Here is a 49,643-nt window from a genome sequence, read left to right on the forward strand (position 1 = left end):
TGGATCGCGCTGCGCGAATGGCCTGCATGCTCACGGTTCCAAAGGCGATGATCAGGGCCATTATCGCGCTTGCAACAAATGGCAAGACATTCAGACCTGTCTGATAGGCAAACCCGGAGAGCCAGTCGCGCATCAGGTAATAGGCGATTGGCCAGGCGATGAGATTGGCGAGCAGGATGAGCAACATAAACTCGCGTGAGAGTAGCATGACCAGATGTGGTGTGGATGCGCCCAGTACTTTGCGCACGCCAATTTCTTTGGTGCGAGATTGAACCATGAATGCGGCCAGTCCGAACAGTCCTAAACACGCCACAAAAATTGCCAGTAGTGAGAATATCCCGAGCATTTTGCCGGTGAGTTGCTCGTTGTAATAGATCCAATCTATGATTTCGTCCAGAAAGTGATATTCGAAAGGCGCATCTGGTACAAAGCGTTTCCACTGCGTTTCGAGGAAGGATAGGGTTTGCACGGTGTTTTCTGGTCGGATGCGTAAAGCCAGAGAATAAAACATCTTCCAGCGGGCCAAAAATCCCATGGGGGCGATTTCTTCTCGTAGTGTCAAATTGTGGTAGTCTTTTACGACCCCAATTACGGTCAGGGACAGGTTGTCATACGCTGGTAACACAATCTGTCTGCCAATCGGGTCGTCCTCCCAGCCGAGCAAGCGCACGGCTGTTTCGTTCAAAATAATTGCCTGAGAGGTATCGCTGGCAACAGTGGATGAGAAGGTGCGACCGCGAAGTACGGGGATTTCAAATGTTTCAAAGAACGAATCGTCAACTTCGTTTATGCGAAGTGTCCGTTCTTTTGTGCGGTCTCCATTGGGCCAGATTAGTCGCAGTCGCCCGCTGTATCCCGTGATGTCGAAACGCAGTGCCGACGCGCTGAGGATATTGGGGTGTTCGAGAAAGACCTGTTTGACCATCTGGTGGCGTGCCGAAAGGCGTATTTGTGGGTTGGATTCCTTCTTAAAATCGCGGACAAAAATAGGTAAACGCACAATGTGATCGTGTGCAAAACCCATATCTTTGGTTTCTATAAATCGTAGTTGCTGATAAACCACCAGGGTACAGATCACCAGTAAGATGGACATGCCAAACTGAAAAACTACGAGTCCTTTCCGTAGCCCTGTGGATCCCGATGAGGAATACGCACTGCCTTTTAACGCGGTCACCGGGCGAAAAGAAGAAAGGAAAAATGCCGGATACCATCCCGCCAGTAATCCGACCAACAATGTGAATGCCAGTACTGCCGGTGCACCTGCCATCACTGTAGCTGCATTGAGGTGTAAATCGCCGCGCACAAATTGGTTGAATAAGGGCAGGCATAACTCGACCAGTGCCAGTGCAATCAGCAAGGCGGTGGAGGTTAAAAGCAGGGATTCGCTCAAGAACTGAACCATTAGTTGTGGGCGATGCGCCCCAACGACTTTGCGCACGCCTACCTCGCGCTTGCGGGTGACAGCGCGTGCAGTTGCCAGGTTTGTAAAATTCACGCATGCAATTACGACCAGGATCAGTCCAATAGCCGCCAGCATGTAAATTTTTTCAATAGGGCTATTGGCAGTCGGGTTAAAATCGGATTCGCCATACAGGTACACGCGATGCAGGGGCTGTAGATGATAGGCGTTTTTTTCTGCAACTTCATCTCCCATATACTGCTTGATTAACGGCTGAAGAGGATAATGAGGCCAACGAGACTTATTTTCAGCCGCGACTTTATCCCCCATATACTGCACGATCAGCGACTGCATTTTCGCCTGGAGAGTTTCTGCGTTTTGCCCTGCTTTTAATAGCACATAGGTTTTTACCGGACGCCACGATTGCTTGGGTAGCCACATCGTCCATACTTCTTGCGTTTCTTCTACGGGGGGTGTTGTGGTTGAGAGTATTTGAAAATAAAGGTCTGATGAGAGGTGTGGTGCCTTCACAATACCCGTTACTGTGTACTCGCCCGGAAAATTGCGATTGTCGATTGAAACTGTTTGCCCCATGGGGTCTGTATCGCCAAACAAGAGTTGCGCCATGTCGTCGGTAATGACCACAGAGTAGGGCAGGCGAAACGCGGTCTTTGGATCGCCTTTTATGAGGGGAAAATCAAATACGTCCAAAAAGTTGTCATCCACCAGCCTCAGCAGAAACACGCCCTCGCGTTCGCCGTATTGTGCAGATATGGTCAGCGGGAACGTACGCACCGTTGTTTCTACTTCGGGAAATGTTTCTTTCAGCACAGGACCGAGTGCGCCCGAAGTTCCGCTACTATAAGTTGTTTGCGTTGTGCTGCGTTCTTCCCGAATTACTTTGTAAATTCTATCACCCAGGGTGTGAGTGCGATTTACTGCAAACTCCTGCTGGATATACAACAGGATCAGAATGCCACACGCCAGGCCGATGGCGAGTCCCAGTACATTGATGGAGGTGTACAATTTGTGCCGCATCAAATTGCGGATCGCAACGGTTAGATAATTTTTAATCATGATTTTATCCTCTGTTTCGTCCAGTTATTTTGCAGCCAGCAGTCAGCGGTCCCAATCCTCAGCCCTCGGCCCCAACCTCCATTTTCACTCATCTCGCAACGCATCTACGGGATTGCGATGTGCGGCTTCCCAGGCTTGATAACTCACAGTGGTCAATGCGATGAGTAACGCCAGAAGACCACCCAGGACAAAAGGCCATACATCCAGATCAATGCGATAGGCGAAATCCTTCAGCCAGTTTTCCATCGCGTAATAGGCGATTGGCCAGGCAATCAGGTTGGAAATTATCACAAGTTTTACGAACTCTCTGGAAACCAATTTCAGGATGTCGGGGACCGAAGCTCCCATGACTTTGCGAATGCCAATTTCTTTGTTGCGCTGTTCAGCCGCAAAAGAAACCAGGCCGAACAATCCGATACAGGCTACGAAGATAGCCAGTAAACTGAATGAGGTGAGAATACGACCCAGCCGTTCTTCCGCGCGGTATAGCCGCTCGAAATCCGAATCGAGAAAATTGGCTGAAAAAGAGTACGTAGAAGTGATTTGTTCCCACGCCTCTCTAGCATAAGTCAGAGTTCCGGGAATATCTCTGCCAGTGATCTTGACAGCAATTATACCGTACCAGGCAGGTTTCTGATGAATGACAAGAGGTTCGATTTTATGATGCAAAGACTTGAAATTGAAATCGCGGACCACTCCAACAACCTGGCCCATCTCTTTTTCATCCCAAACGCGGAACGGCTTGCCTACAGCATCTGTCCATCCGAGTTCTTTGACAGCAGCTTCATTTAGCAGATATGCCTGTGTGTTGTCCGTTTCGATGTCCCAGGACATATTCCTTCCAGCCACCAGTTCCAGGTCCAGTGTCTTGACCAGATCTGGATCACCCATCAAAGAATAGAAACTCACCGCCTTATTCTTTTCCCAGAAATATCCCCTGCTCGTTGCGACTCTGCCCGGAAGAGCCGTGGTGGATGCTACCGAAAGGATGTTGGGATTTTGTAGCAATTTTTGTTTGAAAACGGTGTAATGCGCGTTGATATCTCGATTCCGTCCGAAGAAAACGACGCGTTCTTTTTCGAATCCCAAATTTTGTGATCTCATAAATTGGAACTGCCGAAACACAGTAACCGTACCTATGATTAACACAATGGTGATAGCAAATTGCAACACGATCAGGATTTGCCTGAAAGAAGTGCCCCTGGTGTGAAGGTGGGCAATGCCCTTTAGTACAGAGGTGGGCTGAAAAGAAGAGAGATAGAACGCGGGATAGCTGCCTGCAATAATGCCCACGACCAACCCGGTACACAGCAATTTGAGGAATAAATCCACATTGTCCAGGTATCTGAACATCACATTCTGACCCGAGAGCGCGTTGAAGTGGGGCAGTAAAAGTTCCGATAGGGCAAGAGCCATAACCAGTGCCATGAAACTCAGGAGAATCGCCTCGCCCAGGAATTGTCTGATGAGATGCCAGCGATGTGCTCCGAACACTTTTCGCAATCCCACTTCTCGGGCGCGCTTTGATGAACGCGCAGTAGCCAGATTCACAAAATTGATGCAGGCAATGAGCAGGACGGACATGGCGATAGTCAGGAAGGTATAGATGTGCCGGATATCCGTCTTGGGACCGAAGCTGTAATTTGTCTCTGTATCAAAATGGATATCTGCAATGGGCTGGAGCCGAAGGTCTTTGTTTCTCCATTGCTCGTCGCTGTGTTTTTCTCTGGAAACAGCGAATTTTTTTTCCAGGTTTTCGGGCGCGTAGCCTTTTGGCAGGAGAAGGTAGGTGTAATAATTCCAGTTCACGAATTCGTCCAGGGCATCAGCTCTTCCGAGAACCTCTTTCAAAGATGCGAAAGTAGCAAGATAATTGAACTGAAGGTGTGAGTTTGACGGTGGGTTCTCCATAACGCCGGTTATCTTAAACTGAAACTTGTTGTCATACAGCAGGACCTTTCCCAGAGGATTTTCATTGCCAAACGCCCGTCGTGCAGCGCGTTCGGTCAGCACGATTGAAAAAGGATCGCGCAGTGCCGTTGTGGGATCACCATGGGTCATGGGAAATGAGAAGACTTTTAAGAAAGAGGGATCTACATAATAAAATCCAGAGGAACGGAGCCTTTTCTCACCGTATTTCAACAATTTGGAATAGGAATGCACGCGGACGGCGTGGATGACCTCGGGAAATTCTCGCATAAACACAGGCGCGCATCCCGATGGTGTTACAGCAGATCTGCTCTGTTCTCCAGTATCATTTTTGAATTCCCAGTTGATCTGGAAGATCCGATTCCCTTTTTCGTGAAATCGATCGTAGCTTAGTTCGTGCTGCACGTACAAAGAAATAATCAGGAAACAGGCAATGCCTACAGCCAATCCGAGAATATTGATCAACGAATACATTTTTTGATTGCGCAGATTGCGGATCGCAATAACAAAGTAATTTTTGATCATGATCTTATCCTCTATTCCGCCCAGTTATTTCGCAGTAAGCGCGACGATTACTCATCTCGCAACGCATCCACGGGATTGCGACAAAAAGTGTCCGAACTATTGTTATAACACCAATCACAGTCAGGATTTGGTTTTTAAATGCTGGCGACTTGATCTGTTTGCCAATCGGGTCGTTCTTCCAGCCGAGCAGGCGCCTGGCTGTTTTGTTCAAAATAGTTGCTCGATTGGCTGTCGCGATTTTCTTTAATATTTTCTGTCGAGACATGACCGTCGAACAGGTGGATGATGCGATGCGCGTAGCCCGCGTCGTGAAAGTTATGGGTCACCATTACGATTGTCGTGCCGCTTTTGTTCAGTTCGGTCAACAGATCCATGACTTCGTTGCCGTTTGCCGAGTCGAGATTACCCGTTGGCTCGTCTGCGAGGATGATGTTGGGGTTTGCTATGACGGCTCTTGCCACGGCCACGCGCTGCTGCTGACCGCCCGATAATTGCTGCGGGAAATGCTTTTCGCGGTGTTTGATGCCCATGTATTCCAGCGATTCATCCAGGCGCTGTTTGCGCTCACTAACTGGTAAGCCCAGATATAGCAGGGGCAGTTCCACGTTTTCGGCGACGGTCAGTTCGTCGATGAGGTTGAAGCTTTGAAATACAAAGCCGATGTTTGACTTGCGGGTGTTGGCTCTTTGTCGCTCGGTGTGTTTGGATACTTCTTCTTCGTTCAGAAAGTATTCCCCACCGCTCGGATTGTCCAGCAGACCGAGGACGTTCAAGAGTGTGGATTTGCCGCATCCCGATGGTCCCATTACGGCGACGAATTCGCCTTCGTCAATGTCTATATTGACACTGTTCAGGGCGGTTGTTTCCACTTCTTCTGTGGTATAGACTTTCTGGAGGTTGACGGTTTTGATCATTGTGAGACTCCTTTTGTAAAAAGCGATCAGCGATCAGCTTTTAAAGACGACCTGCATTAAGCCTCGAGATTGAGGCCGTGAGCATTCTTTCAATACTGTTTTTATTCATATCTCAACGCATCAATTGGATTGGAACGCGCGGCGCGAATGGCTTGCATGCTCACGGTGCCAAAGGCGATGATCAGTGCCAGTATCGCGCTTGCAATAAATGGCAAGACATCCAGGTCTGTCTGATAGGCAAATCCAGAGAGCCAGTCGCGCATCAGGTAATAGGCGATTGGCCAGGCGATGAGATTGGCGAGCAGGATGAGCAACACAAATTCGCGCGAGAGTAGCATGACCAGATGCGGTGTGGATGCGCCCAAGACCTTCCGCACGCCAATTTCTTTGGTGCGAGACTGAACCATAAATGCCGCCAGTCCGAATAGCCCCAAACAGGCTACAAAAATTGCCAGTAATGAGAACACGCCGAGCATTTTGCCGGTGAGTTGTTCGTTGAAATAGTACCACTGTATGATTTCATCTAAAAAGTGACATGCAAAGGGTACCTCTGGCAAAAAGTGTTTCCACTGCATTTCGAGAAAGGACAGAGTTTGCGCGGTGTTTTCTGGTCGGATGCGCAGGGCCAGCGAAACAAACAGTCTCCATTTGCCTATAAATCCCATGGGTGCGATTTCTTCTCGTAGTGTCAAGCTGTGGTAGTCTTTTACGACCCCAATTACTATCAGGGATCGGTTTTCATATGCTGGTAACAAAATTTGCTTGCCAATCGGGTCGTCCTCCCAGCCGAGCAGACGCACGGCTGTTTCGTTTAAAATAATTGCCTGTGATGTATCGCTGGCAACAGCGGCTGAAAAGGCGCGACCGCGAAGTACGGGGATTTCAAATGTCTCAAAAAACGAGTCGTCAACTTCGTTTATGCGAATTGTCCGTTCTTTTGTTCGGTCTCCATCGGGCCAGATCCGTCGCGGTCGTCCGCCGTATCCAGAAATGTCATATCGCAGAGCTGATGCACTGAGGATATTGGGGTGTTCGAGAAAGACCTGTTTGACCATCTGATGGCGTGCCGAAAGGCGTTTTTGTGGGTTGAATTCATGTTCACGGTCGTGAGCAAAGATCGGCAAACTCACAATGTGATCGCGTGCAAAACCCATATTTTTGGTTTCTATAAATCGCAGTTGCTGATAAACCACCAGGGTGCAAATCACCAGCAAAATGGACATGCCAAATTGGAAAACTACGAGTCCTTTCCGCAATCCTGTGGATCCCGATGAGGAAGATGCCCTGCTTTTTAACACTGTGACCGGGCTAAAAGAAGAGAGGAAAAACGCCGGATACCATCCCGCCAGTAATCCGACCAACAATGTGAATGCCAGTACCGCTGGTGTGCATGTTATCACTGTAGCTGCGTTGAGGTGTAAGTTGCCGCGCACAAATTGGTTGAATAAGGGCAGGCATAGCTCGACCAGTGCCAGGGCAATCAGCAGGGCAGAACAGGTTAAAAGCAGGGATTCAGTTAAAAATTGGACCATCAATTGTGGACGATGCGCGCCAACGACTTTTCGCACGCCGACTTCGCGCTTGCGGGTGACAGCGCGCGCAGTTGCAAGATTTGTAAAATTCACGCAGGCAATGACCACGAGGATCAGTCCAATAGCTGCCAGCATGTAAATTTGTTGCATGGGGCTGCTGGCAGCCGGGTTAAAATCAGATTCGCCATACAGGTACACGCGGTGCATGGGCTGTAAATGGTAGGTATTGTTTGCCGCAACGTCATCCCCCATATACTGCACGATCAACGACTGCATTTTCGTCTGGAGGGTTTCTGCGTTTTGTCCTGCTTTTAATAGTACATAAGTTTTTACCGGACGCCAGGATTGCCTGGGTAGCCACATCATCCACGGCTCTTGTGTTTTTCCTACGGAGGGTATTGTGGTTGAGAGTAAATGAAATTGAAGGTCTGATAAAAGGTGTGGCGCTTTTACGATGCCGGTAACTGTGTACTCGCCTGGAAAATTGCGATTGTCCACCGAAACTGTTTTGCCCATTGGATCAGCATCGCCAAATAAGTGTTGTGCCATATCATCGGTAATGACCGCAGAGTAGGGCGTGCGAAACGCGGTTTCTAAGTCGCCTTTTATGAGAGGAAAATCGAACACATCCAAAAAGTTGTCATCTATCAGCGCAAGGGTATATAGATTCTTGCGTTCTTCATATTTTGCAGATACGCCCCACCGCCAGATACGCACGGTTGTTTCTACTTCGGGAAATGTTTCTTTTAACACGGGACCAAGTGCGCCTGATGTACCTTCTGCGTATGTTGTTTGTGTACTGCCGCGTTCTTCCCGGATCACTTTATAAATGCGGTCACCCAGGGTGTGAGTGCGATCTACTGCAAATTCCTGCTGGATGTACAACAGGATTAAGATGCCACACGCCAGCCCGATGGCAAGTCCCAGCACATTGATGGATGTGTACAATTTGTGCCGCATCAAATTGCGGATTGCGACTGTCAGATAATTTTTGATCATGAGAAGCCTCCTGGTAGATCGTGGTCAGCCTGCCCAACCTCCGACCTCTTGCTTTTCCAGTGCGCGTTTTAGCTGATGGCGCCCGCGGTGGAGCCAGATTTTTACGGTGCCGAGGGGTGCTTGCATTTCCCATACGATTTCGCGGTAGGACAGTTCTTTTATGTAGCGAAGCCACATTGCGCGTTGTTGTGCTTTGGGCAATGTGCGCAAGCCCTGTGTTAAGCGTTGATGGCGTTCTTTTTGTATAATGCTATCTTCTGGCGTTGTCAGAGTGATTGGTTCGGGCATGTGTTGCGCTGCTGTTTCCAGGCCGTTTTTTCGGGATAGCCGGGATCGTAGGTGTGACCGCCCGACGTTGATGGCAATGCGCGTCAGATAGGTTGTGAATGCCGATTCGCCGCGAAAATGGCGCAGGCTCTGAAAGACTTTCATGAATACCACCTGGATCAAGTCATCGGCTTCCTCGCGGTCCTGCACATATCGCCCGACAATGGCGCGCACGCGATTCTGGTGTAGATGGTAGAGTTTGCCAAACGCGCTTTTGTCGCCGGCTTTGATCATGTGGATCAATTGCACATCGTTTTCTATTTCTGATCGTTTATTCATATCGCAATGCCTCCACGGGGTTCATTTTTGCCGCTTTCACGGCTTGCAGGCTCACTGTTCCGATTACGACAAGGAGGGTCAATACACCGCCCAGCGCGAATGCCCCAATGCCCAACTCAATCCGATACGCGAAGTCCGATAGCCATTTGCTCATTGCCCAATAGGCGACTGGCCAGGCGAATACATTTGCTATGCCTACCAGCAGTACGAATTCGCGCGATAGCAAACGCACCACATTTGTGACGCTGGCGCCCAATATTTTGCGAATGCCGATTTCTTTGGTGCGCCGGGTCACGGCGAGTGCTGTCAATCCAAATGCGCCCAGGCACGCGATAAAAATGGCAAACAGGGTTCCGTATCCGATCATGCGATGCCAGCGCTCTTCGGTTCGGTATTGGCGATCGATGCCTTCGTCGAGAAATGAATAGCGGAATCCAGGGGATTGTGTTACGGCTTCCCATTGCGCTTTCATGAATGTCAGTGTGCCGGGGATATCTTCGGCACGCACTCGAACCAGCAATCGGTTAAATTGATGTTCCGGGTTGCATTTCAGGAGTGCGGGACCAATTTTGTGGTGGAGAGAGCGAAAATGAAAATCGTTTACTACGCCGATTACTGTCATATCATCAAAAAATTTCAGTGTTTTTCCGAGCGGTGGTCCCGGCCCCAATTGTCGGGCCAGCGTTTCATTGATGATCACAGACTTAGCAGGGTCTGTTGCAAGTTCTCGTGAATAATTTCGTCCTTCGATCAATTTGATGTCGAGGGTTGGTACAAAGTCGTAATCGACGAAGAAGACCTCCACGCCTTTTAAGGTTGTTCCTTCATGTACCACAGCCCCGCGCGACTGGTATCCATTGCGCATCATGTGATATATTTGGGTCACGCCGAGAATTGCATGATGGGGTAAGAGGGCGTCCCGATAGGTTTCAATGCCTTTTGGTCCCAGGCCTCGCAGTTTGCTGAGGCGACTGACGGCAATCAGGTGTTCGCTGTCAAATCCCAGGGGTTTGGTCCGCAAATAGTCGAGTTGAGAGGTCATAATGAGGGCACTGATGACCAGGACCGCAGACATCGCGATCTGGAAGACCACGAGAAACTGGCTGAAAAGTCCCGCGCTGACAATTTTCAATCTGCCTTTGAGTACGTGGATTGGCATAAAGCCGGACAGGACAAAGGCTGGATAGGTACCTGCGAGCAGGCCGACAATTAGAGTTAGACCCATTAGCGAGGCAAATGCCAGACCATCCAGATGTGCAACTATGGATAGTTTTTGCGCCATGAGGTTGTTGAACAATGGCATTAAAAGTTCTGATAGTGCGAGTCCGATTACAAATGCTATGAGGCTTATGAGTACGGATTCTGTGAGGAATTGCACGATGATCTGGGGCTTGTGTGCGCCAACGACTTTGCGGATGCCGATTTCCCGCGCCCGAGAAGCCGACCGTCCCAGGGCGAGGGTCATAAAGTTCACGCAGGCGACAAAGAGTACCAGGGCTGTAATGCACAACAGGATGTAGCTGTATGCCGGGTCAGTGGCGGGTTCAGGTGCGCGGATATTTGGGCTGAAATGCACATCGGCAAGGGGCTGCAATTTCAACTCCTGGTTTTCCCCCGTGATGGGCCACGACCAGTTTAGAAAACGCGGAAATAATTTTTCTATGTCTTCGGCGCGAACCTGATTGTGGAGTAAGACGTAGGTACTGGTGCTACCTGTGTAGTTCCATGTGTTGAGCGCGTCTTCGACATTCTCATAGGACTGGATGCAGTCGAATTGAATGCTGGATGTTTCGGGGAGGTCTTTCACGATGCCCGTAATCAGAGCCTGATGTATTTTTGAGTTTCTTGTGAAAGAGATCGATTTCCCCATTGGGTCGATGTTGCCGAAGAATTTTTGAGCGGCTGTTTCTGATATGATAATGGTATCTTTGCGGTCCAGTGCTGTTGCGGGGTCGCCTTTTATTAGAGGAAATGAGAATACATCCCAGAAACCCGGATCGACATAAATAACGCGTTCTCGAGATGCATGGTCGTCGTATTGGAGTGTGCGAGAGGTGTTATCGATTCTGACGACGTGTTGCATTTGTGTGGGGAATGCTTCTGCCAATGCAGGAGCAAGAGGACCAGGCATATAAGCCGAGGCATCGCTTTCTCCTTTGGTGTAAACGCGATAAATTCGATCTGCTTTTTCGTGGAATGCGTCAAAGGACCATTCGTGTCGCACATACAAGAAGGTCAAGATGCAAAACGCAATGCCGATTGCCAGGCCAGTAATGTTAATCGCCGAATACACTTTGTAACGGACGAGGTTGCGGTACGCTACGGTCAGGTAATTGCGGAACATTTTGTTCTCCTTGGCTGTCTCTGGTGGTCATAACACAGCTTGTCTTAAAGGAGCGGAGAGATTAGAGGGAGAATGATTGTTCAGTCCGTCAAGTGCGAAGTCACAAGATCTCTTAGCTGACTCGCAAAGGCATACTTTGCGACAAGCAAACCGTTCTGATCTATCAGGAAGTATGCTGGAATCATATCGACATTGTAGGCTCTCGATATCCTTCTCTCGGGCTGGGTGTCCACGACGTGATGCCAACCCATTTGGTTGTCCTGTGTGAACTGCAACACTTTGTCCTTGGATTTGTCAGCACTTACACTGATGATGGCAAAACCTTTGTCGGCATAGTCCCGCCACAGACTTCTGAGTGCAGGTATATGGCTTATGCACGGCCCGCAGTATGTTGACCAGAAGTCCAGGAGTACAAGCTGATTTCGAAAGGACTCCAGATTGATCTCACTTCCAGACAAATCTGCGGCGGTGAAAGACGGTGCGGGTTTGCCCAATTCGAGGTCTCGTCTCTCTTCAACTGCAACGTCGTGGACAGCCAGTGTAAGCGTGCTACCATCAGGAGATATTCGTTCGACGCGGTACGGTGTTCCATTGATAGAGAAAGGCTTACTGGCTCTATAGACTTCGATTGACCTGTATCCGTTGTCGAGAATACCGTCACCATTTGTGTCAAGTATTAACCTGGATGTCTTAGGATCATAGGTTGCGTACTCCCCCTCTGCGTGAAGTCCCAGACGCATTTGTATCCCACCAAATTGTACCTTTCCTGTTAGAAGTTCTCTTACTTGTCCACGGAATTTAGGAATAGGGTGCTCGCCGGTTCTTTTTGTGTAGTTCGTGAATCGGTAAACCTCAATATCTACGTTTCGAGAGCGTACACTACCATCCTGTACATACTCGAATGCTACTTCGGCCACGCCCTTGTAGCCTCCTGTGTCTTCGCCAAAACTAAACGCGAGCCCCTGGAATATCTTCTCGTCTGAGAAATTCTCGTCATTGTCGGTATCGAATAAGAAGACATATTCGCCTGTCTCCGATTGTCCGGCCAAAAACGATACTGTGTCATCTGGTATGATCCCGCCATGAGGAGTGCCGGATGAGGAAAGTCTATACCCACCGAAAAATTGTACAGGAAAATCTTCAGGTATGCCTCTCAGTTCCTCTGCTGGCTCAAGACTAACCATCTTATGATCGGAGAGATCCATTGACGGCCAGAGAAAGGTGACATCGTCAGGATCAGGCGTGGATCGCTCAAGATTAATCGTTATAGTATTATCACCCTCCGCCTCAAGGGGCTTGCCAGACGAGAGAATTATTAAGAGAAGAGACGCGAAATAGATGATTGTCCGGTTCATGAGAATACCATCCTTTCTGAGTAGTTTATTCATACCGCAACGCTTCCACGGGGTTCATTTTTGCCGCTTTTACGGCTTGCAGGCTCACTGTTCCGATTACGACCAATAGCGTTAGCAAGGCGCCGAGTACAAAGACCCCGGCTGTCAATCCGATGCGGTAGGCAAAACTCTGTAACCACCAGATCATTACCAGATAAGTCAGGGGCCAGGCACATAGAATTGCGACTATAACCAGTATTACAAACTCACGCGATAGCAGGGATACAATATTTAAAACCGAGGCGCCCATAATTTTTCGAATGCCTATTTCTTTAGTTCGCCTTGCCACGGCCAGTGCCGTTAATCCAAATGCCCCCAGACATGCGATGAAGACAGCCAGAATCGTTGCATAGCTCACGATTTTGCTCCAGCTCAAAAAGTCCCGGTAATAATTCTCAATATCCTCGTCCAAAAACGTGAAGAGAAACGGTTCACCAGCGGGCGCGATCTCTTTCCATCCGGTTTCCAGATATTTCAGGGTCCCGGCAACATCGTCTGGTTTGATCCGCACAAAGAAGTTTCTTGCGTCATCTCCTATTCCTGGATTTAGTAAAAGCATCGCGGGTTGAACGTTTTGCTGGAGTGGCAGTAAATAAAAATTCTGTACCACGCCAATGACCCGGGTAACCCCTTTTGGCTTTCTCAATAAACGTGCTGCTTTGCCCTCAAATGTGATGGTCTGTCCAAGGGGATCGTCCCATCCCATCTGTTTGACCAGTTCTTCGTTCACGAGCGCACTGCCCCGTGCTTGATCATTCGTATTAGAGTCAAAATCTCGTCCCGATAATACCTTCATCTCAAACGTTTTTACAAAATCGTAATCTACATAGAAGCGTCTTGCCCGTATAGACTGTCCTTGTTCATCTTTCCCTTCGTACCCCATCCCGCGTTGCGATCTTTTGTCGAACAGCAGGTATCTCGCTGTCGTGCATCCAATTACCTTGTGATGTTGCAAATAACGGTTCTTGAGCAAAGCGTGCTCCTTGCCAAAAGGAAGACTATCCGTGTTAATGTCAATGACAAATTCCTTGTTAAAACCCAGGTCTTTTTCTTTTACAAATTGAAGTTGATAGACCATGATCAGCGTGCAGGTAATCAAAGCACTCGACACGGCAAACTGTCCAAAGACGAGTCCGCGACCAAACAGATTGCGATGGCTCAGCTTAAACCGCCCGGTGAGTATGCGAACCGGATTAAACCCGGAGATCATAAATGCGGGATAGCTGCCAATCAGGAGGCCGACAACTCCGATCAGAGCGATCAAAAAGACAAAAGCAGGCCAGGTAAAAATATTGTTGAAGGATAGGTTCTGATGCATAAATTCGTTAAAAAACGGCAGTACCAGTTCGGCGAGTGACAGACCCAAAACTACAGCTACAAGGCTCAATAAAATCGACTCGCTTAAGAATTGTCGAATCAGTTGAGGGCGCACAGCACCTACAACTTTGCGAATGCCCACTTCTTTTGTTCGGGTGACCAGCCGACCTACCGCAAGGTTGATAAAATTGATAGAGGCCATCACCAGAACCAGCAATGAAAGACAGATTAGCCCATACCCGTTCATTGGATCTCGTGGTGCCTTCACGCCGTGATTGATGGTTTCCATAATATCTATTCGATGGTGCAGATTTGTCAGCGGCTGAAGTCGCAAATGAAAGTTGTCTTCTGAGATCTCTGGGCGGAGCATATGCGCTTTTACAATCGAACGCATCGCGGGATCTATATCTGCGAATTTTGTATTTTCACTGAGTTGAACGTAAGTGTCACACCCCCGGCCCTTCCAATCATCTGCTTCCTGGTGCAGAAAAAACCATAGATGCTGATATGGTAGCAACATTTCAAACTGAATCGATGAGTTGTCGGGTATGGGTTCGGCGACGCCGGTTACTGTGAAATCAGCGCGTTCATGGTTCCATAGAGATCGCAGTATCAGTTGTTTTCCGATTGGATTTTCATCTCCGAAAATTTTCTTTGCTGTTTTAGTGCTCAATACAACAGAGTGGGGATGTTTGAGGGCAATTTCCGAATCGCCAGAGCGAAGGGGAAACGAAAATATGTCTAAGAACTCGGGATCTACGATCAAAAAAGGCAACTTGAAGATCTGATCACCATAAGTGACCTGTATCTCGCGATCTGAGGGGTCGTCTCCTCGGCCAGCAACTAAGCGTACAGCCCGGTCCACGCCTGTTGCCGTTTGTACCAATTCATTGCGCAAAGCGGTCGGCAATGTGGGTGTGCGATAAAATTTCTTATCGGGACCACGGAATTCAGCATATATCCGATAAATGCGATCGGCATTCTTGTGAAACGCATCATAGGTCCATTCGTGATGTATGTACAAGAAGGTCAAAATGCAGAAGGCAATGCCGATTGCCAGGCCGGTAATGTTGATCGCAGAATACACTTTGTAACGCACGAGGTTTCGGTATGCTACGGTCAGGTAATTGCGGAACATTTTGTTCTCCCTGGATGTCGTTGCGTGCGTTTTGTGCCGATTTTACTGCAATAATCGTGCCAAGAATCCAAGTTTTGAAATAACAATAAGTTATGAAAATTGCTTGAAATTGACTAATTGGAAAGTGTCCGATTTTGATACAGTAGTGTCCGAAAATGAACACTTGTAAGGGATGGGAGGGGTAAGATGGGAGAGGGAATTTGCCGCGTAAATTATGGGCTTCTACCCGGTATCCGAAATACCAGCACTACTCCGAGCAACATCAAGATCGCGCTGATTTCAAAAGCCCGGCGCAGGCCATAGGCATCTGCCATGATGCCGAGGAGCAACATTGCCACGCCGCGAAGCACGAATCCCGCGCCCATGTAAAGCCCGTTGGCAAAAGCTCGGTTTTCTGGGCAGCTTTCCTGTACCATTGCCATGACCACGGGACCGGTGGAGAGGGCGACAAAGCCCAGGATGATTAAGATGGGAAATAAGGCCCAGCCCTGGGTTCCGAGAAAGACAAATAGGAGGAGAGGAGTTGCGATCATGGAGAATCCGAGGACTTGTTTGCGTCCCCATCGGTCGCTTACCCATCCGCCGATTAGTGCGCCGCCAATGCCCGCGCCTTCCAGTACGGAGAGAGATGCGCCCGATAGCCATAAGCTGGTGCCTTCTTCGGTCAAGAAGGTGGGGAGGAATGCGGTTAGAGAGGCCATCATAAATGCGCGGACAAAGACAATGCCCGATAGCGGTATCAGGACCGGTGCCATGCGTTTTAAGGCGGCCTGCCAGGTCAGTGCTTTATAGGCTGATATGACGCGGCTGGCGACGCTTCTCATTCGCAATAAGAGTATCAGTGAGGCCACGACGCCTGCGGGTATTAGATAGGTTGTTCCGGCGATTCCCCACAGGCCGATGACGCTTACGATTAATATAGGTCCCAGGGTGCGACCGAGTTCACCGCACAACATCCAGATGCCCATTCCGCGGCCCAGGTTGGAGCCTGAGAGCGTTCCGGCCATTGCGGGTCCAACGGCGTGAAAAGCCGCGGAGCTAAATCCCGTGATTAATAATAGGACGACGAGGGCGAGGTAACCTTGCGCTATGCCGAGCAGGCTCATGGCGATGCCCGTTATTGCAGGTCCCAGGATTACGAGAGATCGCAAGTTCAGGCGGTCTGCCTGATGTCCGATGATGGGTTGAAATACCGAGGGGGCCTGTCTGACGACCATTAACAAGCTGGCTTCGGTTTTGGATAGGGAGAGGGTTTGAATGAAAATGGGAAGTAAGGGGGGTAAGAATCCGCTGTATGTGTCGTGTACTGCATGCCCACCGGAGAGGGTGATTACGTCACGGGTCTGAAAACGACTGTTATTACTATTTGAGGACAAGGGCAGGTCTTACAGTTTGATCACGGCGATGAGAATGCCCGTTATTGCGACCATGGTGGTAATGATCCAGATGAAACGGGATTCAAGGATTTTATTCGTGTCATCAATGCGTTTATTTGTCTCGTCAATGCGCTGTCCCAGGGACTGGTTGGTCTCGTCAATGCGTTTATTTGTCTCGTCAATGCGCTTATTTGTTTCGACCATCTGCAGGCGCAACTCTTTGCTGTCTTCGCGCATCTGCAGGCGCATGTCTTGCAGGTCTTCGCGTAGATACGCAATGCCCCAATGGGTATTATCGTCAGATGTGGTCGCTTGAGATTCGGATGTTTCGGCCATCATAGATCTCCTGTTTCTCTTTGGAGAGAGGGGGCGGAGTCATATAAACAAGATATGCTATCACAGCAAAAAGTCAATGGTCTATCGACTATTTCACCATAGGCTAAGTTCAGCACTGTTTCTTAGGGTTGCGGGAATAGAACTGGGGACATAATTTAGGGACTGGAACGGCCCATTATTATAAAGGATTATTACATGTCCGATTATCCCCCCATTCGCGCGATTACTCAGGGACCTGAGTACCACTGGTTCGGTTATTACGACAAGTGGCAAATAGACCCGTCAGGCCGATACGCGCTCGGTATGGCGGTGGATTTTGAACACCGGTCACCTGAGGCGGATGATACAGTTGCGCTGGGTATTATTGATATGGCGGGTCGGGATACGTGGTCTGAGTTCGGGCGCACGCGGGCCTGGTGCTGGCAACAGGGGTGTATGTTGCAGTGGATTCCCAATTCGGATACGGATGTTATTTTTAATGATCGCGAGGGGGATGCGTTTGTTTCGCGGGTTTACAATGTGAAAACGGGGGCAATTAGGACGCTTCCGCAGGCGATTTATACGGTTTCGCCCGATGGGAAGACCGCTATTGGTGCGGATTTTCGCCGGATTAATCACATGCGGCCCGGGTATGGGTATGCGGGGATTCCCGATCCCAATCGCGATGTGCGCGCGCCCGATGATGTGGGTGTTTATTCTGTGGATCTGCAGACGGGTGAATCAAGGCTTGTTGTTACAATTGCCGAGGTTGCTGCGATTCCGTATCCGCATGGTGATATTTCCGGGGCACGGCATTATTTTAATCATTTGCTGTTTAATACGGATGGGTCGCGGTTCATTTTTTTGCATCGCTGGCGATTTGGTGAGGGAGGCTTTGATACGCGGATGATGACGGCAAGTGCCGATGGGTCAAATTTGCATGTGGTTGATGATTACGGTAAGATGTCGCATTTTATCTGGCGCGATCCAGAGACGATTCTCGGGTGGGCGTATCACCCGTCGCACGGGAATAAGTTTTATCTCTATCGGGATCTTTCCGATGCGGAGCCAGAGGTGATTGGCGATGGGGTTATGACGGTTAATGGGCACTGTACGTATTTGCCGGGCAATGAGTGGATTCTCAACGACACGTATCCGTCACAGGGGCATCGCAGTCAAGTTCCGTATCTTTATCACGTTGCGACTGGCAAGCGCGTCGATCTGGGTGTTTTTCCGTCGCCGGAGCCTTATACGGGCGAGTGGCGCTGTGATTTGCATCCGCGCTTTAGTCCCGATGGGCAGTTTGTGGTGATTGATTCGCCACATCTGGGCAATGGACGGCAGATGTATCGGATTGAGGTTGGAGATATTGTATAAGGAGATATGAGATGGCAATAGCTGAAGCACCGGCAGTACTGACGGAGGAGGAGATGCTGCATTTTCGCACGCGGGGCTTTCTCGGTCCGTATCCGCTGTGTTCTGAGGCGGAGATGGCGGATCTTCGACCGGCGATTGAAGAGGTGCTGGAGACCGATCCGCCGAATGGTAAGAATCGCATTCACAACCGGCATCTGGATAGTCGGGTGGTTTACGATTTGTCAACGCATCCCGAGATTCTCAGTCGCATGGTGGTTCTGTACGGGGCGGATTTGTTGTTGTGGCGCACGAATTTTTTTATCAAGTACAAGGGTACGAAGGCGATTCCCTGGCATCAGGATTTCAATTATTGGCCGCTCGAGCCGCCGATTATTGTTTCGGCGTGGATTGCGGTGGATGCTTCGACTAAGGAGAATGGGAATTTGCAGCTTATTCCCGGGTCTCATCGCAAAATTATTCCCCATGTCAAAGCCACGCCCGATGTGCAGTTTCAGGAGATGGCCGATGCGGGGTATTACGATCCGGAGCAACTGGTCGATCTGGAGATGCAACCGGGTGAGTTTATTCTGTTTAATGAGCGCACGTTGCATCATTCGAAAGCCAATTTCTCGGATTTGCGGCGCATTGGTCTGGCTGTGCGCGCGATTCCTCCGATTGTGCATGTTCTCAGGTACGATTCCGACGATCACGGACTTCCGATTATTCACGGGGAAGATACGATGGGGTTTAATCGCGTTACACAACCGCCATTATAATGAGGAACCAATTATATGAAGATTACCAATATTGAGACGTTTATTGTGGATGCGGGTTGGCGCCCGTGGATATTTGTTCGGGTGGATACCGATGAGGGGATTAGTGGCTGGGGGGAGTGCAGCGATGGCCGCAGTCCGTATGGGGTTACGGGTACGGTGCGCGATTTGACGCCTTTGCTCGTCGGTAAGGATCCGCGCGCTTATGAGATGCGCTTTTGGGATATGTTGCGGGGGACGCGACAGAGTCCGGGGGGTATTGCGGCGAAGGCGATCGCGGGTGTTGAACTCGCGCTTATTGATATTAAGGCGCGTGCGCTCGGTATTTCTGTTGTGGAGCTTTTTGGGGGTCCAACGCGCGAGCAGGTTCGCGTTTATTGGTCGCATTGCGGTACTTCGCGTGCTCGCAATAGCGATTTGCTCAATACGCCACCGCTTCGCACGATGGACGATATTGCCGCGCTGGGGCGGGAGGTTGTGGAGAGGGGATACACGGCGTTGAAGACGAATATCGTGGTACCGGGGAATCCTGCCAGTGTGTATTTTGGGGGTTTTGGCGGCGAACCAGGGACGACGGATGGCGTGGTTTCGCGGCAGATTCTCCGGCATATTGAGACGCTTATTGGTACGTTTCGAGATGCTGTGGGTCCGGATGTCGATATTAATCTGGATCTGAATTTTAATTTCAAACCCGAGTCGTGTATGCGCATTGCCCAGGTGCTGGAGCAATTTGATTTGCTGTGGCTGGAGATCGATATGTACGAGCCAGATGCGATTCGGCAGATTAAGGATGCGACGAGTACTAAAATTTGTACGGGTGAGAATTTGTTTTATATGCGCGAGTTTATTCCTTATTTCCAGGCGCGGTCTGCGGATGTGTTTATGATCGATGTGCCGTGGAATGGGTTTGCCCAGTCGAAGAAGGTGGGGGATTTGGCCGAGGCGTATCAACTCAATGTTGCGCCGCACAATTATTATAGCCATCTTTCGACGTGTATCAGTGCGAGTTTGTGCGCGGTTTTGCCGAATGTGCGTATTATGGAGATTGATGTTGACGATGTGCCCTGGCGCGAAGAGATGGTGACGAATGTGCCGCATATTGAGAATGGGTATTTGACGATTCCCTCAGGTCCGGGATGGGGTATTGAGATGGTTGAAGAGGTGCTCAAAGCACATCCCTGGGATAAGGGGAATGCGAATTGGTAGGAGGACAATATGAATAATCAACAACACTTGTTTGAACTCGATGTGTATGGCTTTACGGTTGTTGAAGATGTTTTGACGACTGAGGAAGCAGGTGAGATGCGTGAAGCTCTTATGCGCTGTGAGAAGGAATTTGGCACGGAGGCCAGAAATCGGGGTACTGCTCGGCATGTCGCCAATTTGCCGGTGATGGATCGCGTTTTTCACAAGACTATTGACCATCCACGGATTCTGCCGTTGCTGGAGCATTATCTGGAGAAGTCGCTTATTCTGGGTAGTCTCAATGCCCGCATTGTGCGTCCGGGCGATCCAGACCAGGGTTTGCACAGTGATATTCCGCTGGAGATGCTGAATTTTAGTTCGCCAGTTATGATGAATACGATTTGGATGCTGGATGATTTTTCGTCGGTAAATGGCGGTACGCGCGTGGTGCCGGGGTCTCATAAGAGCGGATTGGTTATTCCGCCAGAGGATGTGTCTGTCAAGCATATTGCACAACCCGAGGGATCTGCGGGTAGTGTTATTGTTATTAACGGTCAAATATGGCATGCGGGCGGCGCGAATACGGGGACGACGAATCGCCATGCGCTGTTCGGTCATTATCGCAAACGGATGTGTATGTTCCAGGTGGATCCCCACGATGGTTTTCCGCCCGAGTGGTTTGATGGGCTTACGGATAGGCAAAAGCAATTGATGCGGATGAGCAAGGGGCTTAGATCTGCTCATGCAGCGGATGCGCATTTCAGGTAGTTGGAAACAGGAGATCAATATGCTCGTTGGTATATCCCCATTGTTCAGTCCCGAGTTGTTGGCTACGATTTATCGCATGGGACACGGAGATGAGATTGTTCTGGCAGATGCACATTTTCCCGGGCATTCGGTGAATGCCAATACGCTGCGGGCAGATGGTCTGGGGGTTGCGGCATTGCTGGAAGCGATTTTGCCGCTGTTTGTGCTGGATACGTATGTGGATAGTCCGGTTTTTATGATGGATGCGGTGCCGGGCGATGCGCTCGATCCAGCGGTGGAGGCGTCTTACCGGGCTGTTATTGACAGGGTATGGCCAGATACGCCCCCTATTGCGCGCGTTGAACGTTTTGCGTTTTACGAACAGGCGAGAGATGCGTTTGCGGTTGTTATGACTGGGGAGACTGCAAAATACGGCAATGTTATTTTGAAGAAGGGTGTGACGCCTGTGTAGGGGAAGGGGAGATGGGGAAAAATCAATGACCTGTCCAAAAGGACAGGTTGTTTTTGTCCCTGAGGACGATGTTTTGCGATTGTGAGTGGCATATTTTTGGGGTGAGATTAGTTCATTCCAATCAAAAGGAGGCATACCATGGCTGTGACGACACTTGATTATGTGCCCTGCGCGCGTGTGGAGGATATTCCCGAGGGTGGGATTATGGCTGTGAATGTGGAGGGCCACGCGATTGCGCTGGCAAAGTCGGATGGCGAGATCCGGGCGGTGGATAATCGGTGCCCGCATATGGGGTATCCGCTGAGTGAGGGGTCGATTCACAATGGGTTGATTATTTGCCACTGGCATCACGCGCGGTTTGATCTGGTTAGTGGGTGTACGTTTGATCCGTTTGCGGATGATGTTCGGAGTTATCCGGTGGATGTGCAGGATGGTGAGATTTATGTCAATGTGCATGCGACGCATCCCGATCCGGTGGGTCATTGGAAGCGGCGGTTGAGCGAGAGTTTGGAGCAGAATATCAATCTGGTGATTGCCAAGTCGGTGATCGCGCTTCGGGGTCAGCGGGTCGATGGCGATGAGATTGCAGAGATTGGGGCGCGGTATGGTGCGCTGAGGCGGCGCCAGGGGTGGGGTCCGGGGTTGACGATTTTGACGTGTATGGCCAATGTGGTGCCAAAGCTGGCGCCCGAGGATCAGGTTCTGGCGCTGTATCAGGGGTTGTTGCATGTGGCGAGCGAAACGAGTAATGCAGCGCCGAGGATTGTTTTTACGCCGCTGGAGACGGAGGATCTGACGCTGGCGCGGATTAAGGCGTGGTTCCGCTATTTGATTGAGGTGCGAAATGCCGATGGTGCGGAACGCGCGTTGTTGACGGCGATTCAGATGGGGGCAACGCCTTCGGAGATGTGCGATATGCTGGTGGCTGCAGCGACGGATCACTTTTATCGCGATGGCGGGCATGTGCTGGATTTTATCAATAAGGGTTTTGAGGTGCTCGAGCGCATTGGATGGGATAAGGCCGATGAGATTTTGCCGTCGCTGGTGGGGGTGCTTTCGGGTTCGCAGCGGAGTGAGGAGTTGAATCGGTGGCGCAGTCCCGTCGATCTGGTGGCGTTGTTACGCGATGCGTTTGATGAGCTTGAGGATCTGGTTCGCGAGGGCGAGGGGAAGACGTGGGACGATGCGGATGCCTTGACGGAGGTTTTGTCAGGTGATGATCCGCACGCGATTGTGGATGGGTTGAAGGCGGCATTTGCCGGTGGGGCGACGCTGACGCAGTTGACGCAGACGCTGACTTATGCAGCGGCTTTGCGGATTGCGCGGTTTCACGTTAAGAATGAGTTTGCCGATTGGATCGCTGTGCTGCATACGCATTCGGCGGCTAATGCGCTGCATCAATGTGCAAAGCGCGCGCCGTCTCTGGATCTGGCGCGGGGGATTTTTCACGGTGCAATGGCGCTGTATTTTGATCGGTGGTTTAATAAGCCGGCGGCCCGATTGCCGCAGGATCAGCGCGCGACCCAGCAGTTGCCGGAGGATGCGGATGAGTTGCTGGATTCTTTTGTGGAATTGCTGGATACACAGGCTCAGGTGGATGAGGCGGGACGGATTGCGTATCGGTATTTGTCGCTGGGTCATCCGCGCGGTGCTTTGTGCGAGCGGTTGGGCCATGTGTTGTTGCGAGAAGATGCCGAGTTTCATTCGTTTCAGATGCTGGAGTCCGCGTTTAGCCAGGCAGAGGAGCTGGATGAGGAACGCGCACGGATTACGCTGGTGGGCGCGGCGCGGTATCTGGCAGCGCATGCACCAACGGCGCGCGCGTTGGGACAGACAGCGAATTTGGCACTTCGATTGCACAGGGGAGAGGATCTTTCGGCTGAGGATCCGGATGAGGAAGTTTGAAGGCGGGATAGATGATTCCAGATCACACAGACAGGTATTACAAAAGCCTGTACCAGCAAATGGTGCAGGCTTTTTTTATGTCCTCGGTTTCCATTTTCCCTGTACGCGATAGGCTTCATCAGGACCCGGCCACGGGGGCATGGTGATGGCGATGGCGCAGAGTGGTTCGCTGTTGTGGGCGCGAAATTGGAAGTGGGTGCCCTGTGGTATGGTGAGGGTTACGCCGGGGGCGAGGGAGGCGATTTCTTCGCGGTTGCCCTGTTTGCGCCACATTTCGCCCTGTCCGCTGATGATGTACCAGATTTCTTCGACGGTGCGGTGGGCGACGGCGATGGATATTTTTCCCGGGGGGAGTTCAAAGTGGGCCATGCCGCCATTTTTGAGTTCGAGGAGTATGCGGACGTCGGATCCATCGGGTGCGGTGACGTCGGGTTTTTGGGGCAGGGGTTTTGTAGCAAATTCGACCATAGGTGGTCTCCTGTTTACATTTCTTGTTCAATGGTTTCTCGAAGTAGTATTTTCCCGCGGTACAGCCAGGTTTTTACGGTGCCTATGGGTACTTGCATTGCTTTTTCGATTTCGGCATACGAATAGTCCTCGATATAACGCAGGCGCATGGCTTCGCGATATTGTTGTGGCAGTGTTTGTATGCTTTTGCGTACGAGGTGTTGGCATTCTCGCGCGTGCAGGGTGGTTTCCGGGTCTTGTGTGCAGGATGGAGCGATTTTTTGCATGCCTTCTGGCGTGTGAAAATAGGTTGCCCATTTGCGCCGCACAGATTGCGTTTCGCAGTGCGAGAGGCATACGTTCATGGCTATGCGGGTCAACCAGGTTGAGAATGCCGCGTCACCGCGAAAGCGATTGAGTCCCTGGTATGCTTTTATAAATGCGATTTGGACCAGGTCTTCGATGTCGTCCTTGTTTTTTGTGTGGCTGGCTACAATTGCATAAATTCGGGCTACATTTGCTTTGTACAGTTTGCCAAATGCGATCCCATCACCCATCCGCGCTTTGAGTACCATTGTCTGTTCTTCGTTCGGTGCCATTATACTCCTCTTGTGTCGTGAGGTCATGTTGTTTTTTTCATCATCTACTGTGTTCTGCACCGATGGGTGTCTGGGGTGGTCCCCGGAGGGCAACAAAAAACCCGACATCGAATTTAGCTCGATGTCGGGCACGTAGGGTATAGGCACCAAAAACCCCACTGAGGGGTTGGCAAAATTTTAGCCTCCAGGGCATAATCGCCGCCTCCTGGAGGGATAATGGCAGTGTGAATGGACCATTTGATTTTACCTAAAGATATGTAATTTCAGGTAGTTATCTCCTATAAACAGAGGGCTTTTGTTTTTTGGATTGGAAAATATAGCCCGTTCTGTTTTTTTGTGCAAGAAAAAATCTGTACCATACAAAAAAATTATTTTTTGAAAAATGAGGCGGGGCGGCGGTCAGCGGACGATCATAATGTCATCGTAGGGGCCGTCCCTTGTGCCGTCCCAGCCTATATATTAGACCGGACAGGTGGAAATTGTACGTCACGGAGTACGGGAAAAAGAGTTTTGTGTAATCAAAACTGGACGACAAAATCAATATACGGAACGCCGGGAAAGATTGTGCCTTCTCCTATTGTATTGATCAGCCCCAGATCTACGCTTAATCGTTTGCCAAAAAATCTTATTCCATAAGAGATCAGGGGGTCTTCTACACCGGGAAAGATCCAGTTTTCTGTAACAAATGCCGTCCGTCGCGTCAAGCGCTTCTCTCCCCCGATCATTACCATAGGGCGATCTGCGAGGTCTCCTTCCACAAAACCATAACCGAGTCCCGCAGTCAGGCTGGCGTCAGGTTGCCCGAATGTTGTTACACCGTATAATATGCCCGCAACTTCAGGGTCATCTTCTTGAATGTCCTCATCCTCATAATTGGGAATACGCACGAGAAGTGCGCCCATGGCAAAAGAGAAGGTCTTTTCCTGTACTAATCCGAATTTTGGTGTAATAAAGAATAATTGATCATTCATATCCACGGTGGGAAAGATGGAAAGTCCGCCGCCCAGAGTAAAGCGATCTGTGATCCCATAAGCAAAGCCTGGAAAAAAAATATAATAATCAGAAAAATAACCTTTGCCCTGTTTCAGCATACGCGCCGTAGGTGCAAAGAATAGGCGTGTTATATTGGGATTTGGGAACCAGAACTCTCCCTTTCGTATTAACTCGGCAGACACTGTTTCAATGTGTTTGATCTTTGAAATGGGGATGTGGATAATGCCCAGGTCTGTCTTAAATGCGATCTCTTCAGCACCAATCTCCACTATGCGTCCGACATTTGTCGATCCATCGGTTGTTTCAATTACCTGAATTTGAGTGGAATCGGGTATCGCCAACTGAGAGGTTAGGGAGGATGGTGCGTTCTTCGCGTGTTCTTCTGCAAAGATACTGTTTAGAGAGATTGCTGTATAGATCAAGAGTAAGAGTAACCATTGCGCTCGTATCATGGCGAACCCTTTCGTTCCAATCATAACTCAGAGACCGAAAGCACTGTGGTATAATACGCAAGCATGGCGTTGTCGGCGTCCGATTCAGTAATTTCATAAGGGATAGATTCAAATGATTTGTGCTCTTGTGCATCGAGTTCTTCTGAAAGGTAAAATTCATGAAGAATATCGTTTCTGCCAAAAGAAAAATTTCTGTCACCCTTATCAGCTATACGCACATCCGCTAAGAATACGACAACTGCAAATATGACTTTAACCTTTTTAGAGTGATGATTCTGTAGTGATCCTCTGGCAGTAACATTATTGTCTATCTTGCTTATAGATATACTACTTTCATCAATCTCTACTGCTGATGTATTCAGTATCATAGTTTAATCCTCCTGTCTGGATTCAGATTCTCCAGATAGTGTCTGGAGAATTTCGCTGATTTTTCAGACGTTGTCTGAAAAATTTGCCTAATAGAGCAGGATATCAGGCATCTTCGAGATTCAACTTTGTCCTCAAAGTGCGTCGAACACGCCGCATAACTTTAACCGCATCTTTTGACTCTTCAACAGTGGCGGTTTCTCCGGGATAGCGAAATTCAACGGCAAATGGGGATAGGAAATTCAGATCATCTCGAAGTATCTCGAGTTCGGTGTCAATATCTACAGCGAAATCTAACAGTGCCAAAAGATCGTGAATTTTTGGAAAATGAATGCGATGTAGAACCAGAAAGGCTTTGAGATACTTTTCTATACACTGCTGCGCGCAAAAACACACATTGTCGGGAACAGGTTCTTTGCGTTTCCGAACCATTGTCGTAGCGGTGCGAAAGTCTTCTTCTGCTTTATAGACCCACGCTTGTATATCACCCGGCGGATTTGTAGAGGATGCGTCCAAGTTTGAAAATTTCCTCGAGAAAGGGATCAAAATTTTGCAGATGGGTTTGAATTTCTTCAGGTGTACGCACGACAATATCCATTGCAACGTATTTGGGACGACAAATGCGAGCAATTGCGGCACTTCGCGCTGTTGGACGCAAATCTGTATCCATAATGACGAGCAAATCTAAATCGCTATCGGTCTTTGGCTCGCCATAAGCCTGAGAGCCAAAGAGGATAATCTGATCTGGATGAAAGTGTTCGACAATTTTGTTTGCGATCTCATCCAAAAGCGATTCTGTAATTTTTTGTTCTTTCACATTCATACCTTGAGTATTTCCTAAAACGCGCTGTCGAACTGGGCGAATTGCCCATCCGCTTTTTGCGTATAATGATAAATGCCTATTTGCAATTTACTTGAAAAAACAGGGACTTGCAATGACGTTTTTGCGTATAACGATAATTATATGCAAAATTCAATCCCTTCAAAATGTCTCAATGCGGAAAGCCAAAAGCGTGATCCTACCCCGAGCCTATTCACAAATTCCTCGTCCTAAAACGCATTTGCACACTTTCGCGTAGTGCCTGTATATTGATGGTATAACTGAACAGGTGCGTGAATAACGTAGTTAGCGGACAGCCACACAATACTGGCAAAGGATTCTCCTGATGCTCGATATAGTCAATCTCCCTGAGCACAGACGCGTTTTTGACAGTCTATTGCGACACTTCCGGGACATAGACGAAGTCATCGGCATCTTCGTCAGCGGAAGTCAAGCTACCGGAGAGATGGACGAGCAATCCGACCTTGATTTAGGGGTTGTTTTTGATTCCCAAAAAATCCGAGATGCTGTCTGGTCTAAAAGGTGGAATTGGGCGACCGAACCGTGGTTCCACCGATTTGATGCAGATCACATCAAGGAGTATTTCGTTATCTATCTTTTCGAGCCGTGCGTCAAGGCAGACATCAATCTGTACATAGAGGAGGACTTGCCAGGTTGGAAGGGAGGGCCCTTTCATCTTATCTGGACGAAGTCAGACAGGCTTGAAGAATGGTGTCAAGTTTCGAATGATAAGGTACGCCGCGAGAACAGGCCGACTCCCAGTGAAGAAGTGTTGATCCATGAAGACGAACGTCTCTGGGCTTGGCTTGTGTATGTTGTTTTGCACACGAAGCGTGGTGAGTACTATTCCGCAGCCTGGTCGTTTGCCGATCTACGCAACATCGTGGAGAAATGGCATGCATATCTACAGGGAGAACACAAATTCACGCCCAGGCAGTTCGAGCAGCGGATGCCATCGCACCTAACTGGCCGATTTGCGACTCTATTCCCTCAGCCAACACGAAATTCACTCAAGAAGGCTTACTATAACCTGGCGGAACTACATGAGGAGCAGCGCAGAGAAATCGGTTCACGACTTGGATTGACCTGGAAGATAAGCGAGTATGGTATATGTAGGGTCAAGGATATGATTGGCGAAATATAGTGTGGCCGTCCGCTTGCTTTTTTGAAAAGTTTGGGTTACTGATGCCAGATTGCGACTACAGTCTTACGTGGTACCATGGCTCTCAGCAAAAGCTGACGAAACTTCGTATCGGTAGTTCGATCACACAATACAGAAATGTGGCGAAGGCGTTCTCTCACCGTCCTTCTCTTATCTCTTTGTCTGACGAAGGTGAGTCTCTATCTGACAAGCTCAGGCTGAAGCATAACGGCGTCACGCCAGGTTATCTCTATGTTGTTTCAGATGAGATTGATCCTGATGATGTGTATCCGCATCCCCATCCGGCAAATGTCGGTCGCTGGGAGTGGCTGACTAACCGGGAATTGAAACTGGAACTCATCGAACAGACTATCGTAACAGACAGTGAACGGCTGACAGACGAAGATATCGCCGAGATAAGGCGGAAACAGAAGGAAAGGGGCGAGGAGTCATTCGCGGAGTGATCTGTTTGAAAAAGCGCGCAACAAAAAGTAGGTGCAATGTTCTGCATATTCAGCATGACAAATAAAAAAGCCGCTTCCCAGTTTAAGAAGCGGCTTTAATTTATCTATCACATTTAGTTCAGGGCGCAGGTCGTCTCACTGTCTCTTCAAAGTAAGTTGTCTCTGGATTGTCAATCCAATCGCCAACCCAACCCAGTTCTTTCAGTCCGCTTTGAACAATTGGCAATGTCGCCCGCAATTCTTTCACGGGTATCCAGTCACGCCAGTTGCGGTCGGCCGGTGGGGCGAGAAATTCTCTCATGCCGCCTACTGCCCGTTGAATCGATGGATATACCATCGCGCCCAGTTGTGTTTGTTTGGCTGCTTCAACCAGCCATTTGTCGTAGGGAAACGGCTGTCTGTCAGCAACGCAGCACATTTTGCAGAGGTGTTCGATGACGTTTCCAACCGCAACAAACGCTGTTTCCACCTTATTTCGAGCTGCCATAGCCAGTGGACCGCGCTGCGAGTAATGATACTTGCCGAATATCCACTTCAACTTGCTCTCCGCGACCGCTGGCGGATACAGGGAATAGCGATGTTTCAGCTCTTCAGCGATATTTGAACTACCGTAGAGGGTTCGCGAGGTGGCAATCACCCACATCATCTCATCCGGGTATGTTTCCAACCACGCCCGCAGGTCATCTTCATCGTAAAACGACCAGTGGGCTTCGTAGTCGCCTCTATCGACGAAGAGTTGCCCGCTTCGTTCATAAGTCCTCCGATCTTCACCGGAAAGGTGCCGCTTATCGCCAATGATACAAAGGTCGAGGTCTGACCATTCATCGGCAAAGTTAGCGGCGCGACTCCCAATCAACATGAGGACAGGGCGTTCACCCATTCGTTGGCAAGAATCTATGGCTCGATTGATGAACTGTTGATCTTCTGGACTGAAACGAATCTTTTCTCTCATTGCAGACATCTCCGGGACGGTCGTTGTCAAGGTTATTCATATTAGACTGCACGGATGAAAATTGTACGTCGCGGTGTCTTGTATATTGAAGTTTTCTTTTTGATATTATACGGCAATGCCGTATGTTTTATTTTCGTGAGGAGATTGAAAATGAATGAAAAGAATAGAAATATCGGTCAAGAGATTCTATCTGGCCTACAGGAAATTAAGCGCGGCGAACACGGTCGTATTATCGCAGTGCCTGACATTGCCCAAACGAGAGCGAAAGTAGGTCTTTCTCAGGCTCAGTTTGCCCAATTGATGGGTGTATCTGTTCGCACACTGCAAGATTGGGAGCAGGGCCGCCGTCGTCCATCGGGAGCAGCCCGGACACTATTGATAATCGCAGACAAAAACCCTCAAGCGATATTGGATGTGATGTAAAACCTGTAACCTGAAATCTGGAATAGAATTGAAAAATAAACGCCCTGCTCAAGCAAGCAGGGCGTTGACGTAATTAGAGCAGAATTGATCGCGTCTATTCCCCAAGGTCGTCAATGACGTCAGAAATATAATCTCGCAGCCACGATTCTGGATCAGAATGCGATTTCAGAACTGGCAGAATGTCACTATCACCCCACAATTCCGCTGCTTGAACTGCGGCATCTCTAATCTCCACATCATCCAAAGCCAACGCATCGCGCACGAGTTCGGAACGCCATGAGCTTGTTCCTAAATGTTCTTGACACCCAAGGCAACGCAGAACAGACGCCGCGAAGACCGGTTGTGCGGTATCTAAGGAGAAATCTCTCAGCCACTCGAGAATTCGCGCGTCTTCCCCGGATTGTAATGTCTGTTCTATAATGTCCTCAGCCTTATGGTGCATACCGTCCTCAAGAGGCTCGGTTTCAAAGGCTACGTGCAATTTGTTTGCAAGTCGCACTTGTTCGCGCTCCTCATCCCGATCCGGTTTGAAACGAAACTCACAGACTGCTTCCTCAATAGGTGGATTACTGTAGAGACGTTGCACCATTAGATTCTCTCCGTAAATAGTACACCGCTTGTCCTTCTTTTTTGGACTGACAATTTGATGTTAAAAAACAGACCGTGACCTATTCGTCAATGACTAAAGGTTGGCACCCGAGCAACCGGAGAATGAAGGATAAAAGGTATTTTGTGACTTTTGTTAGATACCAAAATACTGAGCAAGATGCTGAGTCTTTCCAGCAGAATCCTACCTTTAGGACTATGATTGCTGATATACTCTCAAAATCTCCTCTTTTGAAAATCGAACAATGTCTTCTTCACGTATTATAGGATTTATCTCACTGCTCAGAATACTTTGAGATGGTTGCCATGGTGCTTCAAAATACGACTTATCCTGAGGGTAAAAAAACTTAACAGATTCGGCGTCTGTACCGTTCGCTACTTTGAGAAATGCAAGTATATTATTTAGGGAAATGGATATTAGATTCAAGCCATGTACAAGACATTTTGGGTCCCAATTCAGTGCAGGTTTTTTGAGCCTAAAGTGTGTTGGATTTCGTTTGTCTATCTCATCTCCAATTCCTTCGGACACAAAAAAAGATGAACCAAAATCGCTACCTCCGAGATAGGACATTTTCTCTGGTGGAGCAGGCACCCCGGGTATATCCTCGGGGCCAACCCAAAAACTAGAGCCACCTGGTCTCACCCGGAATCCATGCTTTATATTGTTGTATTCGGCAATTAGCTTATCATCCAGAAAATCTTTTGCAAATCGATACCATAAGGTTGTAAACGATTCTTTAAGTTGCTGCTCTTTATCTTCATCTTGAAGGTTAAAATCGTTTATCAAATTTGATAGTTCCTCCAACGTAACGGATTGAAGATTGAGTTTACAGAAAATCGGAGTTTGGTAGTTGATAATTTTTTTTACCAAGTCCCTCAACTGCTTTAAGGTATACTTTTGAAGCCAACCCATAATACAGTCTGGAGCTTGAATACACGCACAAAGTAATGCAAATAGTGTTTCAAGACCATGACAATAGGCTATTCTTATGGCTATAGCCGCATACTGAGCCCCATCACCTTGCAGAGATCCTTTATTAATTGCTGCAATATATTCATAATAGGTAGGGTCAATTCCTTCGATGAATTCAAGATTCGTTCTCCTTATTTCTGGATCCCAGACACAGTAAGGAATATCTAACACAGCGAATCTACTATTTTCTATCATTTTAATACCTTTCCTTTTGCTGTGGAATTGAGCAACTTTAGCGGGCCTATCTTGTCGGCCTCAATGGGCAATGAAGTTAAGTACGTCATCGGCACATCGACATTGGTTACAAGTCTGTCATCGATATTAGATGGATCTGGTAAGAATCCGACGATATGTTGGAGACATGCAGCATTTGCTCTAATCCATTCGACACGTTTTACATGCTTGCCTAACTCATCCTTTGCTTCCCCACGAAAACGGCGACAAATTTCGGCAAACTCAGCAACAGTTCGGGCCAATTGCAGACGCTTACACTCAACGATCTGTATTTCTCCGCTTGGCTTCCACGCTAAGACATCTACATCACCGAGTTTATCAGAAGCACCTAATTCGGTCATTTGTACCTCATTACGGGTATGCCATCCTTTTTCGCACAGCTTATTAGCAACAGACTGAGCAAAGGCGTGCCCTTTTTCGTCGTTTACCATTCCAACATATTGTTTCATCTCTGTTGAGGTGAAGAATTCTTGCGGTAGGTGCCCCTCGTCAATCCTACCCAATAGATTAAGGATACTTTGTTTTAGTGTACCAATTCCAAAAAGCACCTTATCATTGTTTTGCTTTCCAAAAACAAACAAGGGTTTCGCTGTTACAGAAAGTCTGCGTTTGAAGCGCCAAGGGTAAATATCTTTCCCCGTAAAACCCGATGGAGGTTTATCCCATTGAGGGCGATGAAAAATTCCGAAAGAGCGGACAAATGCTTCGCTTGCATCTACTGATAAGCCTCTGTTCGAAGTCAGTCTGGCTTTGATATCACCAAGCGTTGTTTCGACGATTACACTGTCGTATTCAACAGCAAGGTCCATGAGTTTTGAAATTCCTTCTACCGCTTCGTCCAGAGACAAACCGAACTCGACACGGGATGCATGAATTAATTCTGAAGAAAATATTTCGTCAGGTCTCTTTCGCTCATCATAAGATTCGTTTTCATATAACTCGCGGTATTCTTGTACAGCCGTTTTAAATCCTTTCGAAAAATGAGATTCCAAGAATGGTTTGATAACGGTACTTTGGAACTCATGGTCAATAGTGTACTCACCATTTGGGTGCAATTCGATTCGGGGTGTAACTAGATCATTTTTGACGGCATCCGAGACCCTTGCAACTTCGAGTAATAGCGTCACTTTGGCTAATAGTTCGTCCAGTTTCCAGCGTGAAAGCTGACGACCACCTGTTTTAGGACACTCACAAATAGCCATTTCTATGATTGTACGGGCTGATATTGCAGTATTGACTCGATCCGCTTCCCGACCTCGTGATATGGCAATAACATCTTCCTCTGATGCGTGAAGCGCCTGTACTGCCTGCGCGGTACGACGCCAGTGTTCACGGTCATAAATAATGGCTTCATGTACTCGGAGTGCTTCACGTATCACTGATGCTCGATCAAGTTGTTTCAACTGGCTGCGTATTTGGCTCCAAATTTTATCTACAACTTTGTGCAAAAATTCATTGCATTCAACTTTCGAATTGATCTCCCCAATTGTCGTTGCTGATGTGCATCCTTCGGACAGCTTCAACTTGGAAAAAGCAAAATCCTCTTGAGCTATGAATATTGGAGCTTGGTTTTGTTTTGCTTTTAGTTGTTCAATAGGATCTATAGGAAAGGCATGGAGAATCCGCATACCTGGATCACTGATCACTTTGTTTAATAAAGCTTCCAGTATGTCCTTATCAACATTCTTATTTGTATCTTGATGTAGACTGATAAGACCTTTCGCGATGCTTCTCAGGACTATCCGCTCACCAGTATTCTCAGGTTGCTGAAAATACTGAAGGAAATCAGGAGGTAACTTGACCACAGCGGTTCGCTGTTTATTTTGAATGGTAACTTCAAATTCGTTGACTTTCGTGTCTATTTGAGGTTTCATATTTTTCTCAACTATAAGTATGCCATCTACATCAATTACGTCATCTGCATTGAGTTTAATTTCTACCGGACCGAATGGGGCATCTGGGTAGAGGGACTCAATCTCGGATACGAGCCTGTCATACAGACCGATGAATCCCTCCCATATATCATAAAGGAAGCGAGGGAATTTTTCGTCACTCTCGCGTATCATGACTAGCCAACTGGGGCCACGCGCCGTTTCCACAGTCCCCGCAAATATGCCTGAACTCAGATGGATCAGGCTCGCATAAATTGGACGGTCACACACGGATTTGAAGTATGAGTTACTAAAAAATCGTACTACGGGTACGTAGATCCCGTCTGTTGTCTTAAGGACATGTCGATCTACAAGATTTCGGACTTCCTGTCGGGCGACCAAAATCCAATCGTTTTCAATGATAAGCATAGAGGGGGAATCTATAGCTAAATCATGAGGCACAATTTGGTAGTTCGATTGACGCCAGTAGCTAAAAGAATTCAAGTCGCCGCTCATGTCTTGAATAGTGACTCCTTCCTTATCTACCCATGTCCTCTGTTTGATATATTTGAGGTAGCGTGTGATCGGTTGATCGGGCAGGTGGCCTAGCATGAGAAGGTTGGATATACTAATAGCCGATAGATGCCATTGATCCGGACACTCATCAAAGCCCAGAGCGAAGCCGCGGCCGAGTCCCCCCATTATCAAAAGTGTCATTCCTTCATTAAAATCTGGTAATGACATGCAGTAAGAGGCGGTTTTAGATATATAATCATTAAGACCCGTCATCAATTCTTGCGGATATGTCATGAAACCGGATAAATCATAGGGTTTCAACGAATCTAAACGGTCATGGACAAGCACGACATGAAGGTACTTGTTGACATCATATTTGAGCAGCCAAGCATGAAGTGGTGGAGTCTTTCTATCGAATTCGGGTAGCTTGAGAGAGAAAACATCTTGCTCCAGTTGCTTGAACACCTCTCCTTCGACTTGTTTGGCTTGATAAGTGGCCAACGCACGAGAGAAGGCCGACAAGTAACCCCTTCGCCGCAACTCAGAGAGAATGAACGTCCTAATTGCTGGGCTAACCGCGTTAGGTAAAGCCAAAACCACTTTATCGCCAAAGTCTATAAGGGGGCGTTTCTCAAGGGAAGATTTTCCGATTGTCTCAGTTTTGAGGGCCTGCCTATCTTCATATCGCAGAATAAAGGGTGCCAACAGGTGACGTTTGATCCCCATTGCATTAAGTTCGCTATCTGAGAAGATTACCGCTTGGGCCCGTTCCGCCCTGTCACTCACACAGGCGACTCCGATTTTATCCTTCGCGGTCGAAGGTGCGTTATGCCATCTCCGTAAACCGACACGCTCAGCGACACTATCGCTCAATTTTAGCAATGCAAAAGCAGGGCTTAGAAGATTTCGACACTCCTGCAGAGCAAGATGGATACTTAGGATATTGATAGCTGCTTGAACAAAGTAGTCACTTGATTCCCATATTCCTTGGAATATGCGCCGATTGCCCTCATGCGTCTCGACATTGGTGATAAAGACATCCTCCACAGGGTCTTCGTATATTGCGATCCTGTTGCCGAGATATTGATTTAGCCAGTGGTCTATCTCGGCTAACTTGAGATTTCGAGAGCCTTCGCAGTTCGCTACAGTCAGGTGAATGGCTGTTTCTATCCGGAGTGTATTCGCATGCAAAGAGGGGACGGTGAGTAAGCCGGCGAGTTGTGTAACTGAAGACTGTAGGTCGTGTTTTTCAAAAAACTTCGCAAACCGCCTAAAATCAGAAAAATTAATTGACACCATAAACGAAACCTTTCTCAGAAACTTTATGTTTGTAAAGTTTTATAATGATAGAACGGTATATTTCAAATCTATGGATGAGTAACTGAATCTGCTTTTGACATCGTGTGCAGATCGTACTTAAGCAAAGCAACGTAGCACTTCTGTTCCCAGGCGGCTACAGACCCGGCTTGCCATTGCAGCAGAGTTTCTGTCATAAATTAAATTAGATGTGTCATTCCGCCCTATGGATTTGACTGTTGACCTGATCCCCGATATTCTTATATTCAGACATCTTTCATCAGGGTTACCGGACGTTCCGGTGACTTCTACAGACCTCGGCAGTGCCAGCTGCCGAGGTTTTTCTTTGCTAAAAAAGACCAAAAAGCCCCATCAAGAATTATCCGAAGGGGCTGACCTCACGTAGATATATACCTTCGGGTCGGAGCGTAAAAACAGGGGAGATTTGGTAGGGGAGAGAGCTACGAGAAACAGCACCGAGGGGGAGAGCCCAGAGGGGGATTGCACAGGTGGTAATATACACAGTTTTTTCTAAGAGTCAAGCAACTTCAAAACCCTCAGTAGTCATCTTGGCTCAATGCCGTTGTAGGCTGGGTATGGATCCGATTTCTCATCTTTACCTCAGGCATGACCTCTTGACAAAATATAACGAGTTTGTTATATGCGAAAATTGAAATTATTCTGAACACGTTGCAGGGAGGATGAAATAATCCTCATAGGAGGGAAAATGCTCAGTCATAAAGAATTGATCGCAACAATGCGGTCCCAACCTGGATATAAAGAAAAGTATGATGAGGCAGCACCTGAGTTTGAGTTGCTACACAAGATGCTTGAAGCGCGAAAACGCGCTGGTATGACTCAAGAGCAAGTCGCTGAGAAGATGGGCACGAAGGCAACAGCGATCACTCGCTTAGAGTCTGCCAATAGCCGACATTCCCCCAAAGTAGAGACGTTGCGAAAATATGCAGAGGCCGTAGGCTGTCGGCTCAACATTGAGTTGATCCCCGGTTGACGGGAGGGTATCGATTAAATAAAAAAGAACGGGTAGAGAATTATAATATTCTTTACCCGTTTTCCTTTTGTCCTCAAAGTGTGTCGAAACGCCGATTTATAGACTCACACTTGTATATTATCCGGCGGATTTTTAGAGGGGATGTCCGTGCCGAATTGACTTCTCTTGAACCGCTCCCTGGGATCGTCAGGTGGAAAGCGTTCAGGGAGATTCATAGACCACCTTTCCTTCCCGCAGCGCGGGCTTGATGACCAGCGCGTGGCTGTCCTTGTAGCGCTCGACGGCTTGGGGCGTGACGACGAAGGCATCGACGGCAGCACCTACCCCGTAAAGATTCCGGCGAATCTGCCGCATCAGGTCAAGCGTGTCCACGCCCTCCTTGACGATGAGCAGATCAAAGTCGCTATGGCGGTTCATGTCGCCTCGAGCGGCAGAGCCAAAAAGGATGATTCTCTGTGGATCAGCCACTTCCACAATTCGACGGACGATATTATCCAACGTCGTTTGATCTAACATTGTACTACCTTTTTAATCGGTTCCGAATATTTATGAACCAAATAGGCATATCTAATAAACATAAAAGAGAGAACAAAACAAGCCAAATACGGAGAATTCTGGTTTAGACCCTCTAATTTAGACGGTCAGGTTTAGACGGTCAGGTTTAGACGGTCAGATTTAGACGGTCAGATTTTGACCCTCAGAATATTTCTCTTACAATGGTGTTCAATTTGTAATCCGGCAGGTCGAATACCACATAAGATGGGAGGTTTAGTTGTTGCCAGAGGTCGAAGCCGTTTGTCCGGGTTTTTTGGGCGACGAATAAAGAGATGACGGTGCCGTGGGTGGCTATGGCTATGGTTTTGTGAGGGTGTGTTTTCACTGCTTTTTCAATGGCTCGGGTGAATCGCGTGCGAGCCTGATGTGCGGTTTCATTGCCAAAGATCAGGTCGTTGGGGCGTGCAAAGAAGGTTTTTACGGTGGTGTGCCATGTTTTTTGAGGGATAAAGGGGACGCCTTTGCGGTCGTGTTCGTGAAGGTTGGGTGCTGAGGAACAGGGGATTTGGAGGATGTCGGCGACGAGTTGTCCCGTTTGATGTGCTTTGGGTTCTTCGCTTGTGATGAGCAGATCTGGTTTGTAGGGGCGCAACGCTTCGGCGAGAGGGGTACAACTTGCGCGTCCGCTGTCCGATAGTTGCCAGTCTGGGGCGGATTTTGCCTCGTCGATTTGAGGCAAAGCGTGTTTGATTAGGATGAGGTGGTTCATGAAAGTGCTCCGGTTATGTGTTATATGACTTAGACTGAGCGAGCAAAAATTGTACGTCGCGGTGTCTTGCATATTGGGGCGGTGTTCGGTATAATTTACTTTTATGGATATTGATATTCGGTCTCTTAAATCGTCTGAGGTGTCTCGGCTTCGGTATTTGCCGTTTTCCCGTAAAGAAACGCAGCGGCGGCGGTTTATGCTACAGGAATCCGGCAGGCTCATTTTTTATGTGGCCTGGTGGGGCAATTTGCCGGTGGCTCAGGTGTTGCTCAATTGGGAAGGTGGCGATGCTGCTGGCGTGCCGCCCCAGGTGCGACCATGGCCCGAGGTGTCGTCGCTTTTTGTGCATCCAGATTATCGGCGGATGGGTATTGCGTCGCGGTTGTTAGATGTGTGTGAGCGAATTACTTTTCAGCGGGGCTATGAGAATATTGGTCTGTGCGTTTACGTGAAGAATCATCCTGCGCTCAATTTGTACGCACGCCTCGGGTACAGGGATGCGGGATGGGAGCCGTATTTGGCACGGGGTGTTTATACTGATGCCAATGGCGGGCAGGGTAACTGGCGAGAGACGCGCGTTTATTTGATTAAGTCACTCAGGAAAAAATATGAATCCAGATCCTTTTGTTCAGTTTGATATGTGGTTTGAAGAGGCGAGGGCTTCGGAGCCGACACTGCCCGAGGCCGTAGCTCTGGCGACGGCGACGCGCGATGGAAAGCCTTCGGTGCGTATGGTGCTGGTGAAGCAGTGCGATCAGGATGGGTTTGTGTTTTTTACGAATCTGGAGAGTCGCAAGGCCGATGAGTTGGCGGAGAATCCCAGAGTAGCTTTGCTGTTTCACTGGAAGTCGCTGGTCAGACAGGTGCGTATTGAGGGACGGGTTGAGGCTGTTTCGGATGCGGTGTCTAAAGCGTATTTTGATTCGCGTCCTCGGGGTAGTCGCTTGAGTGCCTGGGCGTCGCCTCAAAGTGAGGCGATTCCCGATCGGGCGTTTTTGGAAGGTCGCGTGGCAGAATTGGAACGAAAATATCCGGGAGACGATGTGCCGTTGCCGGATTTTTGGGGGGGCTATCGGGTGGTTCCCGATCGGTTTGAATTTTGGGTGAATAGGGATGATCGGTTGCACGATCGGTTTTTGTATGTTCGGCAAGGTGATGGCGCGTGGAAGCGCGCTTTGCTGGCACCGTAGAGGAGGATGGGAATGACCAAACTCAGTGTAAATTTGAATCGGGTGGCGCTGTTGCGGAATAGCCGGCCGCTTACTTTTCCGAGTGTGACGAGGGCGGCGCAGGTGTGTATTGATGCAGGGGCGCATGGGATTACGGTGCATCCCCGGCCCGATGAGCGGCATATTCGCAGGACGGATGTTTATGAGTTGAAAGAGGTGATTTCGGGGGTGGAGTACAATATTGAGGGCAATCCCTTTCCCGATTTTATGGATATGGTGCGGGATGTGAGGCCGGATCAGTGTACGCTGGTGCCCGATGAACCGGATCAGAGTACGTCGGATCACGGTTGGGATTTGAGGCGGGATGGCGAGCGGCTGGTGCCGATTATTGCGGAGTTGAAGGGGCTGGGTATTCGGGTTTCTCTGTTTATGGATCCGGTGCCGGAAGATATGGTTCTGGCAAAGGATCTGGGTGCGGATCGCGTGGAGCTTTATACGGAGTCTTATGCTTCTGCTTATGACGGAGGCGATGTGGGTCCTGTTTTTCGACGGTACGCGGATTCGGCTCGCGCGGCGCAAGATGCCGGGCTGGGGGTTAATGCGGGGCACGATCTCAATCTCGACAATTTGGGGGAGTTTGTGACGATTCCCGGGATTCTCGAAGTGTCTATTGGTCACGCGCTGATCGCAGATACTGTTTTTATGGGACTTGAGAATACGGTGAAGGCGTATTTGAAGGTGTTGGGGTATGGGTGAGTGCTAATAATTGACAAAGCGATTTCATTTGTTTATTATTGCACGTTGGGCCAGCAGTTAATGACTAAGGTATTATAAAGAAAGGATTATCCAACGCGATGAATGTGCAGGTGACCGAGTCGGGGACGTGGCGTCGGACATTGGAGATTGAAGCTCCGGCTGAGGATGTGGATAAGCGTCTCAATGATGCTTACAGGAAGTATAGCAAGACCCTTAATTTGCCGGGTTTTCGCAAGGGTAAAATTCCCCTGAGCGTTATCAAACGGCAATTTGGGCCGGCCATCCAGGGGGAGGTTGTCCAGGAGATGGTCGAGGAGTTTTACCGGGAGGCGAGCGAGGCAGAAGGCATTCAACCCGTTTCCCAGGCGAGTATTGACGATATCAATTTTGAAGAGGGACAGCCTCTGGTGTTCAAGGCTTCTGTCGATGTCCGTCCAGAGATAACCGTGGAGACCTATAAGGGGCTGAAAGTGACGCGGCCCGTGTTTGCGGTTGAAGACGAGCATGTTGAAGGTCGGCTGCGGTATATGCAAGAGGAGAGTGCGACCGAGCAGGTCGTGGAGCGCGCTGCTGATCTCGACGATGTGGTTTTTGCCGATGTCGAAGAACTCGATGATGGCGGCAGTCCCGTGGCCGATCACAGGTCAGAAGATCAATCGATTCGATTGTTTAAGACGGAAGACGGCAAGCCGACTGAACTGGCAGAGCAATTGATGGGTATTTCGGCTGGTGAGTCCCGTGAGGTTACAGTTACGCGGCCCGTTCAGGACGATCACGATCATGCGGATTGCGATCACGACCACGATCATGACCACGATGATCACGCGGGTCACGACCACGATCATGGGGATCACGACGAAGAACCCAGAGAAGAGACCGTGATGTTTCGCGTGACGGCGAAAGAAATACGCGAGCGCGAGTTGCCCGAATTGGATGATGCATTGGCTCAGGATGTCGGCGGTGTGGAGACGTTGGACGAACTCAAGACGCAGATTCGGAATGAGATGCAGACGCAATACGAGCAGGTGATTCGCCAGCGCGTTGAGGAGAATTTGATGGATGCGCTGATTGAGGGCAATCCTTTTGAGGTTCCCGATAGCATGGTCGAGAACTATCTCAATGGGATGGTTGAGTCGTATAAGCGAGAGCACGCGGGTCACGACCACGATATTGACGAGGATGCGATTCGCGAAAGCGGGCGCGATCAAGCCGAGCGCGGTGTCAAACGCTTTTTGTTGATGGATGCTGTTGCCGATCAGGAAAATATCGAGGTGACGGATGACGATTTGGACAAACATCTCGAGGAGATGTCGCAACGGCACAATATTGAGGGACCGCGTTTGCGTCAGATTTTGAGCCGCACCGAACAGCTCGATCAGATTGAGTCGGAGATTAAAACGCAGAAGACGTTTGATTTTCTCATCGATAATGCAGATGTCGAAGATGTTGAGGAAGTTGAATAGGCGGAGCGGGGTACAACTGGTTCAGGCCAGTTCATAGACGGATTTTACATTTAAACATGGGATTTGAAATTAAATATGGCTCTGGTTCCTACAGTTCTCGAACAGACAGGGCGTGGTGAGCGCGCTTATGACATTTTTTCGCGGCTGTTGCGCGATAATATTATTTTTATTGGTACGCCGATTAACGATACGATTGCCAATCTGGTGATTGCTCAAATGCTGTTTTGCACGTCTGAAACACCCGAGAAGCCGATTCGGCTGTATATCAATTCTCCCGGCGGCAGTATTACGGCGGGTCTGGCTATTTACGATACGATGCAGTACGTGCCCAACGATATTGAGACGGTGTGTGTGGGGCAGGCGTTTTCACTGGGTGCCGTGCTTCTTGCAGGGGGCACGAAGGGGCAGCGCCGCGCATTGCCCAATTCGCGCATTTTGCTGCATCAACCCATTGGCGGTGCAGGCGGTCAGGCTTCGGATATCGAACGCCATGCCGAAGAGATTTTGCAATATCGCGACCGTTTGAACGCCCTTTTATCCGATTGTACAGGTCAACCTATTGAGCGCATAGAAAAGGATGCAGATCGCGATTTCTTTATGTCGGCTGATGAGGCGCAGGATTATGGCCTGATTGACGAAGTGCTCATTCCCGATCAAGATCCCAACCCCGATATCGACGAAGCCTTGTTATGAGGAGTGGGACGTTATGAAAAGACGAACTTCCAGAACAGAAATTCGCTGTTCTTTTTGTGGCAAGAGTGCCGATCAGGTCGATAAGATCGTCACTGGTCCGAGTGTGAATATTTGCAGCGAGTGTATTAAGCTGTGCAATGAGGTATTGCGAGAGGACGATCTCAAAAAGCCCGTGACGCTGCACAAAGGGTTGCCCAAGCCGCAGGAGATTAAGACTCGTCTCGACGATTATGTGATTGGTCAAGAGCGGGCCAAGCGCGTTCTTTCGGTTGCGGTGTATAATCATTACAAGCGCATTCGGTCCAATCAGTCTGCGGAAGATGTCGAACTCGATAAGAGCAATATTTTGCTTATGGGACCCACGGGTACTGGCAAGACGCTTTTGGCACAGACGCTGGCGCGCATTTTACAGGTCCCATTTTCGATTGCCGATGCCACTATTTTGACCGAGGCGGGGTATGTTGGCGAAGATGTTGAGAATATTCTGGTGCGCCTGCTTCAGGCGGCGGATTACGATGTGGCGCAGGCAGAGATGGGTATTTTGTATTTGGACGAGGTCGATAAAATTTCTCGAAAGTCGGCGAATCCATCTATTACGCGCGATGTGTCTGGGGAAGGTGTTCAGCAAGCGTTGTTGAAAATTCTGGAAGGTACGGTGGCGAGTATTCCGCCCAAGGGGGGGCGCAAGCATCCCGAACAACCCCTGATTCAGCTCAATACCAAAAATATTCTGTTTATCTGTGGCGGTGCATTTGATGGTTTGGAAAGCGTTATTAGCACCCGCATTGGCAAGAAGACCATTGGCTTTGGGTCCGATTCAAACGATTTGGACGAGAGCAATACCGGTGAGATTTTCCAGCATGCCGAGCCAGAAGATTTGATCAAATACGGTTTGATTCCAGAACTCGTTGGGAGAATGCCCGTGGTGTGCGCGTTGGGCGATCTGGACGAGGCCGCTTTGTTGCAGATTTTGACGGAACCGCAAAATGCAATTACGAAGCAATACCAGAAGTTGTTCGAGCTCGATGGGGTTGAGTTGACCTTTGAGGATGACGCGCTGCGCGAGGTTGTTCGCATTACGCAGGATAAGGGTACAGGTGCGCGCGGGTTGCGGTCGGTTCTCGAGACGGTTATGACGGATTTGATGTACGATATACCCTCCAATGAGGATCTGACCGAGGTCACAGTGACCCTCGATATGGTTCAAAACCGCAACAAGCCGCGTATTGAAGTTCTCGAATCCACACAAAAACGCGCTTAAAGAGATAGATATTTCCCACAGATGGGGAACCGGGGCCGAATTGGACCCCGGTTTTCGTTTGTGTGAAAGGGCGGTCATGCAATTCCATTCGGTCGAATTTGTGACAAGTGTTGGCTTTTTGAGGCAGTTGCCTCGCGATGGGATGGCCGAGATTGCATTTGCGGGGCGTTCCAATGTGGGCAAGTCGTCGTTGCTCAATCGGCTGTTCAATCGGAAAAATCTGGCGAAGACGAGCAGTACGCCCGGCAAGACGCGGACGCTGAATTTTTATCGCGTAAATCGCGCGTATTATTTTGTCGATTTGCCCGGTTATGGCTATGCAAAGCGCAGTTTGCAAGAGCGCCAGGCGTGGGGGCAGTTGATTGAGGGGTATGTGCAGGATCGGCCTTCTATTAAGGGTTTTGTTCAGTTAATCGATGCGAGGCACGATCCGAGCCGGGATGATTTGCAGATGATTGACTGGCTGATGCACGGCAACAAGCCGTTTGTGGTGGTTGCTACGAAGGCCGATAAGTTGTCGGGTCATAAACTCAAGAGCCGATTGGATCAAACCCGTCGGATGCTCGCTTTGCACGGCGATTTTGACCTTGTGCCGTTTTCCGCGACGACGGGTCGCGGCAAGGATGCGGTTTGGCGATGGATTGGAGAGGTGCTGGATGTTTGACTATCGGGTAAAGAATGCCGGGGAGATTCCCACGCCTGCGCTGCTGGTTTACAAGGCGGCGGTGGCGCATAATATTCGCGCGATTGGGGATATGATGGGCGGGTATGCGCGTTTGCGTCCGCATATTAAGACGCATAAGATGTCGCAGATTGCGCGTTTGGAGATGGATGAGGGGATTGATAAGTTTAAGTGTGCAACGCCCAAAGAGGCGGCGATGCTCGCTGCGATTGGTGCGACCGATGTGTTGATTTCTTATCATATCGTGGGGGCAAATATTGGGCGCGTGGTGGATTTGAAGCGGCTTTATCCCGATACCGACTTGAAAGTGATTGCGGATGATGGGGACGCGATTCAGGCGTTGTCCAATGCTTGCTCGTCGGCGGATGTGCGTCTGGGCGTTATGGTGGATGTCAATACGGGGATGGATCGCACGGGGGCATTGCCCGGCGCGCCTTCGCTGGCTCTGGCACAGCAGATTGCACAGTCGTCGGGGTTGTGTTTTGCGGGTTTGCACGTGTATGATGGGCATGTGGGTGATTTCGATGGGGATATGCGTCAAAAGACGGCGTTTGAGTCGATTGAGCGGGCTGTTGAGACCCGGTGTCTGATAGAACGGTCTGGGATTGAGGTGGAGAAATTGGTGGCTTCGGGGTCGCCGGGTTTTGAGCATACGCAACGGGTGGATGGGGTAGATGAGGTCTCGCCGGGTACGTGGATTTTTTGGGATATTGGATATAGTGATAAGTTGCAGAGCCCCTTTGAATGGGCAGCACTGGTTTTGTCCAGTGTGATCAGTACGACCCGCGCAGATCTCGTTACACTGGACGCGGGCAGCAAGTCGGTTGCGCCCGATACGCCTGTGCCCCATTTTCGAGCGTTGGGGTTGCCAGATGATATTGCGTTTGTGCGGCGCAATGAGGAACACCAGTTGTTGCAGTTGCCGGAGGGCACGCCGCGACCGCGTGTGGGCGATCAATTTTATCTGGTGCCGCGCCATGTGTGTACGACCGTGAATTTGTGGGACGAGGTGTGCGTGATTGATGAAAACGGGATGTTTGTGGAGACATGGGCCGTGGATGCGAGAGGGCATTGAGTGAAAATGGAAAAGGTTCTGATTGCCGATTCACTGGCCGATGGCTGGCAGAATGTTTTTGTTTCTTCAGATATAGAAGTCGATGTGAATACGGGGCTGTCTGAAGATGCATTGTGTGAGGTTATCGGCGATTATGCCGGGTTGATTGTGCGCAGTGCAACGCGGGTTACGCAACGGGTTATTGAGGCGGGTGTGGATCTTCGCGCGATTGGTCGGGCAGGTGCTGGTGTGGATAATATCGATGTGGATGCCGCGACTGAGCGGGGGATTGTGGTGATGAATGCGCCGGGCGGAAATACGATTTCTGCGGCTGAGTACGCGATGGCGATGATGATGGCGCTGTCGCGCAATATCCCCCAGGCGACGGCTTCGCTTAAGGCTGGCGAATGGGAGCGCGGCAAATATACGGGTGTTGAATTATACGGCAAGACTCTGGGTATTATTGGCGTGGGGCGCGTTGGTCAGCAGGTGGCGCGACGCGCACATGCGTTTGGTATGACGTTGTTGGGTGCCGATCCCTTTTTGTCGGATGATCTGGCGCGGCAGTTGCATATACAGCAGGCGTCTTACGATGAGATTTTTGCCAGGTCGGATTATATTACGTTGCACGCGGCGTTTACGGATCAGACCCATCATCTCATTTCTGAATCGGCGCTTGCAAGGTGCAAAGATGGGGTGCGTATTATTAACTGCGCCCGGGGCGAGCTTGTGGATGAGGAGGCTCTTGATAGGGCGATTAATGCGGGTAAGGTTGCAGGGGCTGCACTGGATGTGTTTGGGGAAGAGCCGCCTTCGGCTGATCATCCGCTGATTACAAGGCCAGAGGTGGTTTCTACGCCGCATCTGGGGGCTTCGACGTTTGAGGCGCAGGAAAATGTGGCGCGGCAGGTTGCCGTGGATATGTGCGATGCCCTGCAGGGTAAGCCCGTTCAAAGTGGTATTAATTTGCCGCCGATTGATCCGGAATATCTCGATGCGATCAGTCCTTATTTGTCGCTGGCAGAAAAGGTGGGGTCGCTGCACGCGCAACTTATGGGCGGGCATTTGCACAGGGTGATTAATCGCTATCAGGGTGTGATTCAGGAATACGCTACGGCGCCGCTTACGGCTGCGGTTTTGAAAGGTCTTTTTGAATATCAGGCCGAGGAGCCGGTGACGCTGGTCAATGCGCCTTTGTGGGCTAAGGCGCGCAGTATTCGGGTTGAAGAGTCCAAGAGCAGTCACGCGGATTATAGCAATTTGATTACGATAGAGGTCGAGACTTCGGAAGAGACAACATCGATTTCAGCGACGGTTTTTGGGCGGCGAGATTTGCGTTTGGTTCGCATAGATGATATTGAGGTGAAGGCCAAGCTCGAGGGGGATATGATTGTTCTGGGCAATCGGGATGTGCCCGGTGTGGTGGGGCATATGGGCAATTTGTTTGCGGTAAATGGGATCAATATTGCCGATATGGCGCTGGGGCGCAGGAGCCAGGGGGGCGAGGCGATTATGGTTTTTAATATCGATACGCCAGTGCAGGATGAGGTGCTGGTCGATATTGTGTCTCAGGAGTTTGTGAACTGGGTTAAACAGGTGAAGCTATAAAAAAAGGATAAAAAATGTCTGTTTCAGCGATTGTAGGCGCAAATTGGGGTGATGAAGGCAAGGGCAAGATGACGGATGTTCTGGCGCGGGATTCCGATTTTGTCATTCGCTTTCAGGGTGGCAATAATGCCGGGCATACGATTATTAATGAGTATGGGAAATTTGCCCTTCACCTTTTGCCTTCGGGCGTGTTTTATCCGCATACGACGAATATTCTCGGTACGGGGATTGCGTTGAATATTCCGGCTTTTATAGAGGAGGTAGATGATCTGATTGCCCGCGGCGTGCCGAAGCCAAATCTGTGTATATCCGAGCGGGCGCAGGTGTTGCTTCCCTATCATCTTCTTATGGATGTGTACGAGGAGGAGCGGTTGGGGGACCGAAAATACGGTTCGACCAAGTCGGGTATTGCGCCGTTTTATTCGGATAAGTATTTGAAGGTGGGGGTTCAGGTTGCCGATTTGTACGATGAGGGTCGCTTGCGGGATCGGGTCGCGCGCGCGCTGGAGGTGAAGAATGTGCTTTTCGAGCATTTGTATCACAAGCCGCTGATGTCTCTGGAGGAGGTTGTGCCGGATTTGATGGCGGCCGGAGAGCAGATTGCGCCTTATGTTTGCGATACGTCGTTGCTGCTCCACAATGCGTTGAAGGAGAATAAGAAGATTCTCGTGGAGGGGCAGTTGGGTGCTTTGCGCGATCCGGATCACGGTATTTATCCCTATCCGACGTCTTCTTCTACTCTGGCGGGGTTTGCGTCGATTGGGGCGGGTATTCCACCTCATTCGATTACGCAGGTTGTCGCTGTTGCGAAGGCGTATTCTTCTTGCGTGGGGGCAGGTCCTTTTATTTCTGAGATTTTTGGCGAGGAGGCGGATGAGCTTCGCGAGCGGGGTGGCGATGCAGGGGAGTACGGTGCGACGACAGGACGGCCCCGCAGGATGGGCTGGTTCGATGCTGTTGCTACGCGCTATGGGTGTCGCATGCAAGGGGCGACTGCGGTTGCGTTGTCGCTGCTCGATGTGCTGGGTTATCTGGATGAGATTCCGGTTTGTACAGCTTATGAGATCGATGGGGAGAAGACAGATATTTTTCCGGTTCCATCGCTGCTCGACCGGGCGACGCCTGTGCTGGAAAAATTGCCGGGATGGAGAACAGATATTTCTTCGGTGCGCCAGTTCTCGGATCTGCCGACGAATGCACAGCGTTATGTGAAGTATATCGAAGAATGGCTTGAGGTTCCGGTGAAGTGGATTTCCGTGGGGCCGAGGCGGGAAGATATTATTGAGATGTGATGAGCGTGTGGAGATGATAAAAGCCTGTCCAAAAGGACAGGCTTTTTTTGTTCAGGAGGACGGTGTTTTGGGTTCGCGAATGGGGTATTTTGGGAAAACCTCGAACGTTTCGATTTTGTCAAAGAATATGTCGAATATCATATCAACCATAGCTTATGGAGATAAAACCGATGTCGCTTCTTCCCGTTGGCGATATTGTTCCGTCTGTGTCCGAAGTGCGTATTCCGCGGCGAATGGATTATGAAGGTGAGTATATTGCGCTGTCACCTCTCGATCCCGAAAGGGATGCGCCCGGGTTATTTGCATGTTCGCACGGGGCGGAATTTGTGGAGCAGTTGTGGACGTATATGGCGTATGGGCCTTTTGTAGATGTGTCGGACATGCAGGCGTGGCTTGAGGGGATTGCAGATTCAGAGGATCCGCTCTTTTTGAGTGTTCGGGATAGAGTATCTGATCGGCCTGTTGGTATGGTGAGTTTTTTGAATATTGCGCCTGATGCGCGTCGGCTGGAGCTTGGGAATATCTGGTATGGTCCGGAGGCACAAAATACGTGTGCGAATACCGAGGCCGCGTATCTCATGCTTTGCGAGGCGTTTGATTGTATGGCTTATCGTCGCGTGGAGTGGAAGTGCGATGCGCTCAATGAACGCTCACGGTCTGCCGCGCTCCGCCTGGGGTTCACTTATGAAGGGCTTTTTCGCCAGCATATGATTGTGAAAGACCGCAATCGGGATACGACGTGGTTTTCCATGCTGGATACGGAATGGTCCCGGGTTAAGGAAAATATGGAGCAATGGTTGTATCACAATCCGGATAAGTCCTGGTCGCTGAGGGAGAAGAATCAAGGGTTGGATTGACGTAATGGAACGCGCCTGTGACACAAAACCCCAGACGATTTTCGCCTGGGGTTTGGTTTTGAGAACAGCGGTTATCTACGAGGGCAACTCTTGTGAGATGCGTTCCGCAAGAAAGACCTTGAGCAATGATTGATAGGGCACATCGCGTTTATTGGCAAGGAGCTTCAATTGTTCCAGCATTGTTTCTGGTAAACGAATAGAGATGGTTCTGGTTGATGGTTTCAAATTGGACAATGTGACGCGCTTGCCCTTTGTCCAATCTATATACTCAGTAGAATCATGAGTATCCCAGAATGCGCGCTCCTCATCTTCATTCTTGAACTTCGGGATCTGTTTCTTCCTGGGCATCGCTATAAACCTTCCTCTCTCGCCGACTCATAGGGCGTGCAGAAATCACGCGGATTAAATCCGTTCGAATTGTGAAAACAACAAATAATTGTCTTCCTGTATCTGTTTGTCCAAGCGCGTAATAACGGGCTTCTGTCGGACTGCTGCTGGCCGTATCTCCAGTGATCAAAGGTTGATTGAAGAAAATTTGCTCACATTCTGCAGACGATACGCGATGTTTAATCCAATTCTTGTGGGAATTGCCCGAATCCCACTGAAATTCCTTACATTTTAATAATTCAAGCAAATTTGTCTCCATATTTTTTGTATATGACTATTATATACAAAAAAATGTTTTTTTACAATAGTAATTTTTTTACTATTTTGCATATAGATTTGACATTTTTACAAAGGAGTCCACTATGTCTCTCGCTGCATGTATATGGGCACTGACCTGTGCCGAGGAACTTGCTTTAGAACAGGTTGCCGATGCGGGGTTTACCCATATTGATATTCGTCCGGGTTGGCTTCAGACAGCCGATCTTCAACAACGGGCAAGGGACCTCGGTCTCGTTGTTTCGTGTATTGCCGCTTCTGCCGATATGCCCGAGGGGGTGTCCCTTGTAGGAGATGATCCACAATCCGCACGCGATCACATAAATCGGGCATTTGAACACGGTGCTCGGCTCGGTGCAACGACTGCGTACCTGGTGCCCCAGGGCGATGAT

The 49,643-nt window shown here is 49.3% G+C and carries 45 protein-coding genes and 1 pseudogene; 22 read left to right on the forward strand and 24 right to left on the reverse strand.

The window, feature by feature from the left end:
- The 10 genes and pseudogenes from OXG87_10000 to OXG87_10045 all read right to left on the reverse strand — a co-directional run.
- Window positions 1–2,476: ABC transporter permease (locus OXG87_10000; GenBank protein MCY3869880.1), on the reverse strand; the 2,476-nt coding region annotated here is incomplete at its 3' end.
- Between the two features lie 84 nt (window positions 2,477–2,560).
- Window positions 2,561–4,930, reverse strand: a complete 2,370-nt coding sequence (locus OXG87_10005; GenBank protein ID MCY3869881.1) for an ABC transporter permease — start codon at window positions 4,928–4,930, stop codon at window positions 2,561–2,563.
- A gap of 251 nt (window positions 4,931–5,181) precedes the next feature.
- Window positions 5,182–5,844: pseudogene (locus OXG87_10010) on the reverse strand (ABC transporter ATP-binding protein).
- A 101-nt stretch (window positions 5,845–5,945) separates the two neighbouring features.
- Window positions 5,946–8,375, reverse strand: a complete 2,430-nt coding sequence (locus tag OXG87_10015) for an ABC transporter permease (GenBank protein MCY3869882.1) — start codon at window positions 8,373–8,375, stop codon at window positions 5,946–5,948.
- A gap of 24 nt (window positions 8,376–8,399) precedes the next feature.
- Window positions 8,400–8,981 carry an RNA polymerase sigma factor gene (locus OXG87_10020; GenBank protein ID MCY3869883.1) on the reverse strand — a complete coding sequence of 194 codons (582 nt, stop codon included), beginning with the start codon at window positions 8,979–8,981 and terminating at the stop codon, window positions 8,400–8,402.
- On the reverse strand, window positions 8,974–11,325 hold the full coding sequence (locus tag OXG87_10025) for an ABC transporter permease (GenBank protein ID MCY3869884.1): 2,352 nt from the start codon (window positions 11,323–11,325) through the stop codon (window positions 8,974–8,976). The genes OXG87_10020 and OXG87_10025 overlap by 8 nt, the downstream gene beginning before the upstream one ends.
- 80 nt (window positions 11,326–11,405) lie before the next feature.
- Complete coding sequence (locus OXG87_10030; GenBank protein ID MCY3869885.1) at window positions 11,406–12,713, reverse strand: TlpA disulfide reductase family protein; 1,308 nt, start codon at window positions 12,711–12,713, stop codon at window positions 11,406–11,408.
- Window positions 12,706–15,174: an ABC transporter permease gene (locus tag OXG87_10035; protein MCY3869886.1), complete on the reverse strand. Its 2,469-nt coding sequence runs from the start codon at window positions 15,172–15,174 to the stop codon at window positions 12,706–12,708. Before OXG87_10035 ends, OXG87_10030 begins: the two co-directional genes overlap by 8 nt.
- A 212-nt stretch (window positions 15,175–15,386) precedes the next feature.
- The gene (locus OXG87_10040; protein ID MCY3869887.1) at window positions 15,387–16,550 is read right to left on the reverse strand and encodes an MFS transporter; all 1,164 of its coding nucleotides are present in this window, start codon (window positions 16,548–16,550) and stop codon (window positions 15,387–15,389) included.
- Window positions 16,551–16,559: 9 nt separating this feature from the next.
- Entirely contained in the window at window positions 16,560–16,886 is a 327-nt protein-coding gene (locus tag OXG87_10045) for a hypothetical protein (GenBank protein MCY3869888.1), read from the reverse strand.
- Between the two features lie 195 nt (window positions 16,887–17,081).
- Between OXG87_10045 and OXG87_10050 the strand changes: the two genes are divergently transcribed.
- The 6 genes from OXG87_10050 to OXG87_10075 all read left to right on the forward strand — a co-directional run bounded on the left by OXG87_10050 (window position 17,082) and on the right by OXG87_10075 (window position 23,303).
- Window positions 17,082–18,242 carry a hypothetical protein gene (locus OXG87_10050; protein ID MCY3869889.1) on the forward strand — a complete coding sequence of 387 codons (1,161 nt, stop codon included), beginning with the start codon at window positions 17,082–17,084 and terminating at the stop codon, window positions 18,240–18,242.
- Between the two features lie 11 nt (window positions 18,243–18,253).
- Window positions 18,254–18,997 carry a phytanoyl-CoA dioxygenase family protein gene (locus OXG87_10055; protein MCY3869890.1) on the forward strand — a complete coding sequence of 248 codons (744 nt, stop codon included), beginning with the start codon at window positions 18,254–18,256 and terminating at the stop codon, window positions 18,995–18,997.
- A 15-nt stretch (window positions 18,998–19,012) separates the two neighbouring features.
- A complete protein-coding gene (locus tag OXG87_10060) occupies window positions 19,013–20,200 on the forward strand; it encodes a mandelate racemase/muconate lactonizing enzyme family protein (protein MCY3869891.1) in 1,188 nt (395 codons plus the stop codon).
- Window positions 20,201–20,209: 9 nt separating this feature from the next.
- On the forward strand, window positions 20,210–20,947 hold the full coding sequence (locus OXG87_10065) for a phytanoyl-CoA dioxygenase family protein (protein MCY3869892.1): 738 nt from the start codon (window positions 20,210–20,212) through the stop codon (window positions 20,945–20,947).
- A gap of 19 nt (window positions 20,948–20,966) precedes the next feature.
- Entirely contained in the window at window positions 20,967–21,398 is a 432-nt protein-coding gene (gene fucU / locus OXG87_10070; protein MCY3869893.1) for an L-fucose mutarotase, read from the forward strand.
- Between the two features lie 138 nt (window positions 21,399–21,536).
- Complete coding sequence (locus OXG87_10075) at window positions 21,537–23,303, forward strand: Rieske (2Fe-2S) protein (GenBank protein MCY3869894.1); 1,767 nt, start codon at window positions 21,537–21,539, stop codon at window positions 23,301–23,303.
- A gap of 75 nt (window positions 23,304–23,378) precedes the next feature.
- Here the strand turns inward: OXG87_10075 and OXG87_10080 are convergent, their stop codons facing one another.
- From OXG87_10080 to OXG87_10105, 6 genes are all read right to left on the reverse strand, one after another.
- The gene (locus OXG87_10080) at window positions 23,379–23,771 is read right to left on the reverse strand and encodes a cupin domain-containing protein (GenBank protein ID MCY3869895.1); all 393 of its coding nucleotides are present in this window, start codon (window positions 23,769–23,771) and stop codon (window positions 23,379–23,381) included.
- Between the two features lie 14 nt (window positions 23,772–23,785).
- Window positions 23,786–24,349: an RNA polymerase sigma factor gene (locus tag OXG87_10085; protein ID MCY3869896.1), complete on the reverse strand. Its 564-nt coding sequence runs from the start codon at window positions 24,347–24,349 to the stop codon at window positions 23,786–23,788.
- A gap of 518 nt (window positions 24,350–24,867) precedes the next feature.
- Window positions 24,868–25,794, reverse strand: a complete 927-nt coding sequence (locus OXG87_10090; GenBank protein MCY3869897.1) for a hypothetical protein — start codon at window positions 25,792–25,794, stop codon at window positions 24,868–24,870.
- A gap of 20 nt (window positions 25,795–25,814) precedes the next feature.
- The gene (locus OXG87_10095) at window positions 25,815–26,162 is read right to left on the reverse strand and encodes a hypothetical protein (protein MCY3869898.1); all 348 of its coding nucleotides are present in this window, start codon (window positions 26,160–26,162) and stop codon (window positions 25,815–25,817) included.
- 103 nt (window positions 26,163–26,265) lie between these two features.
- Window positions 26,266–26,676: a HEPN domain-containing protein gene (locus tag OXG87_10100; protein MCY3869899.1), complete on the reverse strand. Its 411-nt coding sequence runs from the start codon at window positions 26,674–26,676 to the stop codon at window positions 26,266–26,268.
- A complete protein-coding gene (locus OXG87_10105) occupies window positions 26,645–26,983 on the reverse strand; it encodes a nucleotidyltransferase domain-containing protein (GenBank protein MCY3869900.1) in 339 nt (112 codons plus the stop codon). Before OXG87_10105 ends, OXG87_10100 begins: the two co-directional genes overlap by 32 nt.
- Window positions 26,984–27,326: 343 nt before the next feature.
- Between OXG87_10105 and OXG87_10110 the strand changes: the two genes are divergently transcribed.
- Window positions 27,327–28,145, forward strand: a complete 819-nt coding sequence (locus tag OXG87_10110) for a nucleotidyltransferase domain-containing protein (protein MCY3869901.1) — start codon at window positions 27,327–27,329, stop codon at window positions 28,143–28,145.
- Window positions 28,146–28,186: 41 nt separating this feature from the next.
- Window positions 28,187–28,606, forward strand: coding sequence for a hypothetical protein (locus OXG87_10115; protein ID MCY3869902.1), 420 nt, complete (start codon window positions 28,187–28,189; stop codon window positions 28,604–28,606).
- 118 nt (window positions 28,607–28,724) lie between these two features.
- On the opposite strand, the gene OXG87_10120 is transcribed toward OXG87_10115, so the two are convergent.
- Window positions 28,725–29,558, reverse strand: coding sequence for a nucleotidyltransferase domain-containing protein (locus tag OXG87_10120; GenBank protein ID MCY3869903.1), 834 nt, complete (start codon window positions 29,556–29,558; stop codon window positions 28,725–28,727).
- A 150-nt stretch (window positions 29,559–29,708) separates the two neighbouring features.
- Between OXG87_10120 and OXG87_10125 the strand changes: the two genes are divergently transcribed.
- The gene (locus OXG87_10125) at window positions 29,709–29,981 is read left to right on the forward strand and encodes a helix-turn-helix domain-containing protein (GenBank protein ID MCY3869904.1); all 273 of its coding nucleotides are present in this window, start codon (window positions 29,709–29,711) and stop codon (window positions 29,979–29,981) included.
- 94 nt (window positions 29,982–30,075) lie between these two features.
- Here the strand turns inward: OXG87_10125 and OXG87_10130 are convergent, their stop codons facing one another.
- From OXG87_10130 to OXG87_10140, 3 genes are all read right to left on the reverse strand, one after another.
- Entirely contained in the window at window positions 30,076–30,570 is a 495-nt protein-coding gene (locus OXG87_10130; GenBank protein MCY3869905.1) for a hypothetical protein, read from the reverse strand.
- A gap of 213 nt (window positions 30,571–30,783) precedes the next feature.
- Window positions 30,784–31,755 carry a hypothetical protein gene (locus tag OXG87_10135; GenBank protein ID MCY3869906.1) on the reverse strand — a complete coding sequence of 324 codons (972 nt, stop codon included), beginning with the start codon at window positions 31,753–31,755 and terminating at the stop codon, window positions 30,784–30,786.
- Window positions 31,752–35,480 (reverse strand): hypothetical protein, encoded by a 3,729-nt coding sequence (locus OXG87_10140; GenBank protein MCY3869907.1) that lies wholly within the window; start codon window positions 35,478–35,480, stop codon window positions 31,752–31,754. Before OXG87_10140 ends, OXG87_10135 begins: the two co-directional genes overlap by 4 nt.
- 724 nt (window positions 35,481–36,204) lie before the next feature.
- On the opposite strand from OXG87_10140, the gene OXG87_10145 reads away from it, so the two are divergent.
- Window positions 36,205–36,489 carry a helix-turn-helix transcriptional regulator gene (locus OXG87_10145; protein MCY3869908.1) on the forward strand — a complete coding sequence of 95 codons (285 nt, stop codon included), beginning with the start codon at window positions 36,205–36,207 and terminating at the stop codon, window positions 36,487–36,489.
- Window positions 36,490–36,690: 201 nt separating this feature from the next.
- Here OXG87_10145 and OXG87_10150 read toward each other — a convergent pair whose 3' ends face one another.
- Both OXG87_10150 and OXG87_10155 read right to left on the reverse strand, forming a co-directional pair.
- On the reverse strand, window positions 36,691–37,005 hold the full coding sequence (locus tag OXG87_10150; protein ID MCY3869909.1) for a nucleotidyltransferase domain-containing protein: 315 nt from the start codon (window positions 37,003–37,005) through the stop codon (window positions 36,691–36,693).
- A 181-nt stretch (window positions 37,006–37,186) separates the two neighbouring features.
- Window positions 37,187–37,753: a phosphoglycerate mutase family protein gene (locus tag OXG87_10155; GenBank protein ID MCY3869910.1), complete on the reverse strand. Its 567-nt coding sequence runs from the start codon at window positions 37,751–37,753 to the stop codon at window positions 37,187–37,189.
- A gap of 103 nt (window positions 37,754–37,856) precedes the next feature.
- Here OXG87_10155 and OXG87_10160 point away from each other — a divergent pair, with 103 nt between their 5' ends.
- The 11 genes from OXG87_10160 to OXG87_10210 all read left to right on the forward strand — a co-directional run bounded on the left by OXG87_10160 (window position 37,857) and on the right by OXG87_10210 (window position 48,588).
- A complete protein-coding gene (locus OXG87_10160) occupies window positions 37,857–38,390 on the forward strand; it encodes a GNAT family N-acetyltransferase (GenBank protein MCY3869911.1) in 534 nt (177 codons plus the stop codon).
- Window positions 38,362–38,943: a pyridoxamine 5'-phosphate oxidase gene (gene pdxH / locus OXG87_10165; GenBank protein ID MCY3869912.1), complete on the forward strand. Its 582-nt coding sequence runs from the start codon at window positions 38,362–38,364 to the stop codon at window positions 38,941–38,943. Before OXG87_10160 ends, pdxH begins: the two co-directional genes overlap by 29 nt.
- A gap of 12 nt (window positions 38,944–38,955) precedes the next feature.
- Window positions 38,956–39,678 carry a pyridoxine 5'-phosphate synthase gene (locus OXG87_10170; protein MCY3869913.1) on the forward strand — a complete coding sequence of 241 codons (723 nt, stop codon included), beginning with the start codon at window positions 38,956–38,958 and terminating at the stop codon, window positions 39,676–39,678.
- 98 nt (window positions 39,679–39,776) lie between these two features.
- Entirely contained in the window at window positions 39,777–41,141 is a 1,365-nt protein-coding gene (gene tig, locus OXG87_10175; GenBank protein ID MCY3869914.1) for a trigger factor, read from the forward strand.
- A 75-nt stretch (window positions 41,142–41,216) separates the two neighbouring features.
- A complete protein-coding gene (locus OXG87_10180; protein ID MCY3869915.1) occupies window positions 41,217–41,834 on the forward strand; it encodes an ATP-dependent Clp protease proteolytic subunit in 618 nt (205 codons plus the stop codon).
- A gap of 13 nt (window positions 41,835–41,847) precedes the next feature.
- The gene (gene clpX / locus OXG87_10185) at window positions 41,848–43,095 is read left to right on the forward strand and encodes an ATP-dependent Clp protease ATP-binding subunit ClpX (GenBank protein ID MCY3869916.1); all 1,248 of its coding nucleotides are present in this window, start codon (window positions 41,848–41,850) and stop codon (window positions 43,093–43,095) included.
- 76 nt (window positions 43,096–43,171) lie between these two features.
- Window positions 43,172–43,759, forward strand: a complete 588-nt coding sequence (yihA, locus tag OXG87_10190) for a ribosome biogenesis GTP-binding protein YihA/YsxC (GenBank protein MCY3869917.1) — start codon at window positions 43,172–43,174, stop codon at window positions 43,757–43,759.
- Window positions 43,752–44,852, forward strand: coding sequence for an alanine racemase (locus OXG87_10195; GenBank protein MCY3869918.1), 1,101 nt, complete (start codon window positions 43,752–43,754; stop codon window positions 44,850–44,852). Before yihA ends, OXG87_10195 begins: the two co-directional genes overlap by 8 nt.
- 6 nt (window positions 44,853–44,858) lie before the next feature.
- A complete protein-coding gene (gene serA / locus OXG87_10200; protein MCY3869919.1) occupies window positions 44,859–46,439 on the forward strand; it encodes a phosphoglycerate dehydrogenase in 1,581 nt (526 codons plus the stop codon).
- Between the two features lie 14 nt (window positions 46,440–46,453).
- Window positions 46,454–47,731, forward strand: a complete 1,278-nt coding sequence (locus OXG87_10205; protein MCY3869920.1) for an adenylosuccinate synthase — start codon at window positions 46,454–46,456, stop codon at window positions 47,729–47,731.
- Window positions 47,732–47,901: 170 nt separating this feature from the next.
- Window positions 47,902–48,588 carry a GNAT family protein gene (locus OXG87_10210; GenBank protein ID MCY3869921.1) on the forward strand — a complete coding sequence of 229 codons (687 nt, stop codon included), beginning with the start codon at window positions 47,902–47,904 and terminating at the stop codon, window positions 48,586–48,588.
- Window positions 48,589–48,663: 75 nt separating this feature from the next.
- On the opposite strand, the gene OXG87_10215 is transcribed toward OXG87_10210, so the two are convergent.
- Both OXG87_10215 and OXG87_10220 read right to left on the reverse strand, forming a co-directional pair.
- Window positions 48,664–48,936, reverse strand: a complete 273-nt coding sequence (locus OXG87_10215) for a BrnA antitoxin family protein (GenBank protein MCY3869922.1) — start codon at window positions 48,934–48,936, stop codon at window positions 48,664–48,666.
- Window positions 48,899–49,234: a BrnT family toxin gene (locus tag OXG87_10220; GenBank protein MCY3869923.1), complete on the reverse strand. Its 336-nt coding sequence runs from the start codon at window positions 49,232–49,234 to the stop codon at window positions 48,899–48,901. The genes OXG87_10215 and OXG87_10220 overlap by 38 nt, the downstream gene beginning before the upstream one ends.
- A 103-nt stretch (window positions 49,235–49,337) precedes the next feature.
- Here OXG87_10220 and OXG87_10225 point away from each other — a divergent pair.
- The coding region (locus OXG87_10225) for a hypothetical protein (GenBank protein MCY3869924.1) at window positions 49,338–49,643 on the forward strand (306 nt) is incomplete at its 3' end.

Source organism: Gemmatimonadota bacterium (genome assembly GCA_026706845.1).
In the GTDB taxonomy this organism is placed as follows: Bacteria; Latescibacterota; UBA2968; order UBA2968; family UBA2968; genus VXRD01.

Bases quoted from the DNA above. Each gene is read 5' to 3' on its own strand.
- OXG87_10005 (MCY3869881.1), bottom strand. From the start codon at position 4,930: ATGATCAAAAATTACTTTGTTATTGCGATCCGCAATCTGCGCAATCAA.
- OXG87_10015 (MCY3869882.1), bottom strand. From the start codon at position 8,375: ATGATCAAAAATTATCTGACAGTCGCAATCCGCAATTTGATGCGGCAC.
- OXG87_10020 (MCY3869883.1), bottom strand. From the start codon at position 8,981: ATGAATAAACGATCAGAAATAGAAAACGATGTGCAATTGATCCACATG.
- OXG87_10025 (MCY3869884.1), bottom strand. From the start codon at position 11,325: ATGTTCCGCAATTACCTGACCGTAGCGTACCGCAACCTCGTCCGTTAC.
- OXG87_10030 (MCY3869885.1), bottom strand. From the start codon at position 12,713: ATGAATAAACTACTCAGAAAGGATGGTATTCTCATGAACCGGACAATC.
- OXG87_10035 (MCY3869886.1), bottom strand. From the start codon at position 15,174: ATGTTCCGCAATTACCTGACCGTAGCATACCGAAACCTCGTGCGTTAC.
- OXG87_10045 (MCY3869888.1), bottom strand. From the start codon at position 16,886: ATGGCCGAAACATCCGAATCTCAAGCGACCACATCTGACGATAATACC.
- OXG87_10050 (MCY3869889.1), top strand. From the start codon at position 17,082: ATGTCCGATTATCCCCCCATTCGCGCGATTACTCAGGGACCTGAGTAC.
- OXG87_10055 (MCY3869890.1), top strand. From the start codon at position 18,254: ATGGCAATAGCTGAAGCACCGGCAGTACTGACGGAGGAGGAGATGCTG.
- OXG87_10060 (MCY3869891.1), top strand. From the start codon at position 19,013: ATGAAGATTACCAATATTGAGACGTTTATTGTGGATGCGGGTTGGCGC.
- OXG87_10065 (MCY3869892.1), top strand. From the start codon at position 20,210: ATGAATAATCAACAACACTTGTTTGAACTCGATGTGTATGGCTTTACG.
- fucU (MCY3869893.1), top strand. From the start codon at position 20,967: ATGCTCGTTGGTATATCCCCATTGTTCAGTCCCGAGTTGTTGGCTACG.
- OXG87_10075 (MCY3869894.1), top strand. From the start codon at position 21,537: ATGGCTGTGACGACACTTGATTATGTGCCCTGCGCGCGTGTGGAGGAT.
- OXG87_10080 (MCY3869895.1), bottom strand. From the start codon at position 23,771: ATGGTCGAATTTGCTACAAAACCCCTGCCCCAAAAACCCGACGTCACC.
- OXG87_10085 (MCY3869896.1), bottom strand. From the start codon at position 24,349: ATGGCACCGAACGAAGAACAGACAATGGTACTCAAAGCGCGGATGGGT.
- OXG87_10090 (MCY3869897.1), bottom strand. From the start codon at position 25,794: ATGATACGAGCGCAATGGTTACTCTTACTCTTGATCTATACAGCAATC.
- OXG87_10095 (MCY3869898.1), bottom strand. From the start codon at position 26,162: ATGATACTGAATACATCAGCAGTAGAGATTGATGAAAGTAGTATATCT.
- OXG87_10105 (MCY3869900.1), bottom strand. From the start codon at position 26,983: ATGAATGTGAAAGAACAAAAAATTACAGAATCGCTTTTGGATGAGATC.
- OXG87_10110 (MCY3869901.1), top strand. From the start codon at position 27,327: ATGCTCGATATAGTCAATCTCCCTGAGCACAGACGCGTTTTTGACAGT.
- OXG87_10115 (MCY3869902.1), top strand. From the start codon at position 28,187: ATGCCAGATTGCGACTACAGTCTTACGTGGTACCATGGCTCTCAGCAA.
- OXG87_10120 (MCY3869903.1), bottom strand. From the start codon at position 29,558: ATGAGAGAAAAGATTCGTTTCAGTCCAGAAGATCAACAGTTCATCAAT.
- OXG87_10125 (MCY3869904.1), top strand. From the start codon at position 29,709: ATGAATGAAAAGAATAGAAATATCGGTCAAGAGATTCTATCTGGCCTA.
- OXG87_10130 (MCY3869905.1), bottom strand. From the start codon at position 30,570: ATGGTGCAACGTCTCTACAGTAATCCACCTATTGAGGAAGCAGTCTGT.
- OXG87_10135 (MCY3869906.1), bottom strand. From the start codon at position 31,755: ATGATAGAAAATAGTAGATTCGCTGTGTTAGATATTCCTTACTGTGTC.
- OXG87_10140 (MCY3869907.1), bottom strand. From the start codon at position 35,480: ATGGTGTCAATTAATTTTTCTGATTTTAGGCGGTTTGCGAAGTTTTTT.
- OXG87_10145 (MCY3869908.1), top strand. From the start codon at position 36,205: ATGCTCAGTCATAAAGAATTGATCGCAACAATGCGGTCCCAACCTGGA.
- OXG87_10150 (MCY3869909.1), bottom strand. From the start codon at position 37,005: ATGTTAGATCAAACGACGTTGGATAATATCGTCCGTCGAATTGTGGAA.
- OXG87_10155 (MCY3869910.1), bottom strand. From the start codon at position 37,753: ATGAACCACCTCATCCTAATCAAACACGCTTTGCCTCAAATCGACGAG.
- OXG87_10160 (MCY3869911.1), top strand. From the start codon at position 37,857: ATGGATATTGATATTCGGTCTCTTAAATCGTCTGAGGTGTCTCGGCTT.
- pdxH (MCY3869912.1), top strand. From the start codon at position 38,362: ATGAATCCAGATCCTTTTGTTCAGTTTGATATGTGGTTTGAAGAGGCG.
- OXG87_10170 (MCY3869913.1), top strand. From the start codon at position 38,956: ATGACCAAACTCAGTGTAAATTTGAATCGGGTGGCGCTGTTGCGGAAT.
- tig (MCY3869914.1), top strand. From the start codon at position 39,777: ATGAATGTGCAGGTGACCGAGTCGGGGACGTGGCGTCGGACATTGGAG.
- OXG87_10180 (MCY3869915.1), top strand. From the start codon at position 41,217: ATGGCTCTGGTTCCTACAGTTCTCGAACAGACAGGGCGTGGTGAGCGC.
- clpX (MCY3869916.1), top strand. From the start codon at position 41,848: ATGAAAAGACGAACTTCCAGAACAGAAATTCGCTGTTCTTTTTGTGGC.
- yihA (MCY3869917.1), top strand. From the start codon at position 43,172: ATGCAATTCCATTCGGTCGAATTTGTGACAAGTGTTGGCTTTTTGAGG.
- OXG87_10195 (MCY3869918.1), top strand. From the start codon at position 43,752: ATGTTTGACTATCGGGTAAAGAATGCCGGGGAGATTCCCACGCCTGCG.
- serA (MCY3869919.1), top strand. From the start codon at position 44,859: ATGGAAAAGGTTCTGATTGCCGATTCACTGGCCGATGGCTGGCAGAAT.
- OXG87_10205 (MCY3869920.1), top strand. From the start codon at position 46,454: ATGTCTGTTTCAGCGATTGTAGGCGCAAATTGGGGTGATGAAGGCAAG.
- OXG87_10210 (MCY3869921.1), top strand. From the start codon at position 47,902: ATGTCGCTTCTTCCCGTTGGCGATATTGTTCCGTCTGTGTCCGAAGTG.
- OXG87_10215 (MCY3869922.1), bottom strand. From the start codon at position 48,936: ATGCCCAGGAAGAAACAGATCCCGAAGTTCAAGAATGAAGATGAGGAG.
- OXG87_10220 (MCY3869923.1), bottom strand. From the start codon at position 49,234: ATGGAGACAAATTTGCTTGAATTATTAAAATGTAAGGAATTTCAGTGG.